General features: G+C 65.3%; 52 protein-coding genes and 1 riboswitch (2 of these 53 running past the window's edge). Of the genes, 30 read left to right on the forward strand and 22 right to left on the reverse strand.

Features of this window, described 5'->3' with window-relative positions; all coding sequences use genetic code 11:
* Nucleotides 1-233: the beginning of a TonB-dependent receptor gene (locus DDZ17_RS07090; RefSeq protein ID WP_157976513.1), read on the reverse strand. It extends 1,906 nt beyond the left edge of the window; 233 of the gene's 2,139 nt are visible here — the first part of the coding sequence; its start codon is at nucleotides 231-233; its stop codon lies beyond the left edge, outside the window.
* A 746-nt stretch (nucleotides 234-979) separates the two neighbouring features.
* A complete protein-coding gene (locus tag DDZ17_RS07095) occupies nucleotides 980-1,804 on the reverse strand; it encodes a sulfite exporter TauE/SafE family protein (protein WP_116365279.1) in 825 nt (274 codons plus the stop codon).
* A gap of 145 nt (nucleotides 1,805-1,949) precedes the next feature.
* Between DDZ17_RS07095 and DDZ17_RS07100 the strand changes: the two genes are divergently transcribed.
* The 6 genes from DDZ17_RS07100 to dmpG all read left to right on the forward strand — a co-directional run bounded on the left by DDZ17_RS07100 (nucleotide 1,950) and on the right by dmpG (nucleotide 6,698).
* Nucleotides 1,950-2,657, forward strand: coding sequence for a malonic semialdehyde reductase (locus DDZ17_RS07100; RefSeq protein WP_116365281.1), 708 nt, complete (start codon nucleotides 1,950-1,952; stop codon nucleotides 2,655-2,657).
* A gap of 148 nt (nucleotides 2,658-2,805) precedes the next feature.
* A complete protein-coding gene (locus DDZ17_RS07105; RefSeq protein WP_116365283.1) occupies nucleotides 2,806-3,231 on the forward strand; it encodes a VOC family protein in 426 nt (141 codons plus the stop codon).
* A 2-nt stretch (nucleotides 3,232-3,233) separates the two neighbouring features.
* On the forward strand, nucleotides 3,234-3,758 hold the full coding sequence (locus DDZ17_RS07110) for a 3-hydroxyanthranilate 3,4-dioxygenase (protein WP_116365285.1): 525 nt from the start codon (nucleotides 3,234-3,236) through the stop codon (nucleotides 3,756-3,758).
* Between the two features lie 122 nt (nucleotides 3,759-3,880).
* A complete protein-coding gene (locus DDZ17_RS07115; protein ID WP_116365287.1) occupies nucleotides 3,881-4,702 on the forward strand; it encodes an aspartate dehydrogenase in 822 nt (273 codons plus the stop codon).
* A 9-nt stretch (nucleotides 4,703-4,711) separates the two neighbouring features.
* Nucleotides 4,712-5,641 (forward strand): acetaldehyde dehydrogenase (acetylating), encoded by a 930-nt coding sequence (locus DDZ17_RS07120; protein ID WP_116365289.1) that lies wholly within the window; start codon nucleotides 4,712-4,714, stop codon nucleotides 5,639-5,641.
* 25 nt (nucleotides 5,642-5,666) lie between these two features.
* Nucleotides 5,667-6,698, forward strand: a complete 1,032-nt coding sequence (gene dmpG, locus DDZ17_RS07125; protein WP_116365291.1) for a 4-hydroxy-2-oxovalerate aldolase — start codon at nucleotides 5,667-5,669, stop codon at nucleotides 6,696-6,698.
* A 143-nt stretch (nucleotides 6,699-6,841) separates the two neighbouring features.
* On the opposite strand, the gene DDZ17_RS07130 is transcribed toward dmpG, so the two are convergent.
* From DDZ17_RS07130 to DDZ17_RS07140, 3 genes are all read right to left on the reverse strand, one after another.
* A complete protein-coding gene (locus DDZ17_RS07130) occupies nucleotides 6,842-7,129 on the reverse strand; it encodes a helix-turn-helix domain-containing protein (RefSeq protein ID WP_116365293.1) in 288 nt (95 codons plus the stop codon).
* Nucleotides 7,122-7,469, reverse strand: coding sequence for a type II toxin-antitoxin system RelE/ParE family toxin (locus DDZ17_RS07135; protein WP_479680794.1), 348 nt, complete (start codon nucleotides 7,467-7,469; stop codon nucleotides 7,122-7,124). Before DDZ17_RS07135 ends, DDZ17_RS07130 begins: the two co-directional genes overlap by 8 nt.
* A gap of 128 nt (nucleotides 7,470-7,597) precedes the next feature.
* The gene (locus tag DDZ17_RS07140) at nucleotides 7,598-8,551 is read right to left on the reverse strand and encodes a LysR substrate-binding domain-containing protein (RefSeq protein ID WP_116365297.1); all 954 of its coding nucleotides are present in this window, start codon (nucleotides 8,549-8,551) and stop codon (nucleotides 7,598-7,600) included.
* A 246-nt stretch (nucleotides 8,552-8,797) separates the two neighbouring features.
* Here DDZ17_RS07140 and DDZ17_RS07145 point away from each other — a divergent pair, with 246 nt between their 5' ends.
* The 6 genes from DDZ17_RS07145 to DDZ17_RS07170 all read left to right on the forward strand — a co-directional run bounded on the left by DDZ17_RS07145 (nucleotide 8,798) and on the right by DDZ17_RS07170 (nucleotide 16,115).
* Nucleotides 8,798-10,276: a 2-hydroxymuconic semialdehyde dehydrogenase gene (locus DDZ17_RS07145; RefSeq protein WP_116365299.1), complete on the forward strand. Its 1,479-nt coding sequence runs from the start codon at nucleotides 8,798-8,800 to the stop codon at nucleotides 10,274-10,276.
* A gap of 4 nt (nucleotides 10,277-10,280) precedes the next feature.
* A complete protein-coding gene (locus tag DDZ17_RS07150; protein WP_116365301.1) occupies nucleotides 10,281-11,078 on the forward strand; it encodes a 2-keto-4-pentenoate hydratase in 798 nt (265 codons plus the stop codon).
* 10 nt (nucleotides 11,079-11,088) lie between these two features.
* A complete protein-coding gene (locus DDZ17_RS07155) occupies nucleotides 11,089-11,871 on the forward strand; it encodes a 2-keto-4-pentenoate hydratase (RefSeq protein WP_116365303.1) in 783 nt (260 codons plus the stop codon).
* On the forward strand, nucleotides 11,864-12,313 hold the full coding sequence (locus DDZ17_RS07160; protein ID WP_116365305.1) for a RidA family protein: 450 nt from the start codon (nucleotides 11,864-11,866) through the stop codon (nucleotides 12,311-12,313). The genes DDZ17_RS07155 and DDZ17_RS07160 overlap by 8 nt, the downstream gene beginning before the upstream one ends.
* Entirely contained in the window at nucleotides 12,300-13,292 is a 993-nt protein-coding gene (locus DDZ17_RS07165; RefSeq protein WP_116365306.1) for an amidohydrolase family protein, read from the forward strand. Before DDZ17_RS07160 ends, DDZ17_RS07165 begins: the two co-directional genes overlap by 14 nt.
* A 153-nt stretch (nucleotides 13,293-13,445) precedes the next feature.
* Nucleotides 13,446-16,115: a TonB-dependent receptor gene (locus DDZ17_RS07170; protein ID WP_116365308.1), complete on the forward strand. Its 2,670-nt coding sequence runs from the start codon at nucleotides 13,446-13,448 to the stop codon at nucleotides 16,113-16,115.
* Between the two features lie 6 nt (nucleotides 16,116-16,121).
* Here the strand turns inward: DDZ17_RS07170 and DDZ17_RS07175 are convergent, their stop codons facing one another.
* Nucleotides 16,122-17,222 carry a DUF1214 domain-containing protein gene (locus tag DDZ17_RS07175; RefSeq protein ID WP_241505810.1) on the reverse strand — a complete coding sequence of 367 codons (1,101 nt, stop codon included), beginning with the start codon at nucleotides 17,220-17,222 and terminating at the stop codon, nucleotides 16,122-16,124.
* 19 nt (nucleotides 17,223-17,241) lie between these two features.
* Entirely contained in the window at nucleotides 17,242-18,396 is a 1,155-nt protein-coding gene (locus tag DDZ17_RS07180) for a sulfotransferase family protein (RefSeq protein WP_157976514.1), read from the reverse strand.
* Nucleotides 18,397-18,573: 177 nt separating this feature from the next.
* Here DDZ17_RS07180 and DDZ17_RS07185 point away from each other — a divergent pair, with 177 nt between their 5' ends.
* On the forward strand, nucleotides 18,574-19,650 hold the full coding sequence (locus tag DDZ17_RS07185; protein WP_157976515.1) for a DUF481 domain-containing protein: 1,077 nt from the start codon (nucleotides 18,574-18,576) through the stop codon (nucleotides 19,648-19,650).
* Here the strand turns inward: DDZ17_RS07185 and DDZ17_RS07190 are convergent.
* The 3 genes from DDZ17_RS07190 to DDZ17_RS07200 form a co-directional block, all read right to left on the reverse strand.
* Nucleotides 19,644-21,386, reverse strand: coding sequence for a mechanosensitive ion channel family protein (locus tag DDZ17_RS07190; RefSeq protein ID WP_157976516.1), 1,743 nt, complete (start codon nucleotides 21,384-21,386; stop codon nucleotides 19,644-19,646). The two genes, DDZ17_RS07185 and DDZ17_RS07190, sit on opposite strands and share 7 nt — an antisense overlap.
* 77 nt (nucleotides 21,387-21,463) lie before the next feature.
* Nucleotides 21,464-22,321 carry an LLM class F420-dependent oxidoreductase gene (locus tag DDZ17_RS07195; RefSeq protein ID WP_116365317.1) on the reverse strand — a complete coding sequence of 286 codons (858 nt, stop codon included), beginning with the start codon at nucleotides 22,319-22,321 and terminating at the stop codon, nucleotides 21,464-21,466.
* A 134-nt stretch (nucleotides 22,322-22,455) separates the two neighbouring features.
* Nucleotides 22,456-23,508 carry a 3-deoxy-7-phosphoheptulonate synthase gene (locus DDZ17_RS07200; RefSeq protein WP_116365319.1) on the reverse strand — a complete coding sequence of 351 codons (1,053 nt, stop codon included), beginning with the start codon at nucleotides 23,506-23,508 and terminating at the stop codon, nucleotides 22,456-22,458.
* Nucleotides 23,509-23,632: 124 nt separating this feature from the next.
* Here DDZ17_RS07200 and DDZ17_RS07205 point away from each other — a divergent pair, with 124 nt between their 5' ends.
* Nucleotides 23,633-26,038 (forward strand): S9 family peptidase, encoded by a 2,406-nt coding sequence (locus tag DDZ17_RS07205; protein WP_116365321.1) that lies wholly within the window; start codon nucleotides 23,633-23,635, stop codon nucleotides 26,036-26,038.
* 11 nt (nucleotides 26,039-26,049) lie between these two features.
* A complete protein-coding gene (locus DDZ17_RS07210) occupies nucleotides 26,050-26,454 on the forward strand; it encodes a nuclear transport factor 2 family protein (protein WP_116365323.1) in 405 nt (134 codons plus the stop codon).
* 7 nt (nucleotides 26,455-26,461) lie between these two features.
* Here DDZ17_RS07210 and DDZ17_RS07215 read toward each other — a convergent pair whose 3' ends face one another.
* The 6 genes from DDZ17_RS07215 to DDZ17_RS07240 all read right to left on the reverse strand — a co-directional run bounded on the left by DDZ17_RS07215 (nucleotide 26,462) and on the right by DDZ17_RS07240 (nucleotide 31,749).
* Complete coding sequence (locus DDZ17_RS07215; RefSeq protein ID WP_170150173.1) at nucleotides 26,462-27,019, reverse strand: nucleotidyltransferase family protein; 558 nt, start codon at nucleotides 27,017-27,019, stop codon at nucleotides 26,462-26,464.
* A 60-nt stretch (nucleotides 27,020-27,079) separates the two neighbouring features.
* Nucleotides 27,080-28,036: an XdhC family protein gene (locus DDZ17_RS07220; protein WP_116365327.1), complete on the reverse strand. Its 957-nt coding sequence runs from the start codon at nucleotides 28,034-28,036 to the stop codon at nucleotides 27,080-27,082.
* A gap of 9 nt (nucleotides 28,037-28,045) precedes the next feature.
* Entirely contained in the window at nucleotides 28,046-28,645 is a 600-nt protein-coding gene (locus DDZ17_RS07225; protein WP_116365329.1) for a YigZ family protein, read from the reverse strand.
* Between the two features lie 3 nt (nucleotides 28,646-28,648).
* Nucleotides 28,649-29,077 carry a hypothetical protein gene (locus DDZ17_RS07230; RefSeq protein WP_157976517.1) on the reverse strand — a complete coding sequence of 143 codons (429 nt, stop codon included), beginning with the start codon at nucleotides 29,075-29,077 and terminating at the stop codon, nucleotides 28,649-28,651.
* 11 nt (nucleotides 29,078-29,088) lie between these two features.
* The gene (locus tag DDZ17_RS07235; protein WP_116365332.1) at nucleotides 29,089-31,101 is read right to left on the reverse strand and encodes a tetratricopeptide repeat protein; all 2,013 of its coding nucleotides are present in this window, start codon (nucleotides 31,099-31,101) and stop codon (nucleotides 29,089-29,091) included.
* Between the two features lie 150 nt (nucleotides 31,102-31,251).
* A complete protein-coding gene (locus tag DDZ17_RS07240; protein WP_241505811.1) occupies nucleotides 31,252-31,749 on the reverse strand; it encodes a DUF501 domain-containing protein in 498 nt (165 codons plus the stop codon).
* 19 nt (nucleotides 31,750-31,768) lie between these two features.
* Here DDZ17_RS07240 and cobS point away from each other — a divergent pair, with 19 nt between their 5' ends.
* From cobS to DDZ17_RS07290, 10 genes are all read left to right on the forward strand, one after another.
* Nucleotides 31,769-32,581, forward strand: coding sequence for an adenosylcobinamide-GDP ribazoletransferase (cobS, locus tag DDZ17_RS07245; protein WP_206613474.1), 813 nt, complete (start codon nucleotides 31,769-31,771; stop codon nucleotides 32,579-32,581).
* Nucleotides 32,582-32,585: 4 nt separating this feature from the next.
* Nucleotides 32,586-33,257 (forward strand): histidine phosphatase family protein, encoded by a 672-nt coding sequence (locus tag DDZ17_RS07250; RefSeq protein WP_116365336.1) that lies wholly within the window; start codon nucleotides 32,586-32,588, stop codon nucleotides 33,255-33,257.
* A riboswitch (cobalamin riboswitch) is annotated at nucleotides 33,257-33,433 on the forward strand. It overlaps the preceding gene by 1 nt.
* 104 nt (nucleotides 33,434-33,537) lie before the next feature.
* The gene (locus tag DDZ17_RS07255; protein ID WP_116365338.1) at nucleotides 33,538-35,412 is read left to right on the forward strand and encodes a TonB-dependent receptor plug domain-containing protein; all 1,875 of its coding nucleotides are present in this window, start codon (nucleotides 33,538-33,540) and stop codon (nucleotides 35,410-35,412) included.
* A gap of 81 nt (nucleotides 35,413-35,493) precedes the next feature.
* The gene (gene cobO, locus DDZ17_RS07260; protein ID WP_116365340.1) at nucleotides 35,494-36,117 is read left to right on the forward strand and encodes a cob(I)yrinic acid a,c-diamide adenosyltransferase; all 624 of its coding nucleotides are present in this window, start codon (nucleotides 35,494-35,496) and stop codon (nucleotides 36,115-36,117) included.
* 25 nt (nucleotides 36,118-36,142) lie between these two features.
* The gene (locus DDZ17_RS07265; RefSeq protein WP_116366157.1) at nucleotides 36,143-37,582 is read left to right on the forward strand and encodes a cobyric acid synthase; all 1,440 of its coding nucleotides are present in this window, start codon (nucleotides 36,143-36,145) and stop codon (nucleotides 37,580-37,582) included.
* Between the two features lie 65 nt (nucleotides 37,583-37,647).
* Complete coding sequence (locus tag DDZ17_RS07270) at nucleotides 37,648-38,613, forward strand: FecCD family ABC transporter permease (RefSeq protein ID WP_116366159.1); 966 nt, start codon at nucleotides 37,648-37,650, stop codon at nucleotides 38,611-38,613.
* Nucleotides 38,613-39,389 carry a heme ABC transporter ATP-binding protein gene (locus DDZ17_RS07275; RefSeq protein ID WP_116365342.1) on the forward strand — a complete coding sequence of 259 codons (777 nt, stop codon included), beginning with the start codon at nucleotides 38,613-38,615 and terminating at the stop codon, nucleotides 39,387-39,389. Before DDZ17_RS07270 ends, DDZ17_RS07275 begins: the two co-directional genes overlap by 1 nt.
* Nucleotides 39,386-39,919, forward strand: a complete 534-nt coding sequence (gene cobU / locus DDZ17_RS07280) for a bifunctional adenosylcobinamide kinase/adenosylcobinamide-phosphate guanylyltransferase (protein WP_116365344.1) — start codon at nucleotides 39,386-39,388, stop codon at nucleotides 39,917-39,919. The genes DDZ17_RS07275 and cobU overlap by 4 nt, the downstream gene beginning before the upstream one ends.
* Nucleotides 39,916-40,974 (forward strand): nicotinate-nucleotide--dimethylbenzimidazole phosphoribosyltransferase, encoded by a 1,059-nt coding sequence (cobT, locus tag DDZ17_RS07285; protein WP_116365346.1) that lies wholly within the window; start codon nucleotides 39,916-39,918, stop codon nucleotides 40,972-40,974. Before cobU ends, cobT begins: the two co-directional genes overlap by 4 nt.
* Nucleotides 40,975-41,009: 35 nt before the next feature.
* Nucleotides 41,010-41,891: a cobalamin-binding protein gene (locus DDZ17_RS07290; protein ID WP_241505813.1), complete on the forward strand. Its 882-nt coding sequence runs from the start codon at nucleotides 41,010-41,012 to the stop codon at nucleotides 41,889-41,891.
* Between the two features lie 4 nt (nucleotides 41,892-41,895).
* Here the strand turns inward: DDZ17_RS07290 and DDZ17_RS07295 are convergent, their stop codons facing one another.
* Nucleotides 41,896-43,653, reverse strand: a complete 1,758-nt coding sequence (locus DDZ17_RS07295; RefSeq protein WP_116365350.1) for a M61 family metallopeptidase — start codon at nucleotides 43,651-43,653, stop codon at nucleotides 41,896-41,898.
* A 163-nt stretch (nucleotides 43,654-43,816) separates the two neighbouring features.
* Here DDZ17_RS07295 and DDZ17_RS07300 point away from each other — a divergent pair, with 163 nt between their 5' ends.
* The gene (locus DDZ17_RS07300) at nucleotides 43,817-45,118 is read left to right on the forward strand and encodes an aminotransferase class V-fold PLP-dependent enzyme (protein WP_157976518.1); all 1,302 of its coding nucleotides are present in this window, start codon (nucleotides 43,817-43,819) and stop codon (nucleotides 45,116-45,118) included.
* 9 nt (nucleotides 45,119-45,127) lie between these two features.
* On the opposite strand, the gene DDZ17_RS07305 is transcribed toward DDZ17_RS07300, so the two are convergent.
* On the reverse strand, nucleotides 45,128-47,170 hold the full coding sequence (locus DDZ17_RS07305) for an amidohydrolase family protein (RefSeq protein ID WP_116365352.1): 2,043 nt from the start codon (nucleotides 47,168-47,170) through the stop codon (nucleotides 45,128-45,130).
* 224 nt (nucleotides 47,171-47,394) lie between these two features.
* Here DDZ17_RS07305 and DDZ17_RS07310 point away from each other — a divergent pair, with 224 nt between their 5' ends.
* On the forward strand, nucleotides 47,395-48,180 hold the full coding sequence (locus tag DDZ17_RS07310; protein WP_170150174.1) for a helix-turn-helix transcriptional regulator: 786 nt from the start codon (nucleotides 47,395-47,397) through the stop codon (nucleotides 48,178-48,180).
* Nucleotides 48,181-48,251: 71 nt separating this feature from the next.
* Here the strand turns inward: DDZ17_RS07310 and DDZ17_RS07315 are convergent, their stop codons facing one another.
* On the reverse strand, nucleotides 48,252-48,743 hold the full coding sequence (locus DDZ17_RS07315; protein ID WP_116365356.1) for a RidA family protein: 492 nt from the start codon (nucleotides 48,741-48,743) through the stop codon (nucleotides 48,252-48,254).
* A gap of 271 nt (nucleotides 48,744-49,014) precedes the next feature.
* Here DDZ17_RS07315 and DDZ17_RS07320 point away from each other — a divergent pair, with 271 nt between their 5' ends.
* Nucleotides 49,015-51,240: a TonB-dependent receptor gene (locus DDZ17_RS07320; RefSeq protein ID WP_116365358.1), complete on the forward strand. Its 2,226-nt coding sequence runs from the start codon at nucleotides 49,015-49,017 to the stop codon at nucleotides 51,238-51,240.
* Between the two features lie 142 nt (nucleotides 51,241-51,382).
* Nucleotides 51,383-51,736 (forward strand): hypothetical protein, encoded by a 354-nt coding sequence (locus DDZ17_RS07325; protein WP_116365360.1) that lies wholly within the window; start codon nucleotides 51,383-51,385, stop codon nucleotides 51,734-51,736.
* Nucleotides 51,737-51,746: 10 nt separating this feature from the next.
* Here the strand turns inward: DDZ17_RS07325 and DDZ17_RS07330 are convergent, their stop codons facing one another.
* Nucleotides 51,747-52,526, reverse strand: a complete 780-nt coding sequence (locus DDZ17_RS07330) for a YIP1 family protein (protein WP_116365361.1) — start codon at nucleotides 52,524-52,526, stop codon at nucleotides 51,747-51,749.
* Between the two features lie 163 nt (nucleotides 52,527-52,689).
* Between DDZ17_RS07330 and DDZ17_RS07335 the strand changes: the two genes are divergently transcribed.
* A complete protein-coding gene (locus DDZ17_RS07335) occupies nucleotides 52,690-53,925 on the forward strand; it encodes a M61 family metallopeptidase (protein ID WP_116365362.1) in 1,236 nt (411 codons plus the stop codon).
* A 113-nt stretch (nucleotides 53,926-54,038) separates the two neighbouring features.
* Here the strand turns inward: DDZ17_RS07335 and sstT are convergent, their stop codons facing one another.
* Both sstT and DDZ17_RS07350 read right to left on the reverse strand, forming a co-directional pair.
* Nucleotides 54,039-55,232 (reverse strand): serine/threonine transporter SstT, encoded by a 1,194-nt coding sequence (sstT, locus tag DDZ17_RS07345; protein WP_116365364.1) that lies wholly within the window; start codon nucleotides 55,230-55,232, stop codon nucleotides 54,039-54,041.
* 119 nt (nucleotides 55,233-55,351) lie between these two features.
* Nucleotides 55,352-57,005, reverse strand: partial view of a xanthine dehydrogenase family protein molybdopterin-binding subunit gene (locus DDZ17_RS07350; RefSeq protein WP_116365366.1) — the 3' portion only. Its footprint extends 590 nt past the window's final position; the window shows 1,654 of its 2,244 coding nt (coding positions 591-2,244); the start codon falls outside the window, past its right edge — the gene reads right to left on this strand; it ends in the stop codon at nucleotides 55,352-55,354.

Below are 57,005 nucleotides of genomic sequence, written 5' to 3' on the forward strand. Positions count from 1 at the left end.
GCAAGATCTTCAACCTGGCTTACGCCATTGTCATCCAGGGCGTCACCGGTAAAAACACTCATCGCGATGGCCGTGTCCTGGACCGAAGTCTCGCGCTTGGTTGCAGTTACAACCACTTCTTCGATCGCGTAGCTGCTATTCGCCTGCGCCTGCGCCCAAGTTCCATGAACCACCCCACTGACAGCAAGCGACAACGTTGTGTATCTAACGAACTGCCTTTTTATATTTCTCATAGAAGTACCCCTCAAGGAACACGCCAACTTTCGATCCTCGGCAATAACCACAAAGCCTAGCTCCACGACCAGCTTGCCAGCATTGCTCAGACCGCCAAATGTAAACGTTTACATTAATACGATACGCTTGATTATTTCAAATGTAAAGTGTTTTTGAGATGCGAGAATTTCGTAAGCGCTTAGTGACCACGCGCTCCAGACCCAGGGTGAACGAGTCCCCCAGAGACAGCGTGAGAGACTTGGCCGAGGAAACCCCTGCCAGGCCCACGACATCGTTGATCGAGCTTGCTAAGCTATGCGTGGAACTGATCAGGCGCCACTTACAATGGAGCGCGCTCCTCCGTTAACCTCGCTAGATTTCACGTAGGTGGGAAAGCGCCTCAATTGAAGGAGGCTCGGCGCAAGACACCAGAGAAATAAGAATTAATGCCGCGGAAAATAGCGCTGTAACTTTATTCACTTCATACAACCTCAAAGCCAAGCAAAAAACAAACATCTTGGCATTTATCATAGGCTGAAGATCACCGGGGTTACTCCCCCTAAAAACCCGGTGAAAACAGCGCCTGCAGCTACTTTATCAAGCAGAAAACAACCTGTTTTTGTACAGCTCATTATAGTTGAGGTTTTAGGCCAGCCTTACACTGTCATTAATCTATTTCCGCCATTTTCACAATCGTCTGAAACGCCACCGCACAGCCTGGGCCACGAGCCGCCCAAGGATAAGTAAAGCTTGATATTCGCGAGAATTAACTGGCGAAAGCGCGGTAAAGCATCCGGATAGACACAATCAGCAGGAAGCTGCCGAACACCAGCGACAGCTGGCGCTGGTCCAGTTTGTGGGCCAGTTTGGCCCCCAGCGGCGCCGCCAGCACGGTGGTCGGCGCAATCAGGCACAGCCCCAGCAGGCTCACATAGCCCAGGTTGCCGCTGGGCAGGCGCGGGTCGCCCCAGCCGGTGATCACGTAGGTCAGCGCGCCGGGCACGGCAATCAACAGGCCAAACAGGGCCGATGTGCCCACGGCCCGGTGCACGGGCACGCTCATCATGGTCAGCGCCGGCACGCTCAGGCTGCCGCCGCCAATCCCCATCATGCAGGACAGGCCGCCAATCAGCACGGGCGGAATCTTGCCGGGCAGTCCACCTGGCACGTGATTCGACAGGCGCAGGTTGTCGGTGGGCAGCACCATCTTCAGCGCCACCAGAATGGCCACCACGGCAAACACCATGGACAGCACGCTGCTGTCCATGTGGCTGGCCAGCACCGTGCCGGCCACCGACCCCAGCAGAATGAACAGCCCCCACTCCCTGGCCAGCGCAAAGTCCACCGCGCCCTTGCGGTGGTGGGCGCGGGTGGATGAAATGGAGGTGAGAATGATGGTGGCCAGGGAGGTGGCCACGGCAATGTGCATGCGAATGGCCGGGTCGACCCCCATCATGCCGAGCGCCGTATCCAGCACCGGCACAATCACAATGCCGCCCCCGACACCCAGCAGCCCCGCCAGTACCCCGGCAAACAGGCCCGTCCCCAGCATAGCCAGCCCCAGGGGCAGCAGCTCTGTCACATTGTCCATCCACTCACTCCAGTCATTGGCTTTGTTGCGCGCGGCGGCTGGCCGCGCCATGGTGGCGCAATATACGCGCACTTCATGTTGTATACAATTTTATTCGTTCGTATACTCCGACGGCATTCGCCATCGCCCGCTACGGAGCCACCCCATGCGCACTGATTCGCTCGACAAAACCCCGGACAACCTACAGGACAACCTGCAGGACAACCCCCTGGCCAGCCCCGCCGCGCGGGCGGCCCAGGCACGGGCCGCGGCGCTGCAGGCTGCATCGCGGCGCCTGGATGACCCGGCCCTGGACCAGCTCTTTCGCCAGGCCCGCAGCCACAATGGCTGGCAGGACAAGCCGGTGCCCGGTGCGCTGCTAGAAGAACTCTACCGCCTGTCGAGTTGGGGGCCCACCAGCATGAACTGCAGCCCGGCGCGCTTTGTGTTTGTTCGCAGCCAGGCCGCCCGGGACAAGTTGCTGCCGGCCCTGGCCCCGGCCAATGTCGACAAAGTCAGCGCCGCGCCGGTCACCGCCATCATCGCCCAGGACGAGCGCTTCTACGAGCAGCTGCCGCGCCTGTTCCCCCACCGGGATGCCGCACCGCTGTTTCGCAACAACGCGGCGCTGGCCCAGGCTACGGCCTTTCGCAACGCCACCCTGCAAGGCGCCTACCTGATGATGGCCGCCCGCGCCCTGGGGCTGGACTGCGGCCCCCTGTCGGGCTTTGACAACGCCGCGGTGGATGCCGCCTTCTTCAGCGGCACCGCCTACCACAGCAACTTCCTGTGCTGCCTGGGCTACGGCCAGACCGAACAGCTGTTTCAGCGCCTGCCGCGCCTGGACTTCAACAGCGCCTGCCAGGTGCTGTAGCCGGCGCAAGCTGCCGGCTGCCACGCCTACATTCATAGCGATTTTCTTATAGCTGGACTAAAAATCGCTATTTTTCCATTAAGCCTGCAGGGCCTACAGTCAACCGCCGAACGTGCGCGTCTGCGCGGCCAACACAGGATAACCAGCCATGAGCAAACCCAAACTCCGCCACATCGCCCTCTCCGTGGACGACCCCTTTGCCACCGCCGAGTTCTACATGAAGGCCTTCGACATGGACAAGGTCGGCGAGACCGACTCGCCCCTGGCTCGCGGGGTGTACCTGTCGGACGGCACCGTGAACCTGGCCATTCTCAACTTCAAGAACGACCGCTGGGCCGGCGCCAATGGCCAGGCCTACCGCGGCATTCACCACATGGGCTTTCACGTGGACGACCTGGACAAGGCGGAAGAAAAAATCCTGGCCGCTGGCGGCACAGAGTTCACCGGCCGCCCCACCCACGGCAACACCAAAACGGTGGTGTTCGAGATGAAGTACTACGACCCCAATGGCATCATGGTGGACGCGGCGGAAACGGGCTGGCCCATCTCCGACCGCAGCAACGAACAGGACTGACCATGGCCGCGCTCAAAGCCTTCAACCTGCAGCAGTGGATCGCCGAACACGCCCATCTGCTGAAGCCGCCGGTGAACAATTCCATCATCTGGGAAGACGCCGACATGATGGTGATGATCATCGGCGGCCCCAACAGCCGCTACGACTTTCACGTGGACCCGGTGGAGGAGTTTTTCTACCAGCTCAAGGGCAACATGTACCTGGACACCATGCAGGACGGCAAGCCGGTGCGGGTGGATATCAACGAAGGCGAGGTACTGCTGTTGCCGGCCGGTGTACCCCACTCCCCACAGCGGCCCGAGGAAGGCAGCATTGGCCTGGTGGTGGAGCCCAAGCGCCCCGCCGGCGCGCTGGATGCCTTTGAGTGGTACTGCCTGGACTGCGGCGAAAAGGTACACCGCATCGAGCTGGTGCTGAAGTCCATTGTCGACGACCTGCCCCCGGCCTTCTCCGCCTTCTACGCCGACGAGGCGGCCCGCACCTGCGACCACTGCGGCGCCTTGCATCCCGGGCGCAAAAGCGCCTGATGGCCCACCGCCGGCCTTAGCGGTTTGCGATACCCGGGCCGGCGGATTCTATTGTTACGTTTAGGCTGGCCCGCCCGCATCGCCCCTGGTGACGGTGGCCGTGGCAGCGCAAGGGGAACACCATGCCAGAAGCACCAACCAAACGCCGTGTCGGCATTGCCGGCTTTGGCACCATTGGCCGCAAGGTCGGCCAGGCCCTGCTGGCAGGCATGCCGGGGCTGAGCCTCGCCGCCATCAGCAGTGGCAACCGCGACAGGGCCGCCGCCGCCCTGCAGGCCATGGGCGCCAGCTTACCGGTGGTGGATGCCGCCGAACTGCCCAGCCACTGCGACATTATTGTCGAGTGCGCCCCCACCGACGCCTTTCTTGCGGTGGCAGAGCCCGCATTACAGGCCGGCTGTACTGTCATCACCGTAAGCGGCGCCGCCATCTTGCAGCACCCCCACATTGTGGAGCTTGCGCGCGAGCACCGCGGCCAGATCATCCTCGCAACTGGCGCTTTGCTGGGCCTGGACGCCGTGCGCGCTGCGGCCGAGGGCGAGATTCACAGCGTCACCATGGTGACCCGCAAGCCGCCAAAATCCCTGAAAAAAGCCCGTTATATCGTCGAGCAGGGCATTGAACTGGAAGGCATCAGCGCGCCCCTGCGGGTGTTTGCCGGCAGCGCCCGGGAAGGTGCCGAAAAATTCCCCGCTAACGTCAATGTGGCGGCCGCCCTGGGCCTGGCCGGCGTTGGCGCCGAGCGCACCCAACTGGAAATCTGGGCCGACCCGGGCCTGTCCCGCAATACCCACTTTATTACCGTGGATGCCGACAGCGCGCGGCTGGAACTGAAAATCGAAAACGTACCCACCGAGGAAAACCCCGGCACCGGGCGCATCACCGCCCTCAGTGTCATCACCGCCCTGCGCTCTCTGGGCGCAGCGTTGCGGGTCGGCAGCTAGGAGCCCGCTATGAGCAACAAAATCACAGTCCCGAGCGGCAAGGTAAAAGCCGCCATCATCGGCCCCGGCAACATCGGCACCGACCTGCTGATGAAGGCCATGCGCAGTGACGTGATCGAACCGGTCTGGATGGTGGGCGTGGTGCCGGATTCCCCCGGCCTGGCCCGCGCCCAGGACATGGGCCTGAAGACCACGGCCGAGGGCGTGGACGGCATGCTGCCGAGCATGAAGGAAGACGGCGTGCAGATCTGCTTCGACGCCACCTCCGCCTACGTGCACGCCGAGAACAGCCGCAAGGTGAACGAGCAGGGCGCGGTGATGATCGACCTCACCCCCGCCGCCATCGGCCCCTTCTGCGTGCCGCCGGTGAACCTGTCCAACGCCGTGGCCGAGCGCAAAATGAACGTGAATATGGTTACCTGCGGCGGCCAGGCCACCATTCCGCTGGTGGCCGCTGTATCGCGCGTGCAGAGCGTGTCCTACGCCGAGATTGTGGCCACCGTGAGCAGCAAGTCCGCCGGCCCCGGCACCCGCAAGAATATCGACGAGTTCACCCGCACCACCTCGCGCGGCATCGAGAGCGTGGGCGGCGCCGAGAAAGGCAAGGCCATTATCATCATCAACCCGGCCGAGCCGCCGCTGATCATGCGCGACACCGTGCACTGCCTGACCGTGGATGAGCCGGACCAGGATGCCATTCGCCAGTCCATCGACGACATGATCGTCGAGGTGCAGAAGTACGTGCCGGGCTACACCTTGAAGAACGGCCCGGTGTTCGACGGCAAGCGCGTGTCCATCTACATGGAGGTGGAGGGCCTTGGGGACTTTTTGCCCAAGTACGCGGGCAACCTGGACATCATGACCGCCGCGGGCCTGCGCACGGCGGAGATGTACGCCGAGGAAATCCTGGCGGGCAACTTCGTGCCCAGCGCCGCCTGATCGCTACCGAGAGAGAACTGACACCATGGACCTGAAAGGCAAGAAAATCACCGTTCACGACATGTGCCTGCGCGACGGCATGCACCCCAAGCAGCACCAGATCAGTGTGGACGAAATGGTCACCGTCGCCAAGGCGATGGACGAAGCCGGCATTCCGCTGATTGAAGTCACCCACGGCGACGGCCTGGGGGGCGCCTCGGTGAACTACGGCTTCCCCGCCAACAGTGACGAAGAGTACCTGAGCGCCGTGTGCGGCGCGGTCAAGAACAGCAAAGTGTCTGCCCTGCTGCTGCCCGGCATCGGCACCGTCGACCACCTGAAAATGGCGGTGGACTGCGGCATTGGCACCATCCGCGTGGCCACCCACTGCACCGAGGCGGATGTGTCCGAGCAGCACCTGACCATGGCCGCCAAGTACGACAAGCTGGACGTGGTGGGCTTTTTGATGATGGCCCACATGATCGAGCCCGAGGCCCTGCTGGAACAACTGCAGCTGATGGAAAGCTACGGCGCCAACTGCGTGTACATCACCGACTCCGCCGGCTACATGCTGCCGGACGACGTGACCGCCCGGGTGGCCCTGGCGCGGGAGAAACTGAACCCCAGCACCGAGATCGGCTTTCACGGTCACCACAACCTGGGCATGGGCATCGCCAACTCCCTGGCGGCGGTGGAGGCCGGGGCCACCCGTATCGACGGCTCCCTGGCGGGCCTGGGCGCCGGCGCCGGCAACACCCCGCTGGAAGTGTTCCTGGCAGTGTGCGACCGCATGGGCGTGGAAACCGGCGTGGACCTGTTCAAGGCCATGGACGTGGCGGAAGACCTGATCGTGCCGATGATGGATGACATCGTGCGGGTGGACCGGGATTCATTGACCCTGGGCTGGGCCGGTGTGTACTCCTCCTTCCTGCTGTTCGCCAAGCGGGCGGCGAAAAAGTACAACCTGTCGGCGCGGGACATCCTGGTGGAACTGGGCCGGCGCCGCACCGTGGGTGGCCAGGAAGACATGATTGAGGACCTGGCGCTGGATATGGCCAGGGCGCGGGACGCAGCCTGAAACCCGCACCGCGCCCGCGGGTGTCATTCGCTGGCCCTGGCTGAAAAGCGCTCAGGCCGTTTTTTTCCCGTCGGCATCCGTACCCTGGGCCCTCTTGGCCGCCAATGTTCCATTTTTCCTGGATGAGAGCAGCGGGGACACGTTTAGTGGAGCTGAGTGAAAACTTCCGGGTGTTGTTCCGCAATACGCAGCAACGCCACAGCCGGACCTTGAGGCTCACGGCGGCCTTGCTCCCAATCCTGGAGTGTACGCATGCTGACACCCAGCAAGCCGGCAAACGCGGATTGTGACATTTTTAGTTTTTGACGGATGACTTTAGGCGGGGAAGGCTCCGACAGTTCGGTAACTCTCAAATGAAGCTTCCCCTTTTTGTGCTGCTGGATTTCCTTAATACCATCCAGGATCTCAGCACCAATATCACGTTTACTCATGATCAATTGCCTCTGCGATTTTCTTCAGGATATGACCAGGAATCGTGGCCTGCTCCGATTTACTGTAGATAGTCAGCATCCAGATTTCATGGTCCGGCTTTTTCCAGTAATAGATAACTCGAACTCCGCCACTTTTCCCTTTGCCGCCGGGCGCCCAGCGAACTTTCCTCACTCCTCCGGATCCTTTGACAATATCCCCGGCGTCAGGCTTTTGCAGCAGATAGCTTTGTAAAGCCCGATATTCCTCATCTGAAAGGTAAGCCGGAAGGAGCTTGGTGAAGGCACTGGTTTCGATAAATATCATTACGCCAAATAATACGGCATTGCCGTACATTTGCAAGGAGGAAAGCTGAGCGATGCAATGATGCGGCTCCCGCAGCTCAGTCCAGCAAAAACTTCCGCTTTGTGGCGAAAGCGGTAACCCCTCCCTCTACGACCTCCAGCCACCGGCTTCAGGGCCACAGCGCCTCAAGGCCGCACCTCCCCCATTCCCGCCGCGGCGTCGCGCAGGGTCTGCAGGAAGAATTGCACGGCCGGTGTGTATTCGTGGCCGACGCGCACGGTGTAGCCCACCGGGCCGAGGTCGGTTTTGATGGCGATGGGCAGGCGCTGCAGCAGGCCCACTTCTTCGTAGGCCTTGAGCACCTGGTCGGGCATGACGGCGATCATGTCGGTTTCCATCAGCAGGGTTCGGTTGGTGAGCATGGAAACGCTTTCCACGTTATTGGTGGGCACGGGCAGGTTGGCGGCGTGGAAGGCGTTGTCGATTTCCCGGCGCAGCACGGTGCCCTCCGAGGGCAGTATCCAGCTCTGGCCCACTAGGTGCTTTAAGGTGAGCTTCTTTTTGGCCAGCAGGGGGTGGCCCTTGCGCACCACCAGCGAGACGGGCTCGTAGTACAGCGCCACGGATTCCACGCCCTCTTCGTCCTGCACCTCGGGCAGGCGCCCTACCACCACGTCTATCTCGCCAATCAGCAATTTGGGAATCAGCATGTCGTTGGTGCCCTCGGTGACCGTCACCGAGATGTTGCTGCGCTCGGCCTTGAGCCGGGCCACGCTTTTGGGCAACAGGGTGGGGCTGGCCGCCAGCAGTGTGCCCACGTTGAGATGGCCAGATACACCCTCGTGCAGCGATACCAGCTCTTCCGACACATGGCGCACCTGCGACAGGATCAGTTTGGCGTGCTTGATCAGCACTTCGCCGTAGGGCGTGGGGGTCACGCCCCGGGAGCTGCGATTGAACAGGGTGAGGTCGAGGGCGTTTTCCATATCGCGGATGGTTTTGGTCACTGCCGGCTGGGCCATGTTCAGCAACTGGGACGCCTTGAAGATATTGTTCTGCTCGCCCACCGTGGCCAGCAGCTTGAGGTGCTTGATCTTCAGGCGGGACACCAGGTGGCGTTCGATACTGGCGGGCTGCATGGGGCGCTCCTTGGATGAATGGAAACGGGCGATGGCAAACGGCCCACAAGAACAGCGGGGCCGGCACGTGGGGCCATAGCAACAATGTTATAGCGTGAGCACATACTATAACCCCGGCCCCGCCTTCGGCATCACGCGATTTCTTCGCTGGTTATAATTTTTTTTGCATAACAAAACATGGATTTTCTATTTTTGCATTATGAGAGCTTCCCCTAGAGTGCGGGGAAATTTCAGGGGAACGCCATCATGCCCGCCAGCACGCCAGCCCACAGCGAATGCCTTGCCAACTACGTTGGCGGCGCTTTCGATAGCAGCGGCAACACCTTCACCAACCTGAGCCCGGTAGACGGCTCGGTGGTTAACCGGGTCTGCGAGGCCGACGCCGCTGTGGTGAACCGCGCCGTGGCCGCGGCCCGGGCGGCCCTGGCCGGTGACTGGGGCGCCATGGGCGACAACGAGCGCAGCGCCCTGTTGCACAAGGTGGCCGATGGCATCGAGCGCCGTTTTGACGATTTTGTGCAGGCGGAGATGGCCGATACGGGCAAGTCTCTGTGGCAGGCGCGCACCATTGATATCCCGCGCGGCGCCGCCAACTTCAGGGTGTTTGCCGACCTCGCCCGGCAGCGCGCCAGCGAGTGCTTCCACACCACCACCGCCGACGGGCGCCAGGCCCTGAACTACGCCATCAACAAGCCCCTTGGCGTGGTGGCGGTGATCGCCCCGTGGAACCTGCCGCTGTTGCTGCTCACCTGGAAGCTGGCGCCGGCGCTGGCGGTGGGCAATGCGGTGATTGCCAAGCCCTCTGAAGACACCCCCTCGTCCGCCACACTGCTGGCCGAGGTGATGCACGAGGCGGGCATGCCCCCCGGCGCCTTCAACCTGGTGCACGGCTTTGGGCCGGATTCCGCCGGCGAGCTGCTCAGCCGCCACCCGGACATTGACGCAGTGACCTTTACCGGCGAATCGCGCACCGGCAGCGCCATCATGCGCGCCGCCGCCGACAACGTAAAAGCCCTGTCTTTTGAGCTGGGCGGCAAGAATGCCGCGCTGGTGTTTGAAGACGCCGACTTCGACGCCGCCGTGGAAGGCACAGCCAAGTCGGTGTTCACCAACGGCGGGCAGGTTTGCCTGTGCACCGAACGGGTGTACGTGCAGCGCCCCATCTTCGACCGCTTTGTGGCGGCGCTGAAGGGCCGGGCGGAGGCCCTGCGCATCGACTGGCCCGACAGCCCGGATACCGACATGGGCCCGCTGATTTCCCACGAACACCGCGACAAGGTGCTGGCCTACTACCAGCTGGCCCGTACTGAGGGTGGCACCATCGTCACCGGCGGCGGCGCCCCCCACTTCGGCGATGCCCGCGACAGCGGCGCCTGGGTGCAGCCCACCATCGTCACTGGCCTTGCGGAGCAGTCGCGCTGCGTGACCGAAGAAGTATTCGGCCCCTTCTGCCATATCGCGCCGTTTGATACCGAAGAGGAAGCCATTGCCCTGGCCAACGCCAGCGACTACGGCCTGGCCGGCACCGTCTGGACCACCAACCTGCAGCGCGGCCACCGCGTTGCCCAGCGCATTCACGCCGGCATTGTATGGGTGAACACCTGGTACCTGCGCGACCTGCGCACGCCCTTTGGCGGCGTAAAGCTGTCGGGCATCGGCCGCGAGGGCGGCCAGCACTCCCTCAATTTTTACGCCGAACCGACCAACATCTGCATTCAGCTCTGAACCCATGACCGAGAACACCGCCATTGCGGCCGCTGCGCAACAACTGCGCAACGCCATCGCCAACGCCACGCCCTGCGCGCCCCTGCGCAGCACCCTGCCGGCTGACGACATTGCCGCGGCCTACGCCGTGCAGCAGTGCAACACCGATTACTGGTGCCGCCAGGGCCGCCGCCTGGTGGGCGCCAAAACCGGGCTCACCAGCCGCAGCGTGCAGCGCCAGTTGGGGGTGGACCAGCCCGACTTTGGCCGCCTGTTTGCCGACATGTGGGTGGCAGATGGCGAGGCCATTGCCCCGGATGCGGTGCTGCAACCGAAGGTGGAGGCAGAAGTCGCCCTGGTGCTGGAGCGGGATATCGACCTGGAGGCGCCCACCGTGGCCGATGTGATCAGCGCCACCGCCTACGCCCTGCCAGCCATAGAAATTGTCGGCAGTCGCATCGCCAACTGGGACATCAACATTGTCGACACGGTGGCCGACAACGCCTCATCCGGCCTGTTTGTGCTCGGCAACCAGCCGCGCAGCCTGCGCCAGCTGGATTTGCGCCTGTGCGGCATGCGCCTGGACCACCGCGGCGCTGTGCTCTCCACCGGCACCGGCCTTGCCTGCCTTGGCCACCCGTTAAATGCCGCCGCCTGGCTGGCGCGCACCCTCGCCGCCCAGGGCGCCCCCCTGCGCGCGGGCGACATTCTGCTCACCGGCGCCCTGGGCCCGATGGTGCCGGTGTCATCCGGGGTGTACGAAGCGCAGATCAACGGGCTGGGTTCAGTCAGGGCCGCCTTTACCGCAAGCAAAGAACACTGAAGGAACACGCATGACAGACCTCAACCAACTGGCGGCGCGCCTGGACGACGCCGCCCTCACCGCCACCGCCACGGCGCAGCTCTCGGAAGACGGCGGCATTACCCTGGCCCAAGCCTACGAGGTGCAGGCCCGCTCCGTCGGCCGGCGGCTGGAGCGCGGCGAGGCGCTGGTGGGCATCAAGTTGGGCTTTACCAGCCGGGCCAAAATGGAACAGATGGGCGTCGACGACCTGATCTGGGGCCGCCTGACCGACGCCATGCTGCTGGATGATGGCGGCGAGTTGGACTTTGCCCGCTACGTGCATCCGCGCATCGAACCGGAAATTGCCTTCCGCCTGGCGCGGCCACTGCGCGGACGGGTGTCGCTGGCCGAGGCCATGGCGGCGGTGGAATCGGTGGCGCCGGCGCTGGAGGTGATCGACTCGCGCTACCGCGACTTCCGCTTTTCGCTGGAGGATGTGGTGGCCGACAACTCCTCGTCTTCCGGCTTTGTGATTGGCGCCTGGCAGTCACCCCAATGTGCCCTGGAAAACCTCGGCATTCACCTGGCCATCGACGGCGAGACCGTGCAGAGCGGCAGTTCGGCGGCCATTCTTGGCGACCCGCGCCGCTCGCTGGTGGAGGCGGCGCGGCTGGCGGATGAAGCCGGCATCACCCTGCAGCCCGGCTGGGTGGTGCTGGCCGGCGCCGCCACCGCCGCCGAGGCCCTGCGCCCCGGCTGCCATGTGCGCGCCGAAGTGCAAGGGCTGGGCAGTGTGGAAATTCGGGTCAAGGGAGGGCAACAACATGACTGAGCAGCCCACCAGCCAGGTGATTGCCGGCAAGGCCAAGCCCCGCGGGCGCTTTCCCCACTACCAGCGGGCGGGGGATTTCATCTACGTATCCGGCACCAGCTCGCGCCGCGCCGACAACACCTTTGTTGGCGTAGCGGTTGACGAGATGGGCACCACCAACCTCGATATCGCCGCCCAGACCCGGGCCGTGATCGACAACATCCGCGACATCCTGCGCGAAGCGGGGGCCGACCTGTGCGACCTGGTGTCGGTTACCACCTACCTAGTGAACATGAACGACTTTGGCGGTTACAACGCCGTGTACAGCGCGTACTTTGACGAAAGCGGCCCCACCCGTACCACGGTGGCGGTGCACCAGCTGCCCCACCCCCACCTGCTGATCGAGATGCAGGCGGTGGCTTATGTGGCGCCAAAGGCGGAGGCCAGCCATGCTCAAGGTTGATATGCACAGCCACTTCCTGCCGGAAACCTGGCCCGACCTGGCCCAGCGCTTTGGCACCCCCGACTGGCCCTGGATGCGCCACAGCGGCAACGGGCGCGCCATGCTGATGCGCGGCGACGAGGAGTTTCGCCCGGTCACCGAAGCGGTGTGGAACCCGGCGGTGCGCCTGGAGCACATGGACCGGGACAACATCGACGTGCAGATCATCAGCGCAACCCCGGTGCTGTTTGGCTATGCCCGCCCGCCCGAGCAGGCGCTGGCGGCGGCGCAGATCTTCAACGACGCCGCCCTGGAGATCTGCGCCCACAACCCCGCGCGCTTGAAGGCCATGAGCCAGGTGCCCCTGCAGGATATCGACGCCGCCTGCACCGAGGCCAGCCGCGCGGCGCGCAACGGCCACGTGGGCGTGCAGATCGGTAACCACGTGGGCCTTAAGAACCTCGACGACGAGGGCATTGTCACCTTTTTGCAGCACTGCGCCAGCGAGCACATTCCGGTGCTGGTGCACCCCTGGGACATGATGGCCACCGAACGCATGCCCAAGTACATGCTGCCCTGGCTGGTGGCCATGCCGGCGGAAACCCAGCTGTCCATCCTGTCGCTGATTCTTTCCGGCGCTTTCGAGCGCCTGCCGCGCAGCCTGAAGCTCTGCTTTGCCCACGGCGGCGGCAGCTTCCCCTATCTGCTGGGGCGGGTGGACAACGCCTGGCGGCACCGCGACATCGTGCGCGAAGACTGCCCGCAACTGCCCTCTTCTTACACCGACCGCTTCTACGTGGACTCGGCCGTGTTCAACGCCGGCGCCCTCAAGCTGCTGGCGGAGGTGATGGGCGGCGAGCGCGTGATGCTGGGCTCCGACTACCCCTTCCCCCTGGGCGAGCAGCAGATCGGCGACCTAGTGGCCAATCACCCGGAGCTGGACACCCACACCCGCCAGCGCATTCTCGGCGCCAACGCCCGCGAGTTCTTCGCACTCTGAGCCGCCCCGGGCGGTTTTCTTATAGCGGCAAATCAAAATGTGATTTGCCGCTCACTTCGTATTCTTTTTAGCTTGTTTGTATACAAATAACGAGTCGCCGTGTCCGTTTGGGCCGCCCGCAAGACAATAACTCGCACAAGCTGAGGAGAAGCGATGAACTGCAACACCCGACCCCGGGGCCTTGCCCTGTCACTGATGGTAGCGGCCGTGGCCGCCGCCAACACCAGCCTGGCCGGTGCCCAATCCGGCGCGCCTCAATCTGGCGCCATGCAGCCGGGCACGCTTGAGGAGGTGGTGATTACCGGCTCCTTCATCAAGCGAAAATCCCAGAGCGACTACGCCTCGCCCCTGTCCACCGTGGGGCGCGAAGACATGGACGCCATGGGCGTGATGACCCTGTCCGACATCGTCAACACCCTGCCGGAAAACAACGGCGCCCAGGTGTATTCCGACAGCTTCGAACAGGCCCGTTCCGCCGGCACCACCAACATCAACCTGCGCGGGCTGGGGGTAACCTCCACCCTGGTGCTGCTCAACGGCCGGCGCCAGACCATGACCCCGGCTGTCACCGAAAACGGCGAGCAGTTTGTGGACCTCAACACCCTGGTGCCCATGATTGCCGTGGAGCGGGTGGAAGTCCTCAAAGACGGCGCCTCGTCGCTTTATGGCTCCGATGCGGTGGCCGGGGTGGTGAACTTTATCACCCGGTCGGACTTTGAAGGCTTTGAATACCAGCTCGGCTACCAGGACAACAAGGCCGATTCCGACGAGCTGAATGCCGGCCTGATTTTTGGCGCCCACGGCGAGCGCAGCCGGGTCATGCTGGCCATGAACTACCTGGAACGCGACGCCCTACCCAACAGCGCAATGCGCGACGACTACGCCGCCAAGCAGGATTCCTGGAGCGGCTACAGCATGCCCTCCAAGGTGCTGGCCTTCGACGGCCCGCCCGGGCCACCCATCCGCCTGATTGACCCGGCCTGCCTGGACGGCTCGGCCTATGCCGAATTCCCGGGCCTGGTGCGCCGCAAGCCCGACGCTGACGTGCCGAGCGATGGCAGTTGCCAGCTCAACTACGGTTACTTCGGCGACATCATCGCCGAAGCGCAGCAGACCCAGGTGTTCGCCCAGGCGGACTTTGACATGAACGACACAATCACCCTGTTCAGCGAGTTGGGCTACGCCCGCAGCGAAACCCTGATTCACTCCACCCCCAGCCAGCCGCAACTGTCTGCGGTGCGGGTGCCGGCCCACCACCCGGACGCCATTGCCATCGGCGGTGGCGACCCTTTTGCCGGCAGCGCCTCCAACAGCGGCGTGTGGTTTGGCCGCCCGCTGGGAGCGGGCTCGCCGGCCAACGAGGACGACAAGCGCTATGAAGGATTTCGCGCCCAGTTGGGGGCCCGCGGCGACGCCGGTGCCTGGAGCTGGGAGGCCGCCTGGACCTACTCGCGCAACACCGCCACCAACAGCCGCCTGGACATCATCACCGACAACCTGCAGCGCGCCCTGAATGGCCAGGGCGGCTCGACCGGCGATCAGTACTACCACTGGCTGTTCAGCGCCCAGGGGCTGAACACACCGGATATGTACCAGTACATCTTCGGGGAGTTTGGCTATACCGCCGAGGCGGACCAGAGCGTGTTCGACGCCCACGTGAGTGGCGACCTGTTCCAGCTGGGTGGGCGCACCGTGGGCGCCGCCGTTGGCGTGCAGTACCGCAAGGACGGCCTGAGCTACGACTTCAACGAGCGCTCCGAGGAACTGGCCTTTAACTTCTTCGGCGGCGGCGAGGACTTCAGTGGCAGCCAGCAGGTGTACGCGGCCTTCGCGGAGCTGGCGCTGCCACTGGCGGACACGCTGGAGCTGCAGGCCGCGATACGCTACGAGGACTTTGACAGCGCCGACACCACCAACCCCAAACTGGCCCTGTTGTGGACACCCTCGCAGGACTGGAGCCTGCGCGCCAGCTGGGGCACCTCTTTCCGTATCGCCACGGTGTTCCAGCAGCAATCCGAGTTCATCACCCCGCAAACCGCCAACGACCCGCTGGCCGGCGGCGAGGAAGTCACGTTTATCTCGCTGCTCACCGGCGACCCGGCGCAGCCGCTCAAACCCCAGGAGGCTGACGCCTGGAACGCCGGCGTCACCTGGAGCCCGGGCGACTTCACCGCCAGCCTGGATTACTGGCGCTTTGACTACCAGGACTACATCACCCCGGAAGCCCCGGCCGCCCTGCTCAGCAGCAACCCGAGCAGCGCGCAGATCGAACGCGGCCCCGATGGCAACGCGGTGAAAATCACCACCTACTACCGCAACGCCGGCTCAGTGGAAACCGATGGCGTCGACTTCAGCCTGGCCTACCTGGCGGACCTTGGCGGCCTGGGCACCCTGCGCCCAAGCCTGCAGGGCACCTGGATTCTCAATTACGACCTGGACGACCCGATACTGGGTGCCATCGATGGCCTGGGCAACGTCAACGACGAGAACTTTGGCGATTCCAACGTGCAGCTGCGCGCCAACCTGGGCCTGCAGTGGTTGCTGGGGCGGCACAGCGCCCACGGCTACCTGCGCTACATCGGCGAGTACGAAAACGACAACGAAGACAACGCCACGGTGGACGATTGGGCGCGGCTGGATTTGCAGTACGCCTACCAGCTGGAGGGGCTGTTTGGCGGGCGCGAGGCCACCACCTTTACCGCCGGGGTACTCAACGCCCTGGATGAGGCCGCGCCGCAGGTGCGCAATTCAGTGGGCTACGATGCCACCGTGCACGACCCGCGGGGGCGAATGTTCTATGTCAGCGTGAGCCAGCGTTTCTAGCGCGCCCTACAGCTCACTGAACTTCACCACCCGCGCGTTCACCGGCGGGTGGTCCTTCGCCCCAATCCAGCGCCAGCACAGGGTGCCGCGGTTATGGCCGGTGGTTTCCACCCAGTTGGGATGGCCTGGCTGCTGGTGTGCCACGATGATTTTTACCGAGCCATCCGGCTCGTAATGGGCAGTGTGCTTGTTGAAGTGGATGTTGTGGTAGCGAAAGTCCAGCGACTCCATCCACCAGTTCTGCAGCACAAAGTTCCAGGTCTGGCACTCGGGGATTACCGGGGCCTCCACCACCAGGGCCTCGTCGTCGGCCAGCTCCCAGGCGCTGTGGAAGTAGTAGATATTCGGGTCGCCGCCGATAGCCTGGCAGAAGGCCTGGTCCGCCGGCGCCACCTGGTTGGTGGTGCCAAGGAAGCCCTCGGCCCAGCCCTCGAACAGGCCGGTGGTCATCTTCACAAACTGCACCGCCCCCTGCAGGCCGCGGTCGAGTTTTTCCGGGGTCAGTGGCGCGGGGCGGTCGTTCTCCCAGCCAATGCGCTCCAGGGTGAGTTCGGCGCGCACCTCACACTTGCGGTCCTGGAAGGTCTGGCGCACGTTCAGCGAGTTGGTTTCAGGCCCCATGCGCAGCCAGTTGCCCGGGTGCTCGCGCTGGCTGATGATGACCTCGAAGTTGCCGTCGGCGTCGATGTCGATTTCCCGCGAATCCAGAAAGCCGTCGGTTTTCATGCCCCCGCCGCTGCTGTAGCGGTTGATCACGGTGCCAAAGCCCAGGTAGTCCACCGTGCCCCGGCTGCCGCTCAGGCGGTAGTCGTACTGGGGGTTCAAGGGCGCGCTCTGGTAGTAGTTGTCGGGGTTGTCGGCACCGAGCTTGATGGTTTCGTGGGCCGGGCAGCGCAGCACCGGAAAGGCCGGATCACCGCCCTCCACAAAGCTCTCCAGCCCGGCGCGCAGCATGCGCGACAGGTAGCGGTAGCCCTCGGCCCGGTCGAAGGGCGTGGCTGGCGCCTTGTCGGCAAACACCAGTTGCCCGGCTTCTTTCAGGCCATCACAAAAATCCGCCCAGGCCTGCCCGTTCATTACGCGTTCACTGCTGTCCTGTTCACTCACCTTGATCCTCCGGGGCCGCCTATTCCAGGCCCAGTCCGTAGCGTTGCATATAGGGGGCAAAAAGGTCGGCGACCTCTTCGCGGCTGATGCCGTAATCGTCCAGGCGATATTCATGGCGGCCGTGCTTGCCCTTGGGGTGGGCCTCAAGCCAGGCCTGCATGGCATGCCGGCTGGACTGCGACAGTGGCGTGCCACGGGCGGCGTAAATGGCCTGCACCGCCGGCCAGGGATCACGTACAAAATCATCGTGCTGCACATCAATAAACTGGCCGGGAAAGTCCGCCTCCAGCGCCGCGCGGTCGGCTTCGAAGGTGCGGGTGTAAATGCGCAGCATGTCCATCCAGTCGCGGCCGACTTCGTGCGCATCAACCGTGTCGGAACCGCTGCGACGCAGCATCTCGCTGAAGCTGCAGCCAGAGGCAACAAACTGCAGCGGCGCGCGGTGGGTCTGCACGATGATGGCATCCGGGTACACCCGCAGAATCTCCCGAAGCCCCAGCTGGTGAAAGGGCGCCTTCAGCACCCAGTGGCCCGGGTGGCGATACTGCAGCAGCTGCAGCTGGCGCTTGTGGCTGTGGTAGGCGCCGCGCTGGCACAGGTTGGCGTAAAGCCAGTTGGCGTAACTGGGAATGTGGAACATGGCCGAGTATTCCACCGACAGGAAATCCCGGTTCAGCAGCATGTAGCACTCGTCCGGCTCTTCGGCGTCGATCAAATGGGCCTTGAGAAAGCCGGGCAGGAACTGCTCGGTCAGCGCCACACCTGCAGCCCGGGCCTCGATGCGCGGGTCGCTGAGGTAGGTGGCAGTCTCCGGCGGCGGCACCGGGTCCTGGGCCTCCCACAGGCGCAGGGTGCGGTTGCCCGGGTCCTGGTTCAGCAGGTGATGCAAGGCGGTAGTGCCGGTGCGCGGCAGGCCCACAATAAACACCGGCCGCGGCACAGGCTGGCCCTGCACATCCGGGTGTTTGGCCAGGTAGTCGTTGATCTTCAGCCGGTTAACGAGACCCGAGTGCAGCGTCATCTGCGCGCGCAACTGACCGAAGTCATTGAGGCGGGCCTCGCTGTTCAGGGCATCGATCAGCAAATCCAGGGGTTGGTGGAAGGCCGGGTCGCCAAAATCAGACAGCCCCGTCTCCGCCTGCGCCGCCGTGAGTAAGGTATTTTTATCCAACACGTGTGCTTCGCTCTGCAAGCCAGAGCCCGCAGACTACTGCCTGGCGCAAGCTGGCTTCAACACTGCACGGCGCAGGGCGCGGGCATTGTGCGATTGGTACAACATCTGATACCCCCGCCGATGCGGTGCCGATACGCTAGTATGATCGGAACAGTGGCACCGCAAGGGAAGGTTGACGTGTCTATCAAACATCTGTGGCGAGGGCGGCCGGGCGTGAGGCCGGCAGTGAGGACGGGCCTGTTGCTGGCCTGCCTGTGCCTGCTAACGGCTTGGCCGGCAAGCGCATCCGACGTTCACCAGAAAACCGACGTCATCACACTCTACAACGGCGACCGGGTGACGGGCGAAATCAAGTCGATGAGCGCCGGCCTGCTGGTGCTCGGCACCGACGCCATGGACAGCGTGAGCATCCAGTGGCAGGAAATCGCCCGCATCGACAGCCGGTACAACTACCAGGTGCGCACCAGTACCGGCCAGCGCTACTACGGCGAGCTGCAACCCGGCGAACGGCCGGGGGAGTTGGCCATCAAGGATCTGTATGGCAGCCACACCATAGAGTACCTGGAGATTGTGGAGCTGGAGCCCATTGAAGAGCGCTGGCTGGATCGCTTCGACGCCTATCTGTCCGCCGGCTACTCCTACACCAAGGCCAGCTCGGTGGCGCAGACCACCCTGAACACCACCCTCAGCTACGAAGACCAGCATTCGCGCAACAGCATCAACGCCCGCACCACCCTCACCAATACCGAGGAAGACAGTAGCCAGAGCAGCAAGATCGATTTGACACGGCAGGTGTGGTCCACCAGCCGGGCAAGGTACTTTCAGGCTTACTATGGCAACTTTGAAAAGAACGATGAACTGGGGGTCGACTATCGCCTGTCGGTTGGCGCCGGACTCGGACGCTATTTTATTGATACCTATCGCACCCGCCTCACTGGTGGCGCCGGCTTACAGGTGCTAACAGAGGAGGGAACGGAAGAAGGTACTCGCCAGAGTGTTGAAGCCTTTTTCTCCGGAGAATACGGCTTCTGGCGCTTTGACGACCCGGAGATGGACATCAGCTTTACCCTGAGCCTGTACCCCAGCCTGAGCGAAAGCGGGCGCTTGCGCAGCAGCAGCGACCTGCGCGTTCGCTGGGAAATCATCAACGATCTGTACTGGGACATTACCGCCTTTGGCAGCTACGACAACCAGGCGGACTCCGACCGCAACGTGGACTACGGGGTGACCACCGGCGTCGGCTGGACCTACTGATCGCCCTCGCTGCGCTCCACCGGATAGACATGCACATCGCGCTGTGGGAAGGGAATGGAAATACCCTCGGCGTCAAAGCGCAGTTTCACCGCGCGGGTCAGGTCCCAGTACACGTCCCAGTAATCCTCGGTGCGCACCCAGGGCCGCACGATGAAGTTGACCGAGGAATCCCCGAGGGTGTGCACCTTGATCACCGGCTCTGGCGAGCGCAGCACCTTGTCGTGGGCGGCCACCACCTCGTGCAGCACCTGCTCTGTGTGTTCGATGTTGTCGCTGTAGCTGATGCCGAACACCAGGTCTACCCGGCGCACCCGCTGGGCGGTGACGTTCTTGATCACGTCTCCCCAGATCTTGTTGTTGGGCACCACCAGCACCTGGTTGTCGAAGGTGGCGATGGTGGTGGATACCAGCGTCATCTTCTTGACCACCCCAGAGGCGCCGGATACCTCAATGAAGTCGTTCACGTCATAGGGCCGGTAGAGCAGGATCATCGCTCCGGAAGCAAAGTTGGACAGGGTGTCCTGCAGCGCAAAGCCGACAATGAAGCCGGCAACCCCCAGGCCCGCCAGCATCGGCCCCAGCGAGATACCCAACTGCGACAGGGCCATCATCAACCCCATGACCAGCATCACACCGCCGGACACGGAAATAAGGACCTCTTTCAGCAGGCTGGATATCTTCAGGTTGGAGCGGTCCAACCCCTTGCGCATCAGCCGCTTGAGCCCCCGCGCAAACCAGAAGAACAGCAGCAGGGTGGATACAAACAGCAGGAAGCGGAAAATACCGTCGGCGGCGTTTTCAACAATGCTGGACTTCAGGTTCTTCCAGCCGTCGCGCACCATGCCGGCCAGCACGTGGGAATCGAACATGCTGATGGACACCACATCGCCCTTCTGCAGAATTACTGTGCGATAGGGCGCGCTGTCCAGGGCCAGGCGATCCATCAGCTCCACGGCAATGCGCAAATCGTCGATGTAGCGGGCCTGCTCAAGCTGCAATTCATCCAGGGCCGTGGCCAAGTCCTGCTGGTCCGGGCGCGCCTTTAGCCGCTGGCGCAGGGCGGCGATAGCCGCAGTGGAAAACTCCACCTTGCCCACCTGGGTCTCGGCATACTGGAACAGCTCCTGCGGCAGGTTGCGCAGCACTTCCAATGGCGGCAGGCCGTGGTCCTCGCGATTGCGCGAATACACGATCAGCGCCTCGTAATAGCGAAAGCGCAGCTGCTCCAGGCTTTCCAGGTTGGCCTCAAGCTCTACCCGCTCCACGCCGCTGGCCTCCTCCACTCGCGCCAGCTGCTCATCAATGCGCTGTTCCAGCTCTTTCAGGCGGTCGTAAACGGCGCGGCCGACATCGGCCAGGTCACCGCGAATGCGCTGTTCAAGGTTGCTGCGCGTCGGGTCTTCGGCGGGCAGTTCGAGTACCAGGGGCGTGATGCGATCCAGCAGGCGCACCACATCCAGGCTGCGTAAATCGCGGCGATACAGCAGGGCGTTGCGGCTATCGCCGGTGGCCCGCTGCAGGCGCTCGGACAACAGACGAATCTGGCCGACCTCGGCCTCCAGTTGGGTGACCAGGGCGTCGAGGTCGGCCGTTACCGATGCCGATGCTGTGGTCGAAGTTGTAGTCGGTGGCGCTGTGGAAGCCAGCGGTGCCTGGGCCCGGGCACTGCCCGCCAACAGCAGCAGCGCCGCCGCCACGGCAAGGGCATTGCGCAACCGCGGTAAAAATAGCGCCAAACCTGAACCTCCCTTGTCGGGGCGAATGCGCCCCGTTCACGAAGGCTTACAGTAGCATAGGCCCGGCCGGCGGGGGATCAGAGCTCGGGGATGATGCGGGCGAATTCCTCGATCATCGGCATGACAATCTCCGGCCGATCCCAGTTTTCCACGCCAACGCCAATGTTGCAGCGCTGCACGCCCATGTCGCGGTAGGACTTGAGCAGGTCGGCTGTGACCGGCGACATGACCACCAGGGTGATTTCCACCTTGTCGGGGTCGCGCCCGGCGGCGCTCACCGCGGCGCGAAAATCGGCAATGCCCTGCTTTACATCGGGCATGGCCACATCCACCGGCATCCAGCCGTCGGCCCACTCGGCCGCGTGGCGCACGCCCAACGGGCCCATAGCGCCAAACACCACCGGCGGGCCACCGGCCTGCACAGGCTTGGGCTCAAACCACACCGGGTCGAAGTCAATCAGCTCGCCGTGATACTCGGGCTCGGCGTCGTTGAACAGGTTGCGCTGGGCGGCCACCAGTTCCTTCAGGGCCAGGTAGCGACGCTTCCAGGGCAGGTGGGTGGCGTTTTCAAATTCCTCTTCGTTCCAGCCCACGCCGCAGCCAATCAGCACGCGGCCATTGCTGAGACGATCGAGGGTGGCAATGGTTTTGGCCTGGGAGAACAGCTCCCGCTCCAGCAGCAGGGCAATGCCGGTGCCAATCTTCAACTTGCGGGTCACCGCCGCGGCCGCCATCAGCGACACGTAGGGGTCCATCATCTTCTTGTAGGGTTCCGGCAGGTCGCCACCGGGTGGATAGGGCGTGGTGCGCGCCACGGGAATGTGGCTGTGCTCGCCGTACCAGAGGGATTCAAAGCCCGCCTCTTCCAGGGTGCGAGCCAGCAAATCGGGGGCCGGGTCGTCGGCGGTGTTCATGGAACTGAAACCCAGGTGCATGGGCGCTTCCTCACGTCGGTTTGTTATGCCCTGAATGTACTGCGTGAGGAGCGCGCGCACCAGTCGGCGCCCGTGCCGGGGCCGGCTGGTTCAGCATAGTGTGCCTGTCGCCGAGGGGCAGGCCGGCGAATGCCTCAGCCGCGGCGTTCGCGGGCGGCGGCGGCCAGTTCCCGCAGCAGCTGGTCGGTGTCATCCCAGCTAATACAAGGGTCGGTGATGCTCTGGCCGTAGGTCAACGGGCGGCCGGCCACCACGTCCTGGCGCCCCGCCACCAGGTTGGACTCAATCATCAAACCGAAAATGCTGCGGCTGCCCCGGGCCACCTGGGTGGCTATGTCGCGCACCACATCCACCTGGCGGGCGGGCACCTTGCGGCTGTTGGCGTGGCTGGCGTCGATCATGATGCGCGCCGCCAAGCCAGCCTTGCCCAGCATTTCGCTGGCGTCGTCCACCGAGAACATATCGTAGTTGGGGTGCTTGCCGCCGCGCAGGATGACGTGGCAGTCCTCGTTGCCGGCGGTCTGGAAAATTGCCGAGCGCCCCTGCTTGGTAACCGACAGGAAGTGGTGGGGCTGGGACGCGGACTTGATGGCGTCGATGGCCACCTGGATGTCGCCGTCGGTGGCGTTCTTGAAACCCACCGGGCAGGACAGGCCCGAGGCCAGCTCGCGGTGGGTCTGGCTTTCGGTGGTGCGCGCGCCAATGGCGCCCCAGCTCACCAGGTCGGCGTAGTACTGGGGGCTGATCAGGTCCAGGTACTCGGTGCCGGTGGGCAGGCCGATTTCCGCCAAATCCAGCAGCAGCTGGCGCGCCAGGTGCAGGCCCTTGTTGATCTGGAAGGTGTTGTTGAGGTCCGGGTCGTTGATCAGCCCCTTCCAGCCCACCGTGGTGCGCGGCTTTTCAAAATACACCCGCATCACCACAAACACGTCATCGGCAATATCGGCGGCCACGGCCTTCAGCTGGCGGGCATAGTCACGGGCGGCCTCCGGGTCGTGGATGGAACAGGGGCCAACCACCACCAGCAGGCGGTCGTCTTCGCCGCTGAGAATCTCGTGAATGCTGCGCCGCGCCTGCTGCACGCAGTCGGCGGCGGCGTCTGAAGGCGGGATGTCGGCGATCAGTTGCTCGGGCGAAGCCAGCTCTTTGGTCTTGCGAATACGCAGGTCGTCGGTGTTGGTGGTCATACCATGGCAGCCTTGAGTCGAGGGGAATGCTTGCTATAGGGTTGGCAGCGAAAGCCAGCCCGCTACTATACCATCGCCCCGGCGGGCCTGCAGGCGCCCCCACAGCAAAGGAGAACCCCCCCCCGTGAAACGCCTTATTGCCACCGCCCTGCTGGGCCTTGGCGCCGGCCTTGCCCAGGCCGCCGAGCCCCCCACCCTGGAGTTGGTCATGTCCGACCCGGACTGGATCGGCCACGCTCCGCAAGCGCCCTACTGGGGCGACGACGGTACCCGCGTGTACTACCAGCAAAAACGCAGCGGCGAGGACTACCGCGACCTGTACCGCATCGACCTCGCCACCGGCAGCGCCGAGCCACTGCCGGAAACCGCGAGCCCCGAAGACAGCGGCGGCGGCAAAGTCTACAACCGCCAGCGCAGCGCCGTGGCCTGGCTGCGCCGGGGAGATGTCTTCCTCAAGGATCTGGGCAGCGGCCGGGTGCGCCGCGTGACCGGCACCGCCGCCGACGAAAGCCACCTGGGTTTTAGCGCCGACGGCAGCCGCCTGTTCTTTGCCCGCGACGGCCAGTTTTACGCCCTGGCCGTGGCCACCGGCGCCGTGAACCAGGTGACCGACCTGCGTGAGGCCGACGACCCGGACGCCGCGGCGGATTTCGACCCCCTGCGCGAACACCACCTGCGCAACTACCGCACCGTGGCGGAAAACCTGCGCCGCGACGCCGCCGAACGGGCCGATGACCGCGCGCGCGACCTGCGCCCGGCGCCGGTTTTCCTTGGCGATGGCTACCGCATTCTGGATCGCCAGCTCTCCCCCGCTGGGGATGTGCTGGCCCTGGTGGTCACCGACAAGGACGGCGATAGCGGCCGCAAGGGCAGCATGCCCAACTACGTGACCGCCGATGGCTACGTGGCCGTGCGCGAAGTGCGCTCGCGGGTGGGCCGCAACACCCAGCTGCCGCAGCAGGTGCTGCTGGTGCAACTGGCAACCGGCACGGTCAGCCCGGTGGACATCACCAGTCTGCCCGGCATCGACAGCGACCCGCTGGCGGCGCTGCGCAAATCCGCCCTTGCCTGGCATGTCGAACAGGGCGCCGACGAGGCCCAGGTCAAAAAGGCGCTGGAGGCGCCCGCGCAGCGCGATGTCTCCGTCAGTGGCATGGCCTTCAGCCCCGACGGACGGCACCTGGCCTTGCAGTTTATCGCCAACGACTTCAAGGACCGCTGGCTGGTGACTTTGGAGCCAGAAGCAAGCGGGCCGGGCGCCAGCGGGCCGGGCGCGCCGCGCCTGCAACACCGCCTGAGTGACGAGGCCTGGATCAACTGGGAATACAACGCCTTCGGCTGGCTGCCCGACAGCCAGACACTGTGGTACCTATCGGAGGAAAGCGGCTATTCCCACCTGTACACCAAGGGCGTTGCCGAGCGGCGCGCCAAAGCCCTCACCAGCGGCAAGTTCGTGGTGCGCGAGCCGGTCATTGGTCCGGCGTCACAGTACGCCTGGGTGGTATCCAATCGCGCCCACCCGGGCAACTACCAGATCTATCGGGTGCCACTGGCCGGCGGCGAGTTGCAGCGGGTGGCCGACATCGACGGCGTCAGCCAGTTCACCCTGTCACCCGATGGCAGCAAGGTGCTGGTGTCGCGCTCCTGGTTTGACCGCCACGCCGACCTGTATCTCGGCAACAGTGACGGCAGCGGCGAGCTGCGCCAGCTCACCGATACGGTGTCGGCGCGCTACAGCGCCATCGACTGGACGGTGCCGGAGATTGTCGAGGTGCCCTCCTCGCACGTGGACCGGCCGATCTACTCCAAGCTCTACCTGCCGAAGGATCATGACCCCGCCAAAACCTACCCGGCGGTGATGTTCGTTCACGGCGCCGGCTACACCCAGAACGCCCACATGGGCTGGCCCTATTATTTCCGCGAGTTCATGTTCCACACCCTGCTCAACGAGGCCGGCTACGTGGTGCTGGACATGGACTACCGTGCCTCCGAGGGCTATGGCCGCGACTGGCGCACCAGCATCTACCGGCAGATGGGCCACCCGGAACTGGAGGACTATCTGGATGGCATCGACTACCTGGTACAGCACCACGGGGTGGACCGGGAGCGCGTGGGTATCTACGGCGGCTCCTACGGCGGCTTTATGACCTTCATGGCCCTGTTCCGCGCGCCGGATGCCTTTGCCGCCGGGGCCGCCCTGCGCCCGGTGGCGGACTGGATGCACTACGAAAACGACTACACCCGGCGCATTCTGAACACGCCCCTGATCGACCCCGAGGCCTACCAGCGCAGCTCGCCCATCAACCACGTGGCGGGCCTGAAGAACCCCTTGCTCATTGCCTCTGGCATGCAGGACGACAATGTCTTCTTCCAGGACTCGGTACTGATGGTGCAGCGCCTGCTGGAGCTGAAAAAACCGGATTTCGAGATGGCCATTTACCCCCTCGACCCCCACGGCTTTGTGAACGCGGAGTCCTGGCTGGATGAATACCGACGCATCTTCCGCCTGATGGAAAACAACCTGAAATAAGAGAGCACACTATGGACACCGACATTCCCCGCCTGCTGGCGGCCCGCTACGCCAAGTTCGTCGACGACCGCGAATTCTCCCGCATGGCGGAAATCATGACACCCGAGTTCACCCAGAAGGGCCCCGGCTTTGGTGCCAACAGCCTGCAGGAGTTTGTCACCAACCTGGAGTTTTTGCGCCAGTACAGCGCCACGTTGCACATGGTGGGCAACCAGATCGGCGAGTGGCACAACGCCATCTACACCGGCGAAACCTGGTGCGTGGCGTCGCACATCTACGAAAAAGACGGCGTGGCCCGCAAGCTGGACATGGGCATTCGCTACCAGGACGTGATCGAGGATGTCGGCGGCCACTACCGCTACACCTCGCGCGACCTCAACGTGGTGTGGACCCAGGACCTGCCCTGCCAGGGCTAAACGCGGCTCAGTGCAGATCCTGCGGGCGGTCGGCGTCGCGCAGCACGCCCGGGTCGGCCAGCGGCATCAGTTGCAGTGCATCGGCGTGCTGCTGGATGACGCCGCGCGCGCCCTCGTCCCCTTCCAGCTGCGCCAGGGCGCTGTAAAAGCGCCGGCCAAAGGCCACCGGGTGGCCGCGCTGCCCGGCGTGAATGGGCGCCACAATGGCCTCGCTGTGGGCGGCGTCGGCCAGCTGGCGAAGGCTGTCGGGCGCAATCCAGGGCATATCGGCCAGGGCGATCAGAGTGGCGTCCCAGTCGGGCATGCGCTGGATGCCCTGGGCCAGCGTGTGGCCCATGCCGTGGCGGGCCTCCGGGCAGTAGCAGTACCCTACCCCGAGTTCGCTCAGCAGTTGTTCGCACTGGCTGTCGTCCGGCTTCAGGCACACCCGCAGGGGCAGGCCGGCCTCGCGAATGGTGCCCACCACAATCTCCAGTAATGGCCTGCCGCGGTACAGTGCCAGCCGCTTGTCGGCACCAAAACGCTGGCCCCTGCCGGCGGCCAGCACCATAGCGCCAACGTTCAAAGATGGGTTCTCAAAGCAGAGTACTCAAAGCCGCGTTCACAGCAGCGCTCACCGCCGTGCTCACTGATTGGCCCGCCTGCGCTGCAGGGCGGTGAGCTGGGCCATGATGGACACGGCAATTTCCAGCGGGGTTTTACTGCCGATATCCAGCCCCACCGGCGCGTGCAGGGCCTGCACCTGGCGCTCACTCAGGCCCAACTGGTGCAGCCGCTCAATGCGCTTTTGCGTGGTGCGCTCGGAGCCCAGCGCCCCCACATACCAGGCCGGGCTGGCCAGCGCTTCCATCAGCGCCATGTCGTCGATGCGCGGGTCGTGGGTGAGGGTGATCACAATGCTGTGGGGGTCGGTGATGTGTTCGCGCACGGCGTCGTCGGGCATGCCGGGAATCAGCGGCACCCGGGGCCCCTGCCACTGCTGCCGCGCGCGCTCGCGCGGGTCCGACACCAGCACTTCGTAGTCCATGGCCAGGGCCAGTTCCGCCAGCGACTGGCTGAGCTGGCCAGCCCCCACCAGCAACAGGCGCTGGCGCGGACCCAGGGTCTGGATCAGGCGCTCTACGGTGAGCACCAGCGGGGCAAAGCCGGCCACCTGGCGCAGCAGGGTCTGGCCGCTGTGCAGGTTCACCTCGCGGCGCAGGCAGCGGCGCTGTGACAGGGCCAGCAGCAGCGCATCCAGCCAGTCGGTGTCATCCGCCTGCAGGCGCTGCACCAGTACCTGCAGGCGCCCGCCGCAGGGCAGGCCCAGGCGTTCGTTCTGCTCGGCGGTCACGCCGTAGGGGATCAGGTGGGCGCGCCCGGCGGGCATGGTGTTGCCGGCGATGCGCTCCAGCAGGTCGTCCTCGATGCAACCGCCCGACAGGGACCCGCGCTGCTCGCCGCGTTCGTTGCAGGCCAGCAGGGTACCCAGCGGGCGCGGCGACGAACCCACCGCGCTAACGATGGTGCACAGCCAGCTGCCGGCACCGGCGCGCAGCCAGTCCCGGGCCGCCTCCAGTACTTCCCAGTCCAGTGCCCTCATGGGATGCGATTAAAGCAGTTCCGCCAGTGCAATGCGATGGGCCGCGCACAGGGCCGCGAGTTCGGCGCCGCTGGCCTCGGGTATGCGCAGCTCAAGGCGAACGGTGTTGCTGTATGCCACCGCGCTCACCTCGCCGCCCTGCCCCGCCAGCCAGTGGCGCAGCACCTGCTCGCAGGCAAAGTCACCTTCGGCACGCCAGGCGGTCATGGCCTGCACCCGGGCGCAGGGCGCCGCGTCCAGGGCCTGCTGGGCGGCGGCGCTGTAGGCGCGCACCAGCCCGCCGGCGCCGAGTTTCACGCCGCCAAAATAGCGGACGACAATCACCAGCACGTCGCCAAGGTGGCCATGCTGCAGCACATTGAGTATCGGTTTGCCGGCGGTGCCGGCGGGCTCGCCGTCGTCGTTCATGCCGGCGCTGCGGGCATCCCGGGGCTGCCCCAGCAGGTAGGCCCAGCAGTGGTGGCGCGCATCGGGATAGTCGGCACGCGCCCTGGCCACTGCCAGGTTGACGTCGTCGCGGCTGCTCACCGCCTGAATGCGGGCGATAAAGCGGCTCTTTTTCTCAACGTGTTCACACTCGGTGGTGCCGGTGACAACCGCGTAGGGCACCGCTCAGTTCTTGACGATAATCAGCGGGTCCAGCGGCGCCTGGGGGCAGTCCTTGGCCACGATGGTGTATTTGTACTCGATGCCGGCCTCAGTGGCCGGGGCCATGGCCGCCACCGGGCCGCTTCTGACCACCTTGCCGCGCTGCAGGAACTGCTCCGGCGATGCCTGCTGGAAGGGGTCAAAGTACACGGTAATGTCTGACGAGCCGGGGCCAGTGGCTTCCCATTCCACCCCATCCAGAGCCTTGCGAGAGAGCACCAGCGGCTGCTCGGGGGTGACCTTTACCGGGCAGCCGCGCTTGTCGAACAGCACTTTTACCGCCTTGTATTCGCGGGCGGGCTTGAACTCCGGCGTGTGGCTGCAGGCCACCAGCAGCCCCGAGCTCACCACCAACGCCAGCGCCACTGCCTTTGCGTGTGTTGTTGTTGTCATCCTGATTCTCCCTATTGCTGCTTTTTTTCCTTCCCGGCGGGAAGCAGATTGGTAAACCGCGGCTCGCTGCGCAAGTCGGCGAAGTTGGCGTCCATGGCCAGCAGGTGTGGCGGATAGCCCAGCTCAACCGCCTGCGCCAGGGCGTCCAGCGCAAGCCCGTCCATGCCGAGCATATCGCTCGCCATTGCCATGTAGTAAAGCACACTGATGGGCTGGTCACCGGTCTGGTGCAGGGGCTTGAGGTAGGCCAGGGCCGCGCGGCGGCTGCCCAGTTGGGCCTGGTAGCTGGCCAGCATGGCCCTGGGCAGGGGCTCGCTGGGGTTAACCTGGACCACCTCTTCGGCCAGCGCAATGGCCCGCTCAAAGGCCTGCTTGCGTTCTGGCGCCTGGTCGTCCAGAAAGCGCAGGGCCTCGCCCAGGTTGCCCCAGTAACGGTAGTTGTCCGGCGCCAGCGCTATCGCCTGGCGGTAACGCTGCGCGGCGCCGCTGAAGTCTCCGCTGTAAAACAGGGCCGAGCCGAGGTTGGACAGGGTCTCGGCCGAGGGCGTCAGCTCCACCGAGCGCGACCAGGCCCGGCTGGCCTCCTCCACCCTGCCGAGCATGTAGTACATGGACCCAAGGTTGTGAAAGGTGGTGTCACTGTCGGGGTTGAACTCGGCGACCTTTTCCAGCAGCGGCAGGGCGCTCAGGTAATCGCCGCGTGTAAAGTAGAAGGTGCCCAGTTCGTTATAGGCGCGCCAGTAGTTGGGCTGCAGTTGTATGGCCTTGTCGAAATCCGCCACTGCCGCCGGGCCCTCGCCCATGGCGGCGTGGGTTTTGCCCCGGCCGAGATAGGCCTCCACCGTGGCGGGCGCCAGCGCCAACCCGCGGGAGAAAGCCGCCAGGGATTCCTCATAGCGGCCGGATACCCGGTACAGGTTGCCCTGGGAGACATACACCGGGATGGCGTTGGCATCCAGATTCAGGGCCTGCTGGCAGGCGGCATCGGCGCGTTGGAAATCCGCGGTGCTCAGGGTTTGCACGTAGCGCCCCAGCACGCCGTCGCACACCCCGGCCCAGGCCGCGGCAAATGACGGCGAAATGGCCAGCGCCCGCTCAAACAGGGCCACCGCCGTACTCAGGTTGGCCTCGTCGGCCTGCTGGCGCAAAAAGTCGCGCCCGCGCAGGTAAAAGTCATAGGCGGCGGGGTCGATGTCCACCGGCTGGTCCAGGCGCTGGCGGGCGCTATCGGACAGCACTACCTGCAACGAGTCCACCACCTGGCGGGCAATGTCTTCCTGCAGGGCCAGCAGCCCCCCCACATGCCGGTCGTAAGTGCTGGACCACACCTGGAAGCCGGTGACGGTATCAATCAGTTGGGCGCTCACCCGCACCTGTTCGCCGTCGCGGCGCACGCTGCCCTCGAGGATGTGACCCACGCCAAGGGACTGGGCCACCTGCTTGAGATCCGGATTGGCGTCACGAAAGAAAAACGACGAGGTGCGCGCGGCCACATTCAGTTCGTTCAGGCGGGCCAGCAGGTTGAGGATTTCCTCCGCCACGCCGTCGCCCAGATAGGCCATGTCGCCGCTGTCGCTCATGTTGACGAATGGCATAACGGCAATGGACGGGCGCTCGCCCGGCGCGGCGCGCGGCGGCGCAGTAGCGCCATCGTCCTGTAGCCGCTCGATGTAGAGATACCCCACTGAGACCACCAGCGCCAGGATCATGCCCAACTCCAGAATGTGGGGGGCGGATGCCGGGGCCTGGCGCACGCCGCTGTTGGCGGCAACGGAGCCGCTCACCACGCCCTCCGGGGTCAGGTCGAACCACCAGGCCAGCAGCATGGCCGGGAAAAAGCCGATACCCGCGGCCACCAGCACCAGAGTAACCGACTCGTCCGGCAGCCCGAGAATGGGAAAGAACAGGTCGGCCACCTGCAACAGCGCCCAGGCGCCGGCGCAATACAGGGCGGCGGTGCGATACACGCCCCGGGTTTTCAATTCGGCAATGAACTGGCGCGCATCCATGGTGGGAACCCTCATGCACCACCCGCTCTGCGGCGCGCTGGAACAACAACTGCAATGGCGTGTGCCACATCTCCCCCGATACCGCCACTGCGGACGTAATGGCTGCTGCCTCAGTGGCTAGTGTAAGCCATATCGAAGGCCGGGCAAGCCAGCGGCGCGGCCTTGTCAGTCCCACTGGCCGGCAAAATGCTCATCCACCAGGGTGCCGATGGTGTTGGGCGCCACCAGGTGGGCGGCGTACCAGGTGTGCAGGCAGCGAATACGGGTGAAGTCCTCGATGCCGCCAATACCGCGCTGGGTAAACACGGTGGCAAAGCCCAGGCGCTCGATCTCGGCGCGGATATCGGGCGTCATGTACTGCGCCCGCAGGGCAATATGGGCACGGTGATCGGCAGCCATGGCGGCCTGCAGGTCGGCGCTGTCATCCACCTGCGCCTGCAGGTGGGCGATCAGGCCCGCCGCTTCCACCCGGTCAATGCGGTAACTGAGCGCGGCATCCACCAGCCAGAACAGGGTGGGAAAGGGCTTGCCATCCACCAGCGACGCCACCCGGATCACCCGGGGCTGGCCCTTGTCATCGGCCACCGCCACGGCTTCCAGGCCGCGTGGCTCGCGGCCCAGCAATTGGGTGATGTGGGCGATCTGCCCGGCGTCCGGCTTCACCTGTCGGGGGCTCTCTTGTATGGTGGGCGCCCGATTCTACGCGACCACCCCCGGGATGACCATGAACAGCGGCCCCACCTCCCTGTGGCAGCGCGAGTGGCAGGCCTGTCACTGCGCCGTTACCTTCCTCACCCGCATCCCCTTGCCCGCCAGCCCCTGGCAGGATGCCGCCCTGACCCGCTCGTCGGCCTACTTTCCGCTGGTGGGTTTGCTGGTAGGCAGCCTGGGTGCGCTGATTTACGCCGGGGCTACCCAGTACTGGCACAGCGATATCGCCGCGCTGCTGGCCATGGCCGCCATGCTTCTGCTGACCGGCGGCTTCCACGAGGATGGCCTGGCCGATACCGCCGACGGACTGGGGGGCGGCTGGTCGGTGGACGACAAGCTGCGCATCATGAAAGACAGCCGCCTTGGCACCTACGGCGCGCTGGCGCTGGTGATGGCCCTGCTGCTGAAGTTTGCGCTGCTCAGCGCCCTGCCACCGGCGAGCGTTCCCGCCGCCCTGATCCTTGGCCAGGTGCTGGGTCGCTGGGCCGCGCTGCCGCTGATTGCCACCACCGCCTATGTGCGCAGCGAAGGCACCGGCAAACCGCTGGTGGGGGGCGTGACAGGGCCGCGCCTGCTGGCGGCCACCGGCTTCAGCCTGCTGGTGCTGGTGGTGCTTGAGGGCACAGCCCCGGGCGCCATCGCACTGGCTGTGGTGGCGCTGATCGCCCTGTGGCGCTGGCACTGCCAGCGCCAGATTGGCGGCATTACCGGCGATACCCTGGGGGCCGGCAACCAGCTGGCCGAGCTGGCGGTGTACCTGGTGCTCGCCGCCACACCTGGCTGACCCGGTGCCACGCCCCACCCTGCTGCTGTTGCGCCACGCCACCTGCAGCGCCCCCGCTGGCACCTGCCTGGGCCAGCGCGATATGCCGCTGGATGAACCCGGCCGGCGCGCCGCCCGCGCCCTGGCAGGCCGCTGGGCGCTTTCGCTGCACGGCCCCCTGCACGGCCCCCTGCACGGGCCCCTGCCCGAGCCCGAGCGCCAGCTCCTGTCCCAGCCCCTGCCGCAGCGGGTGTACTGCAGCGACCTGCTGCGCGCCCGCCAGACCCTGGCCCCGCTGCTGGACGCCCCGCTACTTGGCGCCCAGCCCCTAAACGTTTGCTACGACGCGCGCCTGCGCGAGCTGTCGTTTGGCGCCTGGGAGGGGCGCAGCTGGGACGCCCTGCACCGCGAGCAGGAAGCCGCCCTCGCCCACTGGGGCCAGCACTGGCTGCACACCGCGCCCCCCGGCGGCGAAAGCGGCCTGGCGCTGTTTGGCCGCGTTGCCGACTGGCATGCCGAGTGGCTTGCCGCCGGCGCGCCGCCGGCCCTGGTGGTGGCCCACGCCGGCTCGCTGCGGGCTTTGGCCTGCCTGCTGAACGGCCTTGGCCCCGAGCGCCTGTTTGATACCAGCCCCGCCCACTGCGCCCCCTGGCAGGCGCCTGCCGGGCCGTTTGACAAGGCCCCGGGCGGGAACTAGAGTGGCCGCCCGTGCCAGGTGCCTGCCGCCCCGACAGCAACAGCGTCGAAGGCTGGGCAGGTTAAATGGGAAGTGTGGTCACGGCGGCTCAGCCCGCCCAGTTCCACCGCTGCCCCCGCAACGGTAATCAGCCCTGCTGCTGTAAGCCCGATACCTGCCTGGTGCGCACAACGATGGAGCGGAGGGCTTCATGCGAGGTTGTCCGGCACGCTGTTGATGCCGTGTGCCCTGATCCCCCTCCCTCAGTCGCCACTATCACACTGGCTATTGAGGATTCACCATGAAACCACTGCTGCCGCTGGCCCTGTTGGCCATCACACCCCACCTGCACGCCGCTGTTGCAGCACCCCCACAGCAAGCGCGTTCCGATTACCGGCTGGAAGAGGTCATTGTCACCTCATCCCGCGTGCCCATGCCCCTGCGCCAGGTGGGCACCTCGGTGTCGGTGATCACCGCCCGGGACATTGAGCACCAGGGTTTTGATTCCCTGTTCGACGTACTGCGTGCCCAGCCCGGTATCGCGGTCAGCAATACCGGGGGCGCCGGCCAGACCACCGCCCTGCGTATTCGCGGCGAAGAGGGCTACCGCACCAAGGCCTATATCGACGGCATCGACGTGTCTGACACCTCCGCCCCGCAGCACGGGCCGCGCTTTGAGAACATCCTCAGCGCCGGTGTGCAGCGGGTGGAAGTCCTGCGCGGCCCCCAGGGCCTGATGTACGGCGCCGATGCCGGCGGCGTGGTGAGCATCTCCACCCGCCGTGGCGAACCCGGCCTGCAGGGCGTGGTGAGCGCCGAGGGCGGCCGCTACGGCACCCGCCAGCTGGTGGCGGATATCGGCGGCGGCAACGAGCAGGTGGATTTCGCCCTGACGGCGTCGGACTACTCAACTGACGGCTTCAATGCCCACAGCGCCGACACTAACCTGCGCGATGACGACGGCTATGACAACACCACCCTGCACGGCCGCCTGGGCTGGAACGTTACCGAGGATTTGCGCCTGGAAGTGGTGGCGCGCAATACCGAAGGCGACAGCCAGTACGACCAATGCAATAACGTAGTCACCTTTGCCATCACCAACGATTGCGATGGCAGCTACGAACAGGACGCCTGGCGCACCGCCATCAACTACCAGGCCGGGCACTTTGGCCACGAACTGGCCTACACCGGCAACGACACCCAGCGCCAGAACTACGCCGAGGGCCAACCGAGCTTTGGCGCCGACGGGAGCCTGGACAAACTCAGCTACCTCGGCAACTTTGCCGCCAGTGACAGCCTGCGCCTGGTGTACGGCGCCGAGCGCCTGAGCGAGTCCATCGACGATGGCACCTTCGACCGCGCGCGCGACCAGACCGGTTATTTCGTCGAATACCAGGGCGGCTTTGCCGATGCCCTGTTCATCACCGCCGGCGCCCGCTACGACGACAACGATGATTTCGGCAGCTACACCACCTGGCGCGCCAGCGGTGCCTATGTGGTGGCCATGGGCGGCGGCGAGCTGAAGTTCAAGGGTACCTACGGCACCGGCTTTCGCGCCCCCAGCCTGTACGAAATCGCCTATAACGCCGGCAGTTTCGCCTACCCGCCCGCATCCATGGTAAGCCTGGACGCCGAGGAAAGCGCCGGCTATGACCTGGGCCTGGTGTGGGCCAACGACGACGGGCTCTACCTGGAAGCCACCTGGTTTGACCAGCGCGTCTCCGACGCCATTTACTTCGACCTGGACACCTACTCCGGCTACCTGCAGGACGGCGGCGAGAGCGATTCCCAGGGTGTGGAGCTGGCTGCCCAGGTGCCGCTGGGCGAGGCGTTCACCGTGATCGCCAACTACACCTACAACGACACCGAAAACGCCGAGGGCTCCACCCGCCTGCGCCGGCCCGAACACCTGGGCAACCTGAGCCTGAGCTGGCAGCCCCTGGGCGGCAGCCTGATGCTGGCGCTGCACCTGCGCGCCGCCCGCGACGCCCTGGACACCGATGGCCAGGCGCTGGACGACTACGAGGTTATCGACCTCAATGCGAGCTACACCCTGTGGCGCGGACTTGAAGTGTACGGCCGGGTGGAAAACCTGCTGGATGAGGACTACCAGGAGGTGCGCGGCTACCACACCGCCGGCGCCGCGGCCTATGCGGGCGTGCGCTACGCCTTTTAAACCTGCGCGCTACGCTTTTTACAAACGGCTCACGACAAGCAACACACTACGCCTTCCAAAACCAACGCAAAGGACCCCACCATGAGCGACAGCGACGACAAGCAGCAACGCCGCGATACCAAACACAAGGCTGCCATGCAAAAGCAGAAGGCCAAGGTGGATGCCCGCATCGAAGAAGCCAGCACCGAGCGCGGCGTGGCCGTGTTGATCACCGGCAACGGCAAGGGCAAATCCAGCTCTGCCTTTGGCATGGTGCTGCGGGCACTGGGCTACGGCCAGAAGGTGGGCGTGGTGCAGTTCATCAAGGGCGAGCAGCTCTCCGGCGAAGAACTGTTCGTGCGCGACCACCTGCCCCAGGTGGATTTTCACCAGATGGGTACCGGCTTCACCTGGAACACCCAGGACCGCAGCGGCGACATCGCCGCCGCCCGCGCCACCTGGGACAAGGCCCTGCCCATGCTGCAGGATGCGACCTACGACCTGGTGGTGCTGGACGAACTCACCTACATGATCGGCTACGACTACCTGCCCGAGCAGGAGATCATCGACGCCATCGCCAACCGCCCGCGGGAACAGAGCGTGGTGGTTACCGGTCGCGGCGGCGGCTCTGCCCTGCAGGACGTAGTGGACACCGTCTCTGAAGTGAAAGACGTGAAGCACGCCTTCCGCGCCGGCATCAAGGCCCGCCGCGGCGTCGACTACTGAACCGGTGCGCCCGCCATTTGCGCTGATGGTGCAGGGCACCACCTCCGACGCCGGCAAGAGCATTCTGGTCACCGGCCTGTGCCGTGTGCTGCGCCGCCGCGGCGTGAAGGTGGCCCCCTTCAAACCCCAGAACATGTCGCTGAACAGCGCGGTGACCGACGACGGCGGTGAAATCGGCCGCGCCCAGGCCCTGCAGGCCCAGGCGGCGGGCGTTGCCCCGCACAGCGACATGAACCCGGTGCTGCTCAAGCCCACCAGCGATACCGGGGCTCAGGTCATTCTGCGCGGCCGCGCCCAGCGCAATCAGGATGCGCGCCAGTACCACGACTACAAAAAAGTGGCGATGGACACCGTGCTGGCGGCCTGGAATGCCCTGGGCGCCGAGTACGAAGCCCTTGTGGTGGAAGGCGCCGGCAGCCCCGCCGAAATCAACCTGCGCGCCAACGACATTGCCAACATGGGCTTTGCCGAAGCGGTGGACTGCCCGGTGATCATAGTGGCAGACATCGATCGCGGCGGGGTGTTTGCCCACCTGGTGGGTACCCTGGCGCTGCTGTCGCCCAGCGAACAGGCGCGGGTGCAGGGCTTTGTCATCAACCGTTTCCGGGGCGATATCAGCCTGCTGCAGCCGGGCCTGGACTGGCTGGAGCAGTACACCGGCAAGCCGGTGCTGGGCGTGCTGCCCTACCTGCAACAGCTGCAACTGGACGCCGAAGACGCCGTCGACGCCAGCCAGGGCGACAAGGACGAGCACTGCCTGCAGGTGGTGGTGCCGGTGCTCCCGCGCATCGCCAACCACACCGACTTTGACGCCCTGCGCCAGCACCCCCAGGTGAACCTGCATTACGTGCCACCTGGCCGGCAACCGCCGCCGGCGGATCTGGTCATCCTGCCCGGCAGCAAGAACGTACGAGGCGATTTGCGCTGGCTCAAGGAGGCCGGCTGGCACAACTACCTGACGCGCCACTTGCGCTACGGCGGCCGGCTGCTGGGTATTTGCGGCGGCTACCAGATGCTGGGGGCCAGCATCGACGACCCCACCGGCATAGAAGAAGCCCCCGGCAGCAGTACCGGGCTCAACCTGCTGCCCCTGCACACCGTGCTTGAGAGCGAAAAGGCCCTACACCGGGTGCGAGGCACCCTGCCCGGCGGCGAGGCCATCAGCGGCTACGAAATTCACTGCGGCCAGACACCGCTGCCGGCGGGCTTTGCGCCCTTTGCCACACTTGAAGGCGGCCGCCAGGACGGCTGCCGCAGCGCCGACAACCAGATTGCCGGCACCTATTTGCACGGGCTGTTCGACAGCCCCCAGGCCTGCCGCGCCCTGCTCACCTGGGCCGGGCTGGCCAGGGCCCGCGCCGAGGATCGCCAGGCTGTGCGCGAAGCGCAGATCGACCGCCTGGCGGACTGCCTGGAAACCCACCTGGACCTGGCGCGCCTGTTCCCCCGCTGGTGGCCACAGTGAGCGGCCACAGCGCGCACTTTTCCCGCGGCGTTCTGGCCGGCCTCGTTGCCCTGCTGCCGCTGTGCATGCTGGTGGCCCTGGGCAGCGGCGCAGTGGCCCTGTCGCCCCTGGAGGCGCTGGGCGGCATTGCCGACTGGTGGCGCGGCGAGTACAGCCAGGCCAGCGTCATCGTGGGCCAGATTCGCCTGCCACGGGTGCTGCTGGCGGCGCTGGTCGGCGCCATTCTGGCCACCTCCGGCGCGGCCATGCAGGGCCTGTTTCGCAACCCCCTGGCGGACCCTTCGCTGATCGGTGTGACCGCCGGCGCCTCCCTGGGCGCCAGTGTGATGATCGTATTGGTGGGCAGCAGCCTGCAGGGCATTAGCGCCGTCACCGCGGTATCCGCCGGCGCCTTTGCCGGCGGCCTGCTGGCGGTGCTGCTGGTGTACCGGCTGGCAGCATCAGACGCCGGCACCTCGGTGGCCACCATGCTGCTGGCGGGCATCGCCATCTCGGCCCTGGCCGGTGCGCTGGGCAATCTGCTGGAATTTTATGCCGACAGTGAAGCCCTGCGCCGCATCAGCCTGTGGCAGATGGGCGGCCTGGACGGCGCCGATAGCGAACGGCTGGCCTTTGCCGCCGTGGTCAGCGCCTGTGTGCTGGGCTGCCTGCCGCTGTTTGCCCGGCGCCTGAACGCGCTGTTGCTGGGTGAATCCGAGGCGCGCTATCTCGGCATCGATGTGGAGTTCACCAAGCGCACCCTGGTGGTGCTGGTGGCCATTGGCGTGGGCGCCTCGGTGGCCCTGGCCGGCACCATCGCCTTTGTCGGCCTGGTGGTGCCGCACATCATGCGCATGCTGGTGGGGTCGGATCACCGCCTGCTGCTGCCGGGCGCGGCCCTGGCCGGCGCGGCCCTGCTGGTGGTGGCAGACAACCTGGCGCGGGTGGTCATGGCGCCCACAGAACTGCCGGTGGGCATTGTTACCGCCATTGTCGGCGTGCCGTTTTTTATCTCCCTGCTGCGACAGCGCTCGCACTACGGTATGCAGTAATGGCCGTACTGCGTGTGGAACAGGCCGGCGCCGCGCCCTGGGGCAGCCCCTTGCTGGCGGGCATCGAAGTGAGCCTGGCAGCCGGGGAGATACTGGCCATTCTCGGCCCCAACGGGGCCGGCAAGTCCACCCTGCTGCATACCTTTGCCGGCGGCATCGCCCACTCGGGACGCATTGTGCTGGGCGGGCGCGAACTGGCCGACTGGCCACGCGACGCACGCGCCCGCGCCCTCGCCCTGCTGCCCCAGCAATCGCCCCTCAACTTTCCCTTCCGGGTGGAGGAAGTCATCCAGCTTGGGCGCACACCCCACGCCAGCGGCGCGGCGGTGGACAGCGCGATACTGGCCGAGGTGATGGACGCCACCGATACCACCCGGCTGCGCCACCGGCTCTACACCCACCTGTCGGGGGGCGAGCGCCAGCGGGTGCAACTGGCCCGGGTGCTGGCGCAACTGTGGCGGGCAGAAGACAGCGAGGTACGGCTGCTGCTGCTGGATGAACCCACCGGCGGCCTCGACCTGGAACACCAGCGCCTGATCATGGACTCCCTGGCCCGCCTTGCCGCCCAGGGTTGTGCGGTGGCAATGGTACTGCACGACTTCAACCTGGCCGCCAGCCGCGCCCAGCGCCTGCTGGTGCTGCAGCAGGGCCGCCAGGCCCGCCTCGGCAGCCCGCGGGAAGTGCTGACCCCCGCCATGTTCCGGGAAATATTCCATGTGGACGTTAAAATTGGCGCCCACCCCCACAGCGGCGCGCCGCTGGTATTGCCGACATGATGCAACTGATTCTGGGCGGCGCCCGCAGCGGCAAAAGCCGCCACGCCGAGGCCTGTGCCACCGCCAGCGGCAAGCAGGTGCACTATATTGCCACCGCCGCCGCCGGCGATGCCGAGATGGCCCGGCGCATTGCCCACCACCAGACCCGCCGCGACCCGCTGTGGCAGTTGCACGAAGAGCCCCTGGCCCTGCACCGGGTACTGCAGGCGCACAACCGCCCGGGCCACTGCCTGCTGGTGGACTGCCTGACCCTGTGGCTCAGCAACTGCCTGGGGGCAGACTGCTGGGAGCAGGAGCGGGATCGTCTGCTGGCCGTGCTCGATACCCTGCAGGCCGACCTGATCCTGGTCAGCAACGAAGTGGGCAGCGGCATCGTCCCCCTGGGGGAGTTGAGCCGCCGCTTTGTGGACGAGGCCGGCTGGCTGCACCAGCGCCTGGCCAGCCGCTGCCAGCGGGTGAGCCTGGTGTGCGCCGGCCTGCCCCTGGTATTGAAAGACGACCCGACCCCGAACAACGAGAGCCCCCCATGAACTGGCTGCAAGCCCCCTGTCCGGCCCCCAGCGCCGCCCACCGTGACGCCGCCCTGGCCCACCAGGCCCAGCTCACCAAGCCCCCCGGTTCCCTCGGCCGGCTGGAGCGCATCGCGGTGGACTTTGCCGGCTGGCAGTCCACTCCCCTGCCCACGCTGGAGCGCATTGGCGTCAGGGTATTTGCCGCCGATCACGGCATCAGCCGCCGGGGCGTGTCGGCCTTCCCGCCGGAAGTGACTGCCCAGATGATTGCCAACTTCTGCCATGGCGGCGCCGCCATCAGCGTGCTCAGCCGGGCGCTGGGAGCGGACTTTGCCGTGGTCAACCTCGGCACCTTTGAGCCAGTGCCCGAGCCAGTGCCCGCGGCCACCGGCCTGCACAACCTGCAGCTGGCCCCCGGCAGCGCCGATTTCAGCAGCGGCCCGGCCATGAGCGAGGCCCTGCTGGAAGCCTGCCTGGAGGCCGGCCGGCAGCAGGTGGATGCCCTGGACTGCGCGCTGTTTATCGCCGGCGACATGGGCATTGGCAATACCAGCAGCGCCGCTGCCCTGTGCGCCGCCCAACTGGGTTGGGACGCCCGCGCGGTAACCGGGCGCGGCACCGGCATCGACGCCGACACCCTCGCCCACAAGCGCCAGCTGATCGACGCCGCCCTGGCCCGCCACCAGCCGCGCCCGGATGCCCCCCTGCACAACCTGCGCTGCCTGGGCGGGCTGGAGATTGCCGCCATCTGCGGCGCCTACCTGCGCTGCGGCCAGCGCGGTATTCCGGTACTGGTGGACGGTTTTATCGCCACCGCCGCAGCCCTGCTGGCCAGTGCCATCAACCCCGGTCTGCGCCCCTGGCTGCTGGCCGCCCACTGCTCCAACGAAAGCGCCCACGCCCGGGTGCTGGCAGCCATGGGCCTTGAGCCCCTGCTGGACCTGGGCATGCGCCTGGGTGAAGGCAGCGGCGCGGCGGTGGCCGTGCCGCTGTTGCAGTCGGCACTGGCGCTGCACCGGGAGATGGCCACCTTCAGCCAGGCCGCCATCAGCGCCGGCGTTGCGCCAACATGAGGGTGCCATTGTTCGGTTTTGCGCTGAAGGCCGCGATGAAGGCCGCGCGAATGGCCGCGCTGATGACGGTGGCGGCGGCGCTGGCACTTGCCAGCCCGGCCCTGGTGGCGCTGGAGGCCATCGACGCCGCCGGGCGCACCGTGCGCCTGGACCAGCCCGCCCGGCGCATTGTGGCCCTGGCGCCCCATGTGGTGGAAAACGTGTTCAGCGCCGGCGCCGGTGATCGCCTGGTGGGCGCGGTCAGCTACAGCAACTTTCCCGAGGCCGCCCGCGACATTCCCCGGGTGGGCAGCTACCAGGCCTGGAGCCTGGAGAGCATCGTGGCGAAAAACCCGGACCTGGTGCTGATGTGGGGTTCGGGCAACAGCCTGGAGGGCCTGCCGGCGCTGGAGCAATTGGGCATTGCGGTGTACATCAGTGAACCCAAGCGGCTGGAAGACATTCCCGCGACCCTGCGCGACATCGGCCAGCTTGCCGGCACCGGCGAGGTGGCCGAAGCCAACGCCCGGGCCTTTGAACAGACACTGCAACAACTGCGCGCAGACTACGCAGCCGGCCCCGCCCGGCGGGTGTTCTACGAGGTGTGGAACCAGCCGCTGCAAACCCTGAACGGCGAGCACTACATCAGCGACGTGATCACCCTCTGCGGTGGCCAGAACATCTTTGCCGACTCGCCCCACATCGCCCCCCGGGTGAGCGTGGAGGCGGTACTGGCCCGCGATCCCGACATTATCATTGCCAGCGGCATGGGCGACGCCCGCCCGGAATGGCTGGACGACTGGCGGGACTACCCCCACCTCACGGCGGTGCGCAACCAGGCCCTGTTCTTCGTGCACCCGGACTTGCTGCAGCGCCCAACCACCCGCCTGCTGGATGGCGCAAAAACCCTGTGTGAGCAGATCGCCAGCCAGCGCTAGCGAATCACCCCCGGCGGCTGCACTGCCCCGCCACCGCGTCGGGGCGCATCTGCCACTGCCAGGCGTCCACTGTCTCCCCGCGCGGCAGGTAGCTGATGTCCAACACCGCATCGCCTCGCTGGACAGACAGGGTCAGGCGAGCATCCTGGCTGCCCTGGATGGCATCCTGCGGGACTGGCTTTAGGATAATGTCGCCCTCGCGCAGGCCCGCGGCCTGCGCAGCCGAACCGGCCACCAGCCCCCGCACGCGACGCACCGGCTCGGTCAGCACGGCCGGCTCAAAGCCCAGCTCGTAACGCTTCAACGGCACCTGGGTACGGGTAAAACAAGGGCCAAAGGCGCCCTCGCCGGGCAGGGGCGGCTCGCCGGCCAGCATCGCTTCAAAATCCTGCACCGCGGTCTCGCCCAGCTCTTTGCGCAGCAGGGTCGCCCAGTGCGCCGGCGTCAGGCGCTCGCCGGCGTCCATTGTCGCGCGCAGCGCCTTCACCAGATCGTCCAGGGAACGGGCGTTGGCCGATTGACGCCGCAGGGCCTCATCGACGGTCGCAAAATAAAGAAAGCCCCGGTCGTAGGGCAGGGTCCGGATACGGGTGTCGCGCCAGAACCCATCGGGCACCGCAGTGTTGGGAGCCCTCTGCATAAGGCTGGTGTAATAGCGCGCGGCATGGAAATTCAAATCCTCCAGGTAGGCCTGCTCGCTCATCATGCCGGCGCGGAAGGGGAATTCCCGCTGGTAGAACACGGCCAGCCCCTCGTTGAACCAGCTCAGGGCCAGTTCGTCGCGCTGGTCGCCGCTGGCTGAAGCCAGGCGCGGCTGGTAGGTGTGGAACATCTCGTGGGACAGTGTCGAGCGCAGCTCCGGCAACTTGTCGGCGGTGCCTTCGCCGTAGGTGATGACAAACGAGTCGTGCATGCCGATGCCGCCACCGGCATTCACCGGGTTGTACCGCATCATCACCCCATAGACGCTGCGCGGGGCCGAGAAAAAGCCGATGAACTGCTCACGCAGCTTTTGTGCCCACTGCATCAGGGCCCGGGCATCAAAGCCAGGCGCGCCCTGCCAGGCGGAGTAGAAGCCGTCTGCCCCCACGGAGGCGGGGTAAACCCCCAGCGCGCCGCCCATCACAAAGACATCGTCCAGCGCACTGACCGGCAGGGCGCCCGCAACCGGAGCATCCAGGCTGCTGACCCCGGTGGCACCGGGCGCCAGCTGGCTGAAATCCCACGCCAGCGACAGCCGGTACTCACCGCTTTCGGGGTGCAGCACAAACGTCGTCGCCCCGCCGGATACGGCCCCGGCTTCGCTGCGCAACTCCACCGGCGGTGCCACGCCAGCCACAGCGCGGGCGGCATCGGCCGGCACCCGGTATTGAATATGGATGCCACCGCAGGTATCACGTTCGGAGAACCACTGCCGCACCGTGGCCGAACCACGCTCGATATCCCGGTGACGCACTGCCAATTCGCCGCAGTCATCGCTCAGGCGCAGCTGCTTGAGGGTCTTGGCCACGGTCGGCAGGTTGTAACTGTGGTGGCGAATTTCAACGAGCGTATCCCCCGCCGGGCGCTGCGGCCCCGACAGCACCTGCACAACATCCAACTGGGCAATGCGCTGTTCGCCGGGGGCGGGAATGGGCACCAGGGTGGTCGCCAGGGCGGGAATCGCCACCTTCGCCAGTGCCGCCCCGGCCTGCAGGGAGAGCACGCCAAGCGCGCAAAACAAGGGGCCTAGCAGTATCCGGCGCTGTGCGGTGGGGAACATCGGGGTTTCTCCTGGCGGGTGGGCGGTCAGTCTAAACAAAAAGGCAGACAGGTATCTACTTTATGTGTATGTTCTAAACAGTTTTTTAAACTCATGCCTTTTGTGTACCTTGCCGATAGCCGGGCAGCATGCAGGTAGAAAACCAACAGGAGAGCGCAGCGCGATGAGCCACGCCGACAAGCCAGACACCCGCCAGCCACCGTCGCTGCCGCCCCTGTCGCGGCGAACCTTCTCGTCCGCTCTGCTGGCGCTGCCGCTGGGCGGCGCGCTAGGCCTGCCAGCGGCCCGTGCCGGCGATACCCCGCGCGGCGGCCTCAATGGCAGCAGGGGCGATTTCGACCTGGCCGGTGTCTGTCTCAATGGCGCCTCCATGCACCCGGTCTGTCGCGACGCGGCGCGGGCCATGGCGCGCTATGTGCAGCAGCGGGCAGGCATGGCGCCCCAACCGCCGGTTGCGCTGGGCGCCAATCGCGACAAGGCCCTGCAGGAGTTTGCCCTGCTGTGCAACGCGGCCCCGGATGAGCTGGCCTGGGTGCCAACCACCACGGCCGGCGAAAACCTGGTGGTGGCCGGGCTCGGCCTGCCCAACACCCGCCAGCGGGTAGTGAGCGACGAATACCACTTTGAAGGCTCGCTATACCTGTACAGCGAACTGGCCCGGCGCGGGCTGGATTTTCATCTGGTGCGGGCGCGCGACCAGCGCATCAATCTCAATGACCTTGAACAGGCGATTACCCCCGGCACCCGGCTGGTGGCTGTGACGCTGGTTTCCAATGTTTATGGCTTTCAGCACGATCTCAAGGCAGTGTGCGACATCGCCCACGCACGGGGGGCGCTGGTTTACGCCGATGTTATCCAGGCCGCGGGGGCCAGCCCCCTCGACCTGCGCTCAAGCGGCGTGGACTTTGCCGCCTGCGCCACCTACAAATGGTTGATGGGGGATTTTGGCGCCGCCTACCTGTACGCGCGGCGCGACAGCCAGCATCACCTGCAGCCGACCCAGTGGGGCTATCGCTCGGGCAGCCTGGCCGCGCATTTCGACCAGCCGCCAGGTGGTCGCCAGCCGCTGCTGGAGTCGCGCCCCAACGAGGGCCTGGCCGGTATTGTCGGCACCGGCACCATTAGCCACTCGGCACGCACTGCCCTGGCCCACTCCCTACCCTACCTGCGGGCACTGGGCCCGCAGGCGATTGAAGACTGGCGCCAGCCACTGCTGGCGCGACTGCGGGAGCGCATACCGGCCATGGGGTTCAAGCCCCTGACACCCGCCGACAGCCGCTCGGCCATTATCGCCTTTGGCCGGAAGCAACTTGCGGCGCAGCTGCAGGCGCCGCTGGAGCAGGCCGGCATTGACGTGTCGGTCTATCCCGATCACCTGCGCATTTCGCCATCCTTCTTCAACGACATGGATGACATCGATCACCTGCTGGCGGTGATCGGTGCGGCACTGGGCCGCACGCGCTAGCGCTGCCCTTTAGCGCCCACCCCGGCGCTCGATGACCGGCGCGCTGGCAAAGGGCCTGATGCCGAGCTCGGTGTAGATCTCGGCCGGCAGATACAGGCTGCCGCCCCGGATCACCAGTCGCGGCCGCTTGATGGCCTTGATGTCGTCGGTGGGATCATCGGCAAGCAGCACCAGGTCGGCCAGTTTGCCCACCTCCACGCTGCCAACCTCGCCATCGGTGCCCAGGTGCCGGGCGGCGTTCAGGGTCGCCATGGCCAGCACTTCTGCAGCCGGGATACCTGCCCGGGTGTACAGCTCAAGCTCCCGTTGCAGGGTAAAACCGGTAGTGTCGTCGGTGCCTGGCAGCAGGGTGATGCCCGCGTCGTAAAGCAGGTGCAGGCAATCCAGAATGCGCTGGAAGGCCTGGCCGTAACGCGCATCCTGCTCGGCCGACGCCAGCGGCACGTAGGTGCGCTTGCGATAGCGCTGGTAGCCGATTGGCATGTGGCCGATAAAGTCCCTGTCCGCCTCGATCACAGTACCCGCCCGGCTCATCATCAGCCGCTCCAGGATGACCGCCGTGGTGTCCATCGCCACGCCGTTGTCCTGCATCAGCCCGAGGGTGGCTGTTACCGGTGGCGAGGCAAGATCGAGCTCAGCCGCGCGCTGCATGGCCGTCAGCCGCAGCGGGGTGCGGGTGTCCTCGCCCTCCTGCAGCAGCCAGCCGAGCATCAGCTGGTTGATATGGGCAATTTCGTCATAGCCATCGCGGATGCTCCGGTCCGGCGAGCCGAATGCCGGGATGTGGCCGGTCACGCGCAGGCCGCGCTGGTGGGCCCTGGCCGCCACTGCCTGTACCCAGTCGGGGTTGATGGAGTTGTACAGTTTGATCTGGAAGAAGCCACGGTCGGCATACCAGTCTACCGCCGCCAGCGCCTCGGCTTCGGACCTGGCGAGAATACCGTTCTGCGCGGCGTAGGGGCTCTCGCCTTCGATAAAGCCAGCCCGGGTGATGCGCGGCCCGGCAATCTCGCCGGCCCCGATCTGCGCCATCAGCGCCGCCAGCTGGGCGTTGTCGTTGCCCATGTCGCGGGTGGAGGTGACACCCGCGGCCAGGTAGTAAAGGCCGGAACGTCCGGTGCTGTGGGAGTGCATGTCGTGCAGGCCGGGCAACAGCACGCCGCCCTCCCCGGCAACCACCACCCGCGCGGCACCCTCAGACACCGCGGCTGGCTCGTAGGGCCGGATGCCGGCAATACGGTTGCCCACAATGCGCACAGTGCTCGGCGCGCCAGTGTGCCCGGTGAGCGGGTCAAACACGCGGACATTTTCAATGTCCACCGGCACGTCATAGCGGTGGGCCAGCTGTCGCTGCAGGGCGGTGAGCTGTGCCGCGGCCACCGCATCGGCGGCGGCCTTCACGCCATCGTGGATATCCCGGTAGGCCTCCAGCAGGGCGATGCTGCCATCGTCCACCATGGCCACCGCCTGCTGGCTGGCGTCGAGAAACACAAAGCCGGGGTCCAGCTGCGCGCCGATCACCTGGTAGGGCGTCAGGCTAAGGGGCTTGCCCTGGTGCTGCACCTGTACCGGCTCGAAACGTTTGAGCTGCACACGACCTTCGGGCAGCACATCGCTGTGGCCGCCCGCCACCGACAGCAGGTAATCCACAAAAAACACGCTGCTCCAGGGGCTGCTATCGTTAACGATATAGGGCAGTGGCGATGCCACCCGGCGCTCGCCGCTATCCGCCTGAGACTGCCAGCGCGCCACACCGTCGGCGTAGATGAAGGATTCGCTGACTTCGCCCCCCATCAGGGAGGTGCCCTCTACCTGCCAGGACACCGGCAGGCCCTGCCCATCCAGCACCACCTGCTCGTGGTGCTTGGGGCCGCGCCCGTTCTGGTCGACGTAGTAGTCGATATCGATCGTCGAGCCCTGCCGCTGGGCGCTCACGTGGCCAACCACCCCGCTGTTCTGAAACAGCTCCCAGCGCGCCGATTGCGCCATTGCCGCCGCGCTGCTGAGCATCAGGCCAAGGGCCATCAACTGTGTTACATACCGTCTCTGCATGGGTGTTCGAATCTCCGGGGCGATTATCGGCTGGCAGCGCGCTGCGGTCCCGGCGGACGCTACTACACATTTTGTTGAATTAAAATACAATTAGTTGATTATAGCGGTTGTAGCCAGTGCCGGCTCACCAACAGGGCAACAGTTTCTGTTAGCATTCAACGTCAGGTTGACGCCCGCCTCAGCCGGCGCGCGCACCGTTTCGCACAATGCCCAAGGGGAATATTTTGGCCGCCAAACCCTCTAGTACCCGCAAGACCGCATCCCGCAACAAAGCGGCCACCGCCAGCAAGCGCCGCGGCGACGGTGTGGCCCCACTTGCCGGCGAGCAGTTAAACCGCCTGCTGTCGGGGGTTGCCGAAGCCCTCAGCCACATTGTGGATACCCAGACCGAAGTGGTGGTTCACGACCTGCGGCAGCCAGAGCAGTCCATTGTCGCCATCGTCAACGGCCACGTCAGCAACCGGCACAAGGGCCAGTCGGTGCTGTCGGTGCCCGAGGAAGACGCCGCCTTCGCCAGAATGCTGGATCGGGATGTGCGCAAGACAGCCAATGCCGTGGAGGTCACCGGCAACTACACCACCCACACTCGCAGCGGCAAGAGCCTGCGCTCTTCCTCGGTGGTACTGTACGACGATCAGGGCGCCCCGCTTGCCGCCCTGTGCCTGAACCGCGACCTGGGCGCAGCCGAGCTGTTGCTGGAAACCCTCAAGGCCCATGTGTTTCCAAGCGCCGATGCCAGTGCGCCCAACGCGGACGGCAATACCGAGGGCAACGGCGAAATGACCATGGAGGAACTGGTCAGCGACATCATTGAACGGGCCCTGGCCAGCACCGGGGGCGTGGGCGTTGAGCGCATGACCAAGCAGGAGAAAATGCAGGTGGTTAGCCAGATGCACCGCCGCGGCCTGTTCCTGATACGCGGTTCGGTGGAGCGCGCCGCCACCAGCCTCGGCATCACCAAGTTCACCATCTACAACTATCTGGACGAACTGGGCATCTCACGCAACTGAGCTGCAACAACGCCCGGCGACTCGCAACCTGCCGGCAAAGGGGGCAGGTGCGAATCACCAGGCGTTCGGCGCTAAGAGCGCAGTAGCACCTCGGCTTCGATCTCCACCGCAACGCCAGCGCCGAAGGGCAGCTCCGCCATGCCCACCGCAGAGCGCGCGTGAGCGCCGCATTCGTCGCCGAACACGGTCAGCACCAGGTCGGAAAATCCGTTAATCACCCCCGGCTGCTGCACAAAACCCGGGGCGGAATTGACCATGCCAAACACCCGCCCCCAGCCGGCGATGCGATCCAGCGAGCCCAGTTCGCGGCGCAGGCTGCCAAGCATGGACAGGGCCACCAGGCGCGCCAGTTGATAACCCTCATCGGGCGTTACGTCGCGCCCCACCTTACCGAAAGGCCCGGCCAGGGTGCCGTCCATGTTCTGCGGGCCGTGGCCCGACACAAAGGCCCTATCGCCGCGCACGTTGACCATTCTGAAGGGCAGCCGCACACCCGCCGGTACCGCCAGCGGCGCGGGCAGTTGCAGCCCCAGGTCCGCCAGCCTCTGATCAATTGAACTCAAACCCGCCTCTCCCGATTCAGCGGCGGGCCCCGCTCGCACAGCGGCGGCTCCACCAAAACGCGCATTCTTGCGGCGGGCAAGCCTAATTTCAACATTTATTGTATTTGTTTAATTTTTTGTGTTGTTTTTTGCCGTTTATTTATTGACTTCTACAAAGTGTTTATCAACCATTAGGCCCTCGCGCTGGCCCGCCGCTGGCAACAGCGCGGCCTATCCAGAACACACCAACGATCGACAATGCGCATCGCAATGCGCCATCAGGGGGAACACCATGCGGATGAAGTTTCTGGCACCAGCGGTAACCACCGCTTTCGCGCTCAATCCGGTGACAGCCGCACTTGCGCAGGAAGCGCGCAATGTACTGATCGAAGAGGTGGTGGTCACCGCCCAGAAGCGCGAACAGCGCCTTATCGATGTGCCGGTTGCCATTACCGCCGTCAACTCCCAGAACCTGATCGACCAGAACCTGGTGTCCATTACCGAGTTTTACAACCGCGTTCCCGGACTGCAGTTTGGCGGCGCTCCCGGCGGCAATGAAATCAGCAACCTGTCCCTGCGCGGCATCACCACCGGCGGCGGCACCAACCCCACCCTGGCGGTGCTGGTGAACGATGTGCAATTCGGCTCTTCCACTGAGAGCGGCCAGGCTCCCATCCCCGATTTTGACCCCGCCACCCTGGAGCGCGTGGAAGTACTGCGCGGCCCCCAAGGCACCCTGTACGGCGCCTCAAGCCTTGGCGGCCTGATCAAATACGTGCTGCGCCAGCCCGATACCGAGAGCCTGTCCGGCCGCGTTGAAGCGGGAGCCAGCACCGTCAAGGGCGGCACCGATGGCTACAATGTGCGCGGCTCGGTCAACATCCCCCTGGTGGAAGACAAACTCGGCCTGAACCTGAGTGGCGTATACCGCGAAGACCCGCGCTACATTGACAATATCGGCACCGACCCGCAGACCAACAACGTCAACACCGCCGAAACCACCGGCGCGCTGGCCTCTCTGGTTTATTACCCCACCGATCGCCTGACCCTCAACCTGTCTGCCCTGACCCAGGAGCAGGACACCGAGAACAAAGCGTCCATCGACATTGTGTCGGAAAACAATTTCCACCAGGTCAACGGTGAGTCCATCGACACCATCAATGCCGTGCCCGGCAGCATGGTTCGCCAGTTCGACCAGTACATCGGCCGTATCGACTGGGATCTGGACTGGGCAACATTCACCTCCATCACCGCCTACGGCGAGAGCCTGCGCGAAGAAACCCAGGACGTCACCTATGTGTTCGGCCCGCCCCTGTTCGGCATTGCCTACCCGGGCTCGTCCGATGGCTCGCGCATCGACATCCTGAACAATGTCTACACCGACAAGTTCTCCCAGGAGCTGCGCGTTGCCGGCACCAGCGAGAGTATCAGCTGGATGGTTGGCGGTTTTTATACCAAGGAAGACACCGTGCTCGAACAGACCCTGATGCTGAACGACCCGGCTGCTGCCGGCGCGCGGCAGGTGTACACCAGCAACGGCCCCTCAGACTACGAAGAGAGCGCCCTGTTTGCCGACGCCACCTTCAATGTGACAGAGCGTATCGACCTGCAGCTTGGCGCCCGCTATGCGCGCAACGAGCAGGAAAATATTTCACAGACCATCGTCGACGACCCGGCGGCACCGATCTTCGGTGGGTCCGAGATCAGCACGATCGACTCCGACGAATCCGCCGTGACCTGGGTGGTATCCCCCAGCTACCGCTTCAACGACGACATGATGGCCTATATGCGCGTGGCCACCGGTTATCGCCCGGGCGGCCCCAACGCCAACCTGGGCAACCTGCCGCGGGAGTTTGATTCCGATTCCGTCGTCAACTACGAGCTGGGTTTCAAGGGCCAGATTGGCGCTGACCTCACCTTTGATGTCGCAGCCTTCTACATCGACTGGGAAGACATTCAGCTGCAGAACGCCGACGCAGTCTCATCACTGACCTTTTTCACCAACGGCGGCCAGGCGCGCAGCCAGGGCCTGGAATTTGCCACCGAGTGGTCTCCCCTGGACGGGCTGCTGATCAGCGCCAACGCCACCTATACCAATGCCGAGCTGAGCGAAGACATCCCCTCGATCGACGGCGCCAGCAATCTGGTGGGCAAGTCCGGCGACAGCCTGCCCTTCACTCCGGAGTTTGCCGCCAACTTCAGCATTCGGCAGAACTTTAACCTCAGCTCGCGCATTGAAGGCTATATGGGCGCGATGTACACCTACGTGGACAACCGGCCCAGCGAATTGCTGAACAGCGACGCGGCGCGCCCGCGCTTTGAGCTGCCCAGTTACGAGCAGGTGGACCTGAACCTGGGCCTGACCTTCGACCAGGTGTGGAAAGGCACCTTCTACGTGCGCAACCTGACTGACGAGCGGGGCGTGGTAACCGCCATGAACCGCAACGGCACCGCCGCGCCGAAGGCTGCCTTCACCCTGCCCCGCACCGTTGGCTTCAATATTGCGCGGGTATTCTAGGCCCGCGCGCTCGGCGCTCAGTCGAGTCAGGCGGGATGGGGCCATAGCCACGAATGAGAGGAATGAGCAGGGGAATGAGGAATTGGCAACGGGTTCAATTAAGGGTAGCGTAACAGCTGTTCACACCAAGGAGACTGCCCCCGTGACCTACCGCTCGCTGATGACCCGGTTCGCCTTTGCCCCGCTGCTGCTGACCGCCGCCAGCCTGCCCGCCGCCGCCTTCGACTGGCCCTGGCACGAGCAGGGCGGCGAGCGCTACAGCTACTGCAAGGGCTTTGTTGTGGCGGGCCTTGGCAACCTGCCGGTGGAGCAGCTATCGCGCACCCACCTGTGGCTGGCCTGGAATACCATCAACCGCGAGGGTATCAGCCCCTCCGCCGCCCCGGATGCCGATTACCAGAGCGGCCACCAGCAGTTCAACCAGTGGCTGGCGGCGGGCAACCTCGACCAGCTGCAGCAGCTGGCCGATGGTGACTGCGCCCTGGGGCGCAACTGAGCCTGCGGGCTCAGTTCTCGCTGTCGCCGCCAGCGGGCTTGGCGCCCTGTTCAAAGCCCTTCAGAAACTCGCCCATTTTGCGCCCCGCTTCTTCCGGGGTCATGTCCTCGTCGTCAAACTGCCGGCTGAAGTTTTCCATCCGGTCCTGTAGCTGGCGCGAGGCGTATTCGCTGCTGACGTTGGAAATCATCAGCAGGGCACCGAGCACACCGAACACAATCATGGACGTGCGGCGCTCGCGCTCGTGCACGCCAACACTGGCCTCGATCATCAGGTAGGTGGCCCAGGCCACCGTCACGATCACGCCGAGATAGGGCAGTATGGAGAGCACCGCCGCCACCGGGTACAGCGCCGTCGCGGCAGACCAGCAGCGGAAAGCGGTTTCGTAATCCTGGCTGGACCCCATCAGCTTCCAGATCACAAACAGCACCGCCGCCCCGATAAAACCGCCTATAACGGCAAAAATGGGGAAGATGACAATGCCGGCAAAGCCCGCCGCCAGCATGCCGACGTTGGAGGCAAACAGCGACAGCACCGCCGCCACCACGCCACCGGCGGCCGCCATTACCGCGGCAAAGATCACCGGCTCCAGGAACCCCCCGCTGCGCGGCATGGTCTGATAAAAACCGGCGGGGTTGGTGAGCACCGCCTTGGCCTGGGCGATAACCTGGTGAATGTCAAAGGTGGCGCCCGACGCCGGCGGCGGCTGCTCGCCGCCCGGGCTTGGCGGTTCCTGCGGGTTTTGTGGGTTTTGCGAATCGGGTGAATGTTGTTGTTCGTTGTCGTTCATGCGCTGCTCCCTCGCGTGCTGAGGGTGACCAAGGCCACCCGGACTCCATTAAACATAGCAGCAACCGGGCTGCCTTCAAGCGCTGTGCGGTAGGCGAAGTTCCGCCGCCCTGCTACGCTTGGCCCCCATTGCCAGACACTGATATTACTGCAGAGGACTTCCGATGTTGCAACCGTTTCGCTGGATACTGCTGACCCTGCTGCTGGGCGCCACGGCCGCCGTGGCTGATACCTACCAGGTCAACTACGCGGTGCGCGTGAATCCGGACAAGGGCGAGGCCGATGTAGAGATTGCCCTTCAGGGCGAGCGCCTGCCGAGTCGCATCACCCTGCACATTGACCCCGATCGGCACGATGATTTTCGCAGCGAACAGAAGCTGGACGTCGATGACGACACCGTTACCTGGCGGCCATCGGGCAAACAGTCGCGCCTGAGTTACCGTTTTGCCATCGAACACCGCAAGGGCAAGAAGAGCTACGACGCCATGATCACCGACGACTGGGCGGTGTTTCGCAGCGATGCCCTGATCCCGCCAATGGCGGTGAAGGCCACCAAGGGCCTGGATTCCGAAGCGACGCTGGATTTTGACCTGCCGGATGGCTGGTCATCCGCCGCACCCTACGAGAACGTGGATAAATCCGCCAACCGCTTCCGCCTGACCGACCCGGGCCGGCGCTTTGTGCGCCCCAAGGGCTGGCTGATTCTTGGCCATATCGCCAGCCGCCAGGACATCATCAGCGACATTGAAGTGCGCATTGCCGCTCCCCGGGGGCAGGATGTGCGCCTGCAGGACGCCCTCGCCTTTGTCGGCTGGACCCTGCCCCACCTGCGCGGCATCTTCCCCGACTTTCCCGAGCGCATTCTGGTGGTGAGTGCCGACGACCCCATGTGGCGCGGTGGCCTGTCGGCGCCCAACTCCCTGTTCATGCACGCCGACCGCCCGCTGATCAGCGGCAACCGCACCAGCAGCCTGATTCACGAGCTGGTGCACATCGGCACCTCCATCCACGGCACTGATCGTAGCGACTGGATTGTGGAAGGCATTGCCGAGTACTACGCGGTAGAGATCCTGCACCGCTCCGGCGGCATCAGCGAGCAGCGCTTTGCGCAAACCCTGGACGAATTGGCACAATGGGGCGAGGACTCCCCCGGGCTGTTCACTGGCGACTCCTCTGGCGCCACCACCGCCCGGGCAGTGGGCGTGATGTACGCAGTGGATCAGGAGATTCGCGAGAAAACCGGCGACAAGGCCAGCCTGGACGATGTGGCCACCGCCCTGGCCAAAGACGGTGGCAAAGTCTCGGTAGCGGATTTTATCGACACCGCCGAGCAGGTGGCCGGAGGCAGGCTAAGCGCCCTGCGGGAGATTCGCGAGCAGTTGGATGCAGCGGCGGACTGAGCTCAGAACAGCCAGCCGGTGCGAAAAGACAGCCCCGCCAGCACCAGGTGGCCGCCGGTCCAAACGGTGGCCCCCAGCAGGTGCAGTAACAGCATGACGCCGTACACGGTTTGCTAGCCCTCCCCACCGCGCTGATCCACCGCGTAGGTATACACCACGTCGGTACTGGAATTCAGCGCGGTTTCCGCCGAGTCCTGAATCACGCTGATGATAAAGCCCACGGCCACCACCTGCATGGCCACATCTACTGAAATGCCAAACAGGGAACAGGCCAGGGGCACCAGCAGCAGGCTGCCGGAGGGCACGCCGCTGGCGCCACAGGCCGACAGGGCCGCAATCACGCACAGCAGCAGGGCGGTGGCAAAGGACACTTCAATGCCCAGGGTGTTGGCCGCCGCCAGGGTGAGCACAGTGATGGTAATGGCGGCGCCCGCCATGTTCACCGTGGCCCCCACCGGGATGGTGACGGAATACAGCTCTTCGCTGATGCCGAGCTTTTTCGCCAGCGCCAGGTTCACCGGAATGTTGGCGGCGGAGCTGCGGGTAAAGAACGCGGTGATGCCGGATTCCTCCAGGCATTGCAGCACCATCGGATAGGGGTTGCGGCGGATCAGCAGGTACACAATCAGCGGGTTTACCACCAACGCCACAATCAGCATGCAGGCCACCAGCAGCAGGGCCAGGCTGGCGTAGCCCGCCAGCGCCTCGACCCCGGTGGTGGCAACAGTCACGCACACCAGGCCAAAAATACCCAGCGGCGCCAGGCGGATGACGTAGCGCACAATGTCGCTGACACCCTCGGCCAGTGTTTGCAGGTGTTCCTTGAAGGCCGCGGAGGCACGGCGAAAGCTGATGCCCAGCAGAATGGCCCAGGTCAGGCAGCCGAGGAAGTTGCCACTCAGCAGCGCATTCACCGGGTTGTCGATCAGCTTGAACAGCACATCGGCCAGCACCGCGCCCACCGCCACCGGCGGGCTGCCCTCGGCCACATCGGTCAGGGCGATGGTCTGGGGAAACCACTGACTCATCAGCAGGGCCACCAGGGCGGCGCTCACGGTGCCCGCCAGGTACAGCAGCAGGGTCAGCAGGCCCTTGCGCCCATCGGCGCCGCTTTCGTGGCGGTTGGCTATGGCGGACATCACCAGCAGCATCACCAGCAGGGGCGCCACCGCCTTCAGCATGCCGACAAACAGCTGCCCCAGCAGGCCGAAGGGCTCCGCCACGCCGGGCGCCAGCACGCCGAGCAGGGCCCCGGCCACCACACCAATCAGTATCTGTGGCACCAGGCCCAGTTTTAACAGGTTCATTCACGCCCCCGGTTGAAGTGTTATGCGGGGGCGATTGTAGCAAGGGGCCCGCGCAAATGGGCCCTTCACTGGCTTTCTTTACAGAAGAAGGCGACGCAGGTTAAGCGCGCACCTGCCGGCTAAACGCTGAAGTGCTTCGACAGCGGCAGTTCGCGAATGCGCTGGCCGGTGGCGGCGAACACGGCATTGGCAATGCTCGGCGCGGTGGGGGGCACGCCCGGCTCGCCAACGCCCGCGGGCAGGGCGTCGCTGGGCACGATATGGCTGCGGATCACCTTCGGTGTCTGCTGGATGCGCGCCACCGGGTAGTCGTGGTAGTTGGACTGCTTCACAGCGCCACGCTCGAAATCAATCTGCCCCAGCAGGGCCACGCTCAGGCCAAAGATCATGCCGCCTTCGATCTGCGCGTGTACCCGATCCGGGTTTACCACCGTACCGGCATCAATCGCCCCGTGCATTTCCAGTACCTGCAGTTTGCCATCGGCCACCGACACCTTGCTGGCCACCGACACGTAGGACAGGAAGCTGCGGGTTACCGCCACGCCCCAGCCCTGCCCGGCGGGCAGCTTCTCGCCCCAGGGGATGGTGGCCACCAGGGTGCGCAGCACGTTCTTCAGGCGCGCGGTGTCGTAGGGATACTCGGCAATGGGGCGGCCGTAGTTGCTGAATGCAAAGCCCTCGGGGGCAAAGTCCAGGTAGCGGTCATCGCCGATCATCGCCTCCCAGTACTCCACCGGGTCGCGCCCGGCAGCGTGGGCCAGCTCATCCACAAAGCTGCACACGCCAAAGGCGAAGGGAATGTTGTACACCGAGCGCAGCCAGCCGATGCGGGTATGGGCTGGTGCCTCGTGGCTTTCCACCCGCAGGTTGGGCACGGCAAAGGGCACACTGCCAAAGGTCTGGCTGAGGTTACCGTCGTCCAGCTGGGTGACCGTGGTATCAAAGGTGGCACCGATGGGCGGCGAGGCCTGGCGCGCCAGCCAGGCGGTGGCGTTGCCGGCATCATCCAGCGCCGCCTTGAGGAACATGGCACTGCAGGAGTGGTAGTAGTCGTGGCGGATGTCGTCCTCGCGGGTCCATGCCACCTGTACCGGCTTGCCCACATGGGCGGCAAGGCGCGCCGCCTCCACCGAGTAATCCGGCTTGGATTTGCGGCCGAAGCCCCCGCCCAGCAGGGTGACGTGCACCGTCACTGCTTTTTTATCCAGCCCCAGCGCCTCAGCCACCGCCGACTGGGTGGCCTGGGGGTTCTGGGTGCAGGCCCACACCTCGCAGCGCTCGTCCGCCACGCGGGCCACGGTGACCGGGGGCTCCATGGGCGCGTGGGCCAGGTAGGGGGTGCGATAGCTCGCCTCCACCACTTTGCCGGCCGCCGCCAGGGCCGCGTCGACATCGCCGCGCTCGCGGGCCACGGTGCCGGCACCGGCACGCACCTTTTCCTGCAGGGCGTCCAGGTAGGCTTCAGAATCGTGGTCGCTGTGCTCGCTCGGCGTCCACTTCACATCCAGGGCCTTGCGCCCCTTGATGGCGCTCCAGGTGTTGCGGGCAATCACCGCCAGCCCCTCGACGTTATTAAAGCCCGGAGCCCCCTGCGGCGCCTTGAGTTCCACCACGTCCAGCACGCCGCCTACCTTGCGCGCGGCGGCGCCGTCGTAGGCGGCAATGCGCCCACCCAGGTGGGGGGTGCGCTCAATGCTGGCATAGACCATGCCGGGCAGGGTCACATCGGCGCCAAAGACGGCCTTGCCGGTGGTGATGTCATGCAAATCGACA

Origin of the sequence: Parahaliea mediterranea, assembly GCF_003402235.1 — a bacterium.
GTDB lineage: Bacteria > Pseudomonadota > Gammaproteobacteria > Pseudomonadales > Halieaceae > Parahaliea > Parahaliea mediterranea.

Coding starts and splice junctions, on each gene's coding strand:
- DDZ17_RS07095 (WP_116365279.1), bottom strand. CDS start 1,804: ATGGACAATGTGACAGAGCTGCTGCCCCTGGGGCTGGCTATGCTGGGG.
- DDZ17_RS07100 (WP_116365281.1), top strand. CDS start 1,950: ATGCGCACTGATTCGCTCGACAAAACCCCGGACAACCTACAGGACAAC.
- DDZ17_RS07105 (WP_116365283.1), top strand. CDS start 2,806: ATGAGCAAACCCAAACTCCGCCACATCGCCCTCTCCGTGGACGACCCC.
- DDZ17_RS07110 (WP_116365285.1), top strand. CDS start 3,234: ATGGCCGCGCTCAAAGCCTTCAACCTGCAGCAGTGGATCGCCGAACAC.
- DDZ17_RS07115 (WP_116365287.1), top strand. CDS start 3,881: ATGCCAGAAGCACCAACCAAACGCCGTGTCGGCATTGCCGGCTTTGGC.
- DDZ17_RS07120 (WP_116365289.1), top strand. CDS start 4,712: ATGAGCAACAAAATCACAGTCCCGAGCGGCAAGGTAAAAGCCGCCATC.
- dmpG (WP_116365291.1), top strand. CDS start 5,667: ATGGACCTGAAAGGCAAGAAAATCACCGTTCACGACATGTGCCTGCGC.
- DDZ17_RS07130 (WP_116365293.1), bottom strand. CDS start 7,129: ATGAGTAAACGTGATATTGGTGCTGAGATCCTGGATGGTATTAAGGAA.
- DDZ17_RS07140 (WP_116365297.1), bottom strand. CDS start 8,551: ATGCAGCCCGCCAGTATCGAACGCCACCTGGTGTCCCGCCTGAAGATC.
- DDZ17_RS07145 (WP_116365299.1), top strand. CDS start 8,798: ATGCCCGCCAGCACGCCAGCCCACAGCGAATGCCTTGCCAACTACGTT.
- DDZ17_RS07150 (WP_116365301.1), top strand. CDS start 10,281: ATGACCGAGAACACCGCCATTGCGGCCGCTGCGCAACAACTGCGCAAC.
- DDZ17_RS07155 (WP_116365303.1), top strand. CDS start 11,089: ATGACAGACCTCAACCAACTGGCGGCGCGCCTGGACGACGCCGCCCTC.
- DDZ17_RS07160 (WP_116365305.1), top strand. CDS start 11,864: ATGACTGAGCAGCCCACCAGCCAGGTGATTGCCGGCAAGGCCAAGCCC.
- DDZ17_RS07165 (WP_116365306.1), top strand. CDS start 12,300: ATGCTCAAGGTTGATATGCACAGCCACTTCCTGCCGGAAACCTGGCCC.
- DDZ17_RS07170 (WP_116365308.1), top strand. CDS start 13,446: ATGAACTGCAACACCCGACCCCGGGGCCTTGCCCTGTCACTGATGGTA.
- DDZ17_RS07195 (WP_116365317.1), bottom strand. CDS start 22,321: ATGCACCTGGGTTTCAGTTCCATGAACACCGCCGACGACCCGGCCCCC.
- DDZ17_RS07200 (WP_116365319.1), bottom strand. CDS start 23,508: ATGACCACCAACACCGACGACCTGCGTATTCGCAAGACCAAAGAGCTG.
- DDZ17_RS07210 (WP_116365323.1), top strand. CDS start 26,050: ATGGACACCGACATTCCCCGCCTGCTGGCGGCCCGCTACGCCAAGTTC.
- DDZ17_RS07220 (WP_116365327.1), bottom strand. CDS start 28,036: ATGAGGGCACTGGACTGGGAAGTACTGGAGGCGGCCCGGGACTGGCTG.
- DDZ17_RS07230 (WP_157976517.1), bottom strand. CDS start 29,077: ATGACAACAACAACACACGCAAAGGCAGTGGCGCTGGCGTTGGTGGTG.
- DDZ17_RS07235 (WP_116365332.1), bottom strand. CDS start 31,101: ATGAGGGTTCCCACCATGGATGCGCGCCAGTTCATTGCCGAATTGAAA.
- cobS (WP_206613474.1), top strand. CDS start 31,769: ATGGTGGGCGCCCGATTCTACGCGACCACCCCCGGGATGACCATGAAC.
- DDZ17_RS07255 (WP_116365338.1), top strand. CDS start 33,538: ATGAAACCACTGCTGCCGCTGGCCCTGTTGGCCATCACACCCCACCTG.
- cobO (WP_116365340.1), top strand. CDS start 35,494: ATGAGCGACAGCGACGACAAGCAGCAACGCCGCGATACCAAACACAAG.
- DDZ17_RS07265 (WP_116366157.1), top strand. CDS start 36,143: ATGGTGCAGGGCACCACCTCCGACGCCGGCAAGAGCATTCTGGTCACC.
- DDZ17_RS07270 (WP_116366159.1), top strand. CDS start 37,648: ATGCTGGTGGCCCTGGGCAGCGGCGCAGTGGCCCTGTCGCCCCTGGAG.
- DDZ17_RS07275 (WP_116365342.1), top strand. CDS start 38,613: ATGGCCGTACTGCGTGTGGAACAGGCCGGCGCCGCGCCCTGGGGCAGC.
- cobU (WP_116365344.1), top strand. CDS start 39,386: ATGATGCAACTGATTCTGGGCGGCGCCCGCAGCGGCAAAAGCCGCCAC.
- cobT (WP_116365346.1), top strand. CDS start 39,916: ATGAACTGGCTGCAAGCCCCCTGTCCGGCCCCCAGCGCCGCCCACCGT.
- DDZ17_RS07290 (WP_241505813.1), top strand. CDS start 41,010: ATGAAGGCCGCGCGAATGGCCGCGCTGATGACGGTGGCGGCGGCGCTG.
- DDZ17_RS07295 (WP_116365350.1), bottom strand. CDS start 43,653: ATGTTCCCCACCGCACAGCGCCGGATACTGCTAGGCCCCTTGTTTTGC.
- DDZ17_RS07300 (WP_157976518.1), top strand. CDS start 43,817: ATGAGCCACGCCGACAAGCCAGACACCCGCCAGCCACCGTCGCTGCCG.
- DDZ17_RS07305 (WP_116365352.1), bottom strand. CDS start 47,170: ATGCAGAGACGGTATGTAACACAGTTGATGGCCCTTGGCCTGATGCTC.
- DDZ17_RS07320 (WP_116365358.1), top strand. CDS start 49,015: ATGCGGATGAAGTTTCTGGCACCAGCGGTAACCACCGCTTTCGCGCTC.
- DDZ17_RS07330 (WP_116365361.1), bottom strand. CDS start 52,526: ATGAACGACAACGAACAACAACATTCACCCGATTCGCAAAACCCACAA.
- DDZ17_RS07335 (WP_116365362.1), top strand. CDS start 52,690: ATGTTGCAACCGTTTCGCTGGATACTGCTGACCCTGCTGCTGGGCGCC.
- sstT (WP_116365364.1), bottom strand. CDS start 55,232: ATGAACCTGTTAAAACTGGGCCTGGTGCCACAGATACTGATTGGTGTG.